Annotated in this window: 50 protein-coding genes and 2 pseudogenes (1 of these 52 only partly in view); 15 read left to right on the plus strand and 37 right to left on the minus strand. The window is 71.7% G+C overall.

The window, feature by feature from the left end:
• Window positions 1–109 precede the first annotated feature (109 nt).
• Window positions 110–991: pseudogene (locus AB0Q99_RS29290) on the plus strand (SpoIIE family protein phosphatase); the annotation flags it as partial.
• 319 nt (window positions 992–1310) lie between these two features.
• Here AB0Q99_RS29290 and AB0Q99_RS29295 read toward each other — a convergent pair.
• The 5 genes from AB0Q99_RS29295 to AB0Q99_RS29315 form a co-directional block, all read right to left on the minus strand.
• Window positions 1311–2234, minus strand: a complete 924-nt coding sequence (locus tag AB0Q99_RS29295) for a carbohydrate ABC transporter permease (RefSeq protein WP_363576585.1) — start codon at window positions 2232–2234, stop codon at window positions 1311–1313.
• Window positions 2231–3544, minus strand: a complete 1314-nt coding sequence (locus AB0Q99_RS29300) for a sugar ABC transporter permease (protein ID WP_363576586.1) — start codon at window positions 3542–3544, stop codon at window positions 2231–2233. The genes AB0Q99_RS29295 and AB0Q99_RS29300 overlap by 4 nt, the downstream gene beginning before the upstream one ends.
• A 6-nt stretch (window positions 3545–3550) precedes the next feature.
• A complete protein-coding gene (locus AB0Q99_RS29305; RefSeq protein WP_363576587.1) occupies window positions 3551–4879 on the minus strand; it encodes an extracellular solute-binding protein in 1329 nt (442 codons plus the stop codon).
• Between the two features lie 59 nt (window positions 4880–4938).
• Entirely contained in the window at window positions 4939–6654 is a 1716-nt protein-coding gene (locus AB0Q99_RS29310) for an alpha-amylase family glycosyl hydrolase (RefSeq protein WP_363576588.1), read from the minus strand.
• A 227-nt stretch (window positions 6655–6881) separates the two neighbouring features.
• The gene (locus AB0Q99_RS29315; protein ID WP_363576589.1) at window positions 6882–8186 is read right to left on the minus strand and encodes an ABC transporter substrate-binding protein; all 1305 of its coding nucleotides are present in this window, start codon (window positions 8184–8186) and stop codon (window positions 6882–6884) included.
• 144 nt (window positions 8187–8330) lie between these two features.
• Here AB0Q99_RS29315 and AB0Q99_RS29320 point away from each other — a divergent pair, with 144 nt between their 5' ends.
• From AB0Q99_RS29320 to AB0Q99_RS29330, 3 genes are read left to right on the plus strand one after another with little or no spacing between them, the layout of a single operon-like run.
• Window positions 8331–8834 (plus strand): PadR family transcriptional regulator, encoded by a 504-nt coding sequence (locus tag AB0Q99_RS29320; RefSeq protein WP_363576590.1) that lies wholly within the window; start codon window positions 8331–8333, stop codon window positions 8832–8834.
• Window positions 8835–8878: 44 nt separating this feature from the next.
• Window positions 8879–9622, plus strand: coding sequence for an ABC transporter ATP-binding protein (locus AB0Q99_RS29325; protein ID WP_363576641.1), 744 nt, complete (start codon window positions 8879–8881; stop codon window positions 9620–9622).
• A gap of 4 nt (window positions 9623–9626) precedes the next feature.
• Window positions 9627–11993, plus strand: a complete 2367-nt coding sequence (locus tag AB0Q99_RS29330; protein ID WP_363576591.1) for an FtsX-like permease family protein — start codon at window positions 9627–9629, stop codon at window positions 11991–11993.
• Between the two features lie 36 nt (window positions 11994–12029).
• Here AB0Q99_RS29330 and AB0Q99_RS29335 read toward each other — a convergent pair whose 3' ends face one another.
• A complete protein-coding gene (locus tag AB0Q99_RS29335; RefSeq protein WP_363576592.1) occupies window positions 12030–12623 on the minus strand; it encodes a TetR/AcrR family transcriptional regulator in 594 nt (197 codons plus the stop codon).
• Window positions 12624–12789: 166 nt separating this feature from the next.
• Between AB0Q99_RS29335 and AB0Q99_RS29340 the strand changes: the two genes are divergently transcribed.
• Window positions 12790–13737, plus strand: coding sequence for a chlorophyllase (locus AB0Q99_RS29340; RefSeq protein ID WP_363576593.1), 948 nt, complete (start codon window positions 12790–12792; stop codon window positions 13735–13737).
• A 142-nt stretch (window positions 13738–13879) separates the two neighbouring features.
• Here AB0Q99_RS29340 and AB0Q99_RS29345 read toward each other — a convergent pair.
• The 4 genes and pseudogenes from AB0Q99_RS29345 to AB0Q99_RS29360 form a co-directional block, all read right to left on the minus strand.
• Window positions 13880–13987, minus strand: a pseudogene (locus tag AB0Q99_RS29345) (family 1 glycosylhydrolase); the annotation flags it as partial.
• A 64-nt stretch (window positions 13988–14051) separates the two neighbouring features.
• Window positions 14052–15026 (minus strand): DJ-1/PfpI family protein, encoded by a 975-nt coding sequence (locus tag AB0Q99_RS29350; RefSeq protein ID WP_363576594.1) that lies wholly within the window; start codon window positions 15024–15026, stop codon window positions 14052–14054.
• Complete coding sequence (locus AB0Q99_RS29355; protein WP_363576595.1) at window positions 15023–15607, minus strand: isochorismatase family protein; 585 nt, start codon at window positions 15605–15607, stop codon at window positions 15023–15025. Before AB0Q99_RS29355 ends, AB0Q99_RS29350 begins: the two co-directional genes overlap by 4 nt.
• Before the next feature lie 288 nt (window positions 15608–15895).
• A complete protein-coding gene (locus AB0Q99_RS29360; protein ID WP_363576596.1) occupies window positions 15896–16069 on the minus strand; it encodes a hypothetical protein in 174 nt (57 codons plus the stop codon).
• A gap of 62 nt (window positions 16070–16131) precedes the next feature.
• On the opposite strand from AB0Q99_RS29360, the gene AB0Q99_RS29365 reads away from it, so the two are divergent.
• Window positions 16132–18258, plus strand: a complete 2127-nt coding sequence (locus AB0Q99_RS29365; RefSeq protein WP_363576597.1) for a SpoIIE family protein phosphatase — start codon at window positions 16132–16134, stop codon at window positions 18256–18258.
• 88 nt (window positions 18259–18346) lie between these two features.
• Here the strand turns inward: AB0Q99_RS29365 and AB0Q99_RS29370 are convergent, their stop codons facing one another.
• Complete coding sequence (locus AB0Q99_RS29370; protein ID WP_363576598.1) at window positions 18347–18937, minus strand: DinB family protein; 591 nt, start codon at window positions 18935–18937, stop codon at window positions 18347–18349.
• A gap of 306 nt (window positions 18938–19243) precedes the next feature.
• On the opposite strand from AB0Q99_RS29370, the gene AB0Q99_RS29375 reads away from it, so the two are divergent.
• Window positions 19244–19825, plus strand: coding sequence for a DinB family protein (locus AB0Q99_RS29375; RefSeq protein WP_363576599.1), 582 nt, complete (start codon window positions 19244–19246; stop codon window positions 19823–19825).
• A gap of 721 nt (window positions 19826–20546) precedes the next feature.
• On the opposite strand, the gene AB0Q99_RS29380 is transcribed toward AB0Q99_RS29375, so the two are convergent.
• Window positions 20547–21902: a GH1 family beta-glucosidase gene (locus tag AB0Q99_RS29380; protein ID WP_363576600.1), complete on the minus strand. Its 1356-nt coding sequence runs from the start codon at window positions 21900–21902 to the stop codon at window positions 20547–20549.
• A gap of 965 nt (window positions 21903–22867) precedes the next feature.
• Between AB0Q99_RS29380 and AB0Q99_RS29385 the strand changes: the two genes are divergently transcribed.
• Both AB0Q99_RS29385 and AB0Q99_RS29390 read left to right on the plus strand, forming a co-directional pair.
• Entirely contained in the window at window positions 22868–25702 is a 2835-nt protein-coding gene (locus tag AB0Q99_RS29385) for an NB-ARC domain-containing protein (RefSeq protein WP_363576601.1), read from the plus strand.
• A gap of 413 nt (window positions 25703–26115) precedes the next feature.
• Window positions 26116–26535 carry a hypothetical protein gene (locus AB0Q99_RS29390; protein ID WP_363576602.1) on the plus strand — a complete coding sequence of 140 codons (420 nt, stop codon included), beginning with the start codon at window positions 26116–26118 and terminating at the stop codon, window positions 26533–26535.
• On the opposite strand, the gene AB0Q99_RS29395 is transcribed toward AB0Q99_RS29390, so the two are convergent.
• From AB0Q99_RS29395 to AB0Q99_RS29515, 25 genes are all read right to left on the minus strand, one after another.
• Window positions 26495–26932: a hypothetical protein gene (locus tag AB0Q99_RS29395; RefSeq protein WP_363576603.1), complete on the minus strand. Its 438-nt coding sequence runs from the start codon at window positions 26930–26932 to the stop codon at window positions 26495–26497. The two genes, AB0Q99_RS29390 and AB0Q99_RS29395, sit on opposite strands and share 41 nt — an antisense overlap.
• 183 nt (window positions 26933–27115) lie before the next feature.
• Window positions 27116–27712 carry a hypothetical protein gene (locus tag AB0Q99_RS29400; RefSeq protein WP_363576604.1) on the minus strand — a complete coding sequence of 199 codons (597 nt, stop codon included), beginning with the start codon at window positions 27710–27712 and terminating at the stop codon, window positions 27116–27118.
• A 31-nt stretch (window positions 27713–27743) separates the two neighbouring features.
• Window positions 27744–28322, minus strand: coding sequence for a hypothetical protein (locus AB0Q99_RS29405; RefSeq protein WP_363576605.1), 579 nt, complete (start codon window positions 28320–28322; stop codon window positions 27744–27746).
• A gap of 66 nt (window positions 28323–28388) precedes the next feature.
• Entirely contained in the window at window positions 28389–29165 is a 777-nt protein-coding gene (locus AB0Q99_RS29410; RefSeq protein WP_363576606.1) for a nuclear transport factor 2 family protein, read from the minus strand.
• Window positions 29162–30616, minus strand: coding sequence for an ATP-binding protein (locus tag AB0Q99_RS29415; protein ID WP_363576607.1), 1455 nt, complete (start codon window positions 30614–30616; stop codon window positions 29162–29164). Before AB0Q99_RS29415 ends, AB0Q99_RS29410 begins: the two co-directional genes overlap by 4 nt.
• Window positions 30613–31770: a transposase gene (locus tag AB0Q99_RS29420; protein ID WP_363576608.1), complete on the minus strand. Its 1158-nt coding sequence runs from the start codon at window positions 31768–31770 to the stop codon at window positions 30613–30615. The genes AB0Q99_RS29415 and AB0Q99_RS29420 overlap by 4 nt, the downstream gene beginning before the upstream one ends.
• Before the next feature lie 325 nt (window positions 31771–32095).
• Complete coding sequence (locus AB0Q99_RS29425; RefSeq protein ID WP_363576609.1) at window positions 32096–33667, minus strand: Na+/H+ antiporter; 1572 nt, start codon at window positions 33665–33667, stop codon at window positions 32096–32098.
• Window positions 33660–35549: a 1,4-alpha-glucan branching protein GlgB gene (gene glgB, locus AB0Q99_RS29430; RefSeq protein ID WP_363576610.1), complete on the minus strand. Its 1890-nt coding sequence runs from the start codon at window positions 35547–35549 to the stop codon at window positions 33660–33662. Before glgB ends, AB0Q99_RS29425 begins: the two co-directional genes overlap by 8 nt.
• A complete protein-coding gene (locus AB0Q99_RS29435) occupies window positions 35546–37600 on the minus strand; it encodes an alpha-1,4-glucan--maltose-1-phosphate maltosyltransferase (RefSeq protein ID WP_363576611.1) in 2055 nt (684 codons plus the stop codon). The genes glgB and AB0Q99_RS29435 overlap by 4 nt, the downstream gene beginning before the upstream one ends.
• On the minus strand, window positions 37597–38784 hold the full coding sequence (glgA, locus tag AB0Q99_RS29440) for a glycogen synthase (RefSeq protein WP_363576642.1): 1188 nt from the start codon (window positions 38782–38784) through the stop codon (window positions 37597–37599). Before glgA ends, AB0Q99_RS29435 begins: the two co-directional genes overlap by 4 nt.
• A complete protein-coding gene (locus tag AB0Q99_RS29445) occupies window positions 38784–40136 on the minus strand; it encodes an NDP-sugar synthase (RefSeq protein WP_363576612.1) in 1353 nt (450 codons plus the stop codon). The genes glgA and AB0Q99_RS29445 overlap by 1 nt, the downstream gene beginning before the upstream one ends.
• 8 nt (window positions 40137–40144) lie before the next feature.
• Window positions 40145–40894 (minus strand): AAA family ATPase, encoded by a 750-nt coding sequence (locus tag AB0Q99_RS29450; RefSeq protein WP_363576613.1) that lies wholly within the window; start codon window positions 40892–40894, stop codon window positions 40145–40147.
• 48 nt (window positions 40895–40942) lie between these two features.
• Window positions 40943–42157 (minus strand): PP2C family protein-serine/threonine phosphatase, encoded by a 1215-nt coding sequence (locus AB0Q99_RS29455; protein ID WP_363576614.1) that lies wholly within the window; start codon window positions 42155–42157, stop codon window positions 40943–40945.
• Between the two features lie 7 nt (window positions 42158–42164).
• On the minus strand, window positions 42165–42581 hold the full coding sequence (locus AB0Q99_RS29460; protein WP_363576615.1) for an ATP-binding protein: 417 nt from the start codon (window positions 42579–42581) through the stop codon (window positions 42165–42167).
• A gap of 20 nt (window positions 42582–42601) precedes the next feature.
• Window positions 42602–42913 (minus strand): STAS domain-containing protein, encoded by a 312-nt coding sequence (locus AB0Q99_RS29465; protein ID WP_363576616.1) that lies wholly within the window; start codon window positions 42911–42913, stop codon window positions 42602–42604.
• 61 nt (window positions 42914–42974) lie between these two features.
• Window positions 42975–45041 (minus strand): glycogen debranching protein GlgX, encoded by a 2067-nt coding sequence (gene glgX / locus AB0Q99_RS29470; RefSeq protein WP_363576617.1) that lies wholly within the window; start codon window positions 45039–45041, stop codon window positions 42975–42977.
• On the minus strand, window positions 45038–45379 hold the full coding sequence (locus tag AB0Q99_RS29475; protein ID WP_363576618.1) for an STAS domain-containing protein: 342 nt from the start codon (window positions 45377–45379) through the stop codon (window positions 45038–45040). Before AB0Q99_RS29475 ends, glgX begins: the two co-directional genes overlap by 4 nt.
• The gene (locus AB0Q99_RS29480; RefSeq protein ID WP_363576619.1) at window positions 45376–47205 is read right to left on the minus strand and encodes an AGE family epimerase/isomerase; all 1830 of its coding nucleotides are present in this window, start codon (window positions 47203–47205) and stop codon (window positions 45376–45378) included. The genes AB0Q99_RS29475 and AB0Q99_RS29480 overlap by 4 nt, the downstream gene beginning before the upstream one ends.
• Window positions 47198–47635, minus strand: coding sequence for a VOC family protein (locus AB0Q99_RS29485; RefSeq protein WP_363576620.1), 438 nt, complete (start codon window positions 47633–47635; stop codon window positions 47198–47200). Before AB0Q99_RS29485 ends, AB0Q99_RS29480 begins: the two co-directional genes overlap by 8 nt.
• A complete protein-coding gene (locus AB0Q99_RS29490) occupies window positions 47635–48228 on the minus strand; it encodes a DJ-1/PfpI family protein (protein ID WP_363576621.1) in 594 nt (197 codons plus the stop codon). Before AB0Q99_RS29490 ends, AB0Q99_RS29485 begins: the two co-directional genes overlap by 1 nt.
• Window positions 48221–49771, minus strand: coding sequence for a GMC family oxidoreductase N-terminal domain-containing protein (locus tag AB0Q99_RS29495; RefSeq protein WP_363576622.1), 1551 nt, complete (start codon window positions 49769–49771; stop codon window positions 48221–48223). The genes AB0Q99_RS29490 and AB0Q99_RS29495 overlap by 8 nt, the downstream gene beginning before the upstream one ends.
• Window positions 49771–50157 carry a nuclear transport factor 2 family protein gene (locus tag AB0Q99_RS29500; protein WP_363576623.1) on the minus strand — a complete coding sequence of 129 codons (387 nt, stop codon included), beginning with the start codon at window positions 50155–50157 and terminating at the stop codon, window positions 49771–49773. The genes AB0Q99_RS29495 and AB0Q99_RS29500 overlap by 1 nt, the downstream gene beginning before the upstream one ends.
• A gap of 14 nt (window positions 50158–50171) precedes the next feature.
• Window positions 50172–50627, minus strand: a complete 456-nt coding sequence (locus AB0Q99_RS29505; RefSeq protein WP_363576624.1) for a nuclear transport factor 2 family protein — start codon at window positions 50625–50627, stop codon at window positions 50172–50174.
• 23 nt (window positions 50628–50650) lie between these two features.
• Window positions 50651–52276, minus strand: coding sequence for a thiamine pyrophosphate-binding protein (locus tag AB0Q99_RS29510; protein WP_363576625.1), 1626 nt, complete (start codon window positions 52274–52276; stop codon window positions 50651–50653).
• A gap of 36 nt (window positions 52277–52312) precedes the next feature.
• Window positions 52313–53137 carry a type 1 glutamine amidotransferase domain-containing protein gene (locus AB0Q99_RS29515; protein WP_363576626.1) on the minus strand — a complete coding sequence of 275 codons (825 nt, stop codon included), beginning with the start codon at window positions 53135–53137 and terminating at the stop codon, window positions 52313–52315.
• A gap of 235 nt (window positions 53138–53372) precedes the next feature.
• Here AB0Q99_RS29515 and AB0Q99_RS29520 point away from each other — a divergent pair, with 235 nt between their 5' ends.
• The 6 genes in view from AB0Q99_RS29520 to AB0Q99_RS29545 are tightly spaced (at most 29 nt apart) and all read left to right on the plus strand, a layout consistent with a single transcriptional unit that may run on beyond the window.
• Entirely contained in the window at window positions 53373–54413 is a 1041-nt protein-coding gene (locus tag AB0Q99_RS29520) for an ankyrin repeat domain-containing protein (RefSeq protein ID WP_363576627.1), read from the plus strand.
• A 10-nt stretch (window positions 54414–54423) separates the two neighbouring features.
• Window positions 54424–54732, plus strand: a complete 309-nt coding sequence (locus AB0Q99_RS29525) for a muconolactone Delta-isomerase family protein (RefSeq protein WP_363576628.1) — start codon at window positions 54424–54426, stop codon at window positions 54730–54732.
• A 29-nt stretch (window positions 54733–54761) separates the two neighbouring features.
• Complete coding sequence (locus AB0Q99_RS29530; protein WP_363576629.1) at window positions 54762–55451, plus strand: EthD family reductase; 690 nt, start codon at window positions 54762–54764, stop codon at window positions 55449–55451.
• Entirely contained in the window at window positions 55448–55906 is a 459-nt protein-coding gene (locus AB0Q99_RS29535) for a nuclear transport factor 2 family protein (protein WP_363576630.1), read from the plus strand. Before AB0Q99_RS29530 ends, AB0Q99_RS29535 begins: the two co-directional genes overlap by 4 nt.
• A complete protein-coding gene (locus tag AB0Q99_RS29540) occupies window positions 55903–56322 on the plus strand; it encodes a nuclear transport factor 2 family protein (RefSeq protein ID WP_363576631.1) in 420 nt (139 codons plus the stop codon). Before AB0Q99_RS29535 ends, AB0Q99_RS29540 begins: the two co-directional genes overlap by 4 nt.
• Window positions 56319–56508: the start of an alpha/beta hydrolase gene (locus AB0Q99_RS29545; RefSeq protein WP_363576632.1), read on the plus strand. Its footprint extends 707 nt past the window's final position; 190 of the gene's 897 nt are visible here — the first part of the coding sequence; its start codon is at window positions 56319–56321; its stop codon lies beyond the right edge, outside the window. The genes AB0Q99_RS29540 and AB0Q99_RS29545 overlap by 4 nt, the downstream gene beginning before the upstream one ends.

The raw sequence follows: 56508 nt of genomic DNA on the forward strand, positions 1-56508 counted from the left end.
GGCGCGGCGGCCCTGGTGGTCCTCGGCCAGGTGCTGCAACTGCCGTTCGGCGCCGGGGTGCGCCGATACCGGTATCGGCCCCGGCGAAGACCCCGGGGAAGCCGTGGGAGCCTGGGCCTACCTGCCGCTCATCGCCTCCAACCGCCCCGTCGGCGCCTGCCTCCTCGGATTCGACGACGTCCACCACCTCACCACCAAGGACCGCGGCATCCTCACCGCGCTCAGCGGTCTGATCGCCCAGGCACTGGAGCGCGCCCGTCTCTACGACGCGAAGAACGCCCTCGCCCACGGCCTGCAGACCACTCTCCTGCCGCACCGCCTGCCCGTCCTGCCGGGCATCCGCACGGCCGGCCGGTACCTGCCCGGCACCAGCGGGATGGACATCGGCGGCGACTGGTACGACGTGATCCCCACCGGGGACGGCGTGGCCCTGGTCGTCGGCGACGTCGAGGGCCACAACATCGCGGCAGCCGGCACCATGGGCCAACTGCGCAGCGCCGTCCGCGCCTTCGCCACGGCCGGCCACTCCGCCGAGGCCGTCCTGACCGGCACGAACCGGCTGCTGGCCGACCTCGACCCCGGACTGCTCGCCAGCTGCTGCTACATCCGCGTCGAACCGGGCAGCGACCGCGCCTACGCCGTCCGGGCCGGGCACTGCCCGCCGCTGCTGCGCCGCCCCGACGGCAGCACCGAGGTCCTGGAAGTGGCCGGCGGCCCGCTCCTCGGCGTCGTCGCCACCAGCAGCTATCCCGAGACCCGGCTGGACCTTCCCCCGGGATCGATCCTCGCCCTCTACACCGACGGCCTCGTCGAGGAGCGCGGCCGCGACATCGATCTGGGCATCGACGAACTCCGCGCCGCCCTGGCCCACGCCCGCGCCACAGACCTCGACGAACTCGCCGACCAACTCCTGCGCAAGGCCCGCCACTCCCCCCACCGCTCCGACGACATCGCCCTCCTCCTCACCGGCTACCACCCCACCCAGGCCTGACCCCCGGCCGCCCGGCACTGCTTCTGCCAAGAGTCCGGGCGGAAGCCGAATCCTTCTTCCTCGCCGGTGGCTCTTGTGGGCGAACGGCGGTGAGGGCGTGTCGGAGGAGGTGGCGGTGGCCGCCGCCGTCCGCGCTCCGCACGTTCCGCGCCGCTGTCCCGCTATCGATCGAACACCGAGAGGCCTCTCATGATCCTTCCCTCCCCCTCCTCTGCGTCCCGCGGGGTGCCGCTGGTGCACGGCGCGTGGCACACCGGTCGCGCGTGGGACGGCGTCGCGGCCGGGCTGCGGGCGCGTGGTGTCGCCGCCCCCGCCGGTGTCACTTCACGGATCCGGCCATCGCGCCCTGGATGAAGAACCGCTGGAAGCAGAGGAACACCACCACCGGGACCAGCAGGGACAGGAACGCGCCGGGGGCGAGGATGTCCATGTTGCTGCCGAACTGCCGCATCTGGGACTGCAGGTAGACCGTCAGCGGCTGCGAGTCGTTGCCGGCGAAGATCAGTGCGACCAGCATGTCGTTCCAGACCCAGAGGAACTGGAAGATGCACAGCGAGGCGACGGCCGGCGCGGCGAGCGGCAGGGCGAGGGTGCGGAAGATCCGCCATTCCCCGCAGCCGTCCATCCGCGCCGCCTCCAGGAGTTCGGCGGGGATCTCCAGGAAGTGGTTGCGCATCAGGAACACGGCGAACGGGAGCCCGTAGCCGACGTGGAACAGCACGACGCCGGGGATGGTGCCGAACAGCCCGACGGCGCCCTCCAGTTTGGCGACCGGGATGAGCCCGACCTGGACCGGGACGACCAGCAGCCCGACCACGCCGAGGAAGACGGCGTCCCGGCCGGGGAAGCGCATCCAGGCGAAGGCGTAGCCGGCGCCCGCGGCGAGAGCGACGGTCAGCAGGGTCGCCGGGACGCTGATGAGCACGGTGTTCCACAACGCCTTGGGGACGTCGCCGCCGCCGAGCAGCGCGGTGTAGTTCCGCAGGGTGAGCTGGGCGGGCTCGGTCAGTGCCGTCCACCAGCCTCCGGTGGCGGCGACCTGTTTCGGGCGCAGCGAGGAGACCAGCAGGCCGACGGTGGGCACCAGCCAGGCGACGGCGGCCACGGTCAGCACGGCCTGGACGAGGCCGCTGCGGGTAAGGGCGGCGAGCCGGGTCGTCAGCGGCAGGGCGGGCCGGCCGGCCGGCGCCGGTGCGGGCCCGGTGGTGGTGGCGGCGGACGGGGCCGCCTGGGTGGTGGTCATGCGCGGCTCCCTCGGAAGCGTCGGACGTTGAGGAGCATCACCGGCACGACCAGGAGCAGCAGCAGGACGCTGAGGGCGCTGCCGAGGCCCTGGTCGTTGCCGCCGCCGAAGGAGACCAGGTAGAGCCGGAGCGCGAGCACGCTCGCGTCCTGCTGCACCGGTCCGGGCGCGATGATGTACACCAGGTCGAAGATCTTCATCACGTTGATGACCATGGTGATGAACACGACGCCGAGGACCGGGGCGAGTTGGGGCACGGTGATGCGGCGGAAGATCTGCCATTCGCCGGCGCCGTCGATCCTGGCCGCCTCGATGGTCTCGCGGGGCAGGTTGGCGAGGCCGCCGGCGATGATGACCATGGCGAAGCCGGCCCAGATCCAGATGTAGGCGCCGATGATGGCCGGGGTGATGAACGCCGGGCCGAGCCAGTCGACGCCGCGGTAGGGGGCGGCGAAGTTCGCGGCCGGCATCACCACCGAGGTGCTGGCGGACGGGGCCGCGCCGAACCGGAAGGTGCCGTCGGCGGCGGTGGTGGTGGTGTCGACCGTCCGTCCGCCGTCCCGGAGTTGGACGGTGACGCCGGGCAGGCCCTTCTTCCCGGCGTCCAGTCGGCCTGCCTGGCCGCCGCCGCCCGGGACGAAGTCCAGGAACACCGTGCCGCTGACCCCGTCGCCGCCGGCCGGTTCCTGGGCCGTGCGGGCGGTGGCCGGGAGCGAGCCGGGCTGCACGCCGACCAGCGGCAGCAGCACGACGCGCGTGCCGGCGGGCGCCGTGACGTCGCCGCCCCGGGTCTGGTCGAGGCCGCCGCCGGGGCGCGGGTGGGCGCCCGGGTAGGTCGGCCGGTCGTCGAAGGTGTCGTGGACGGCGACCGCGGCGGCGTTGAGCACGCCGCGCTGCGGGTCCGCGTCGTACACCGTGCGGAAGATGATCCCGGCGGCGAGGAAGGAGATCGCCATCGGCATGAAGACGAGCAGCTTGAACGCGGTGGCCCAGCGGATCTTCTCGGTGAGCACCGCGAACACCAGGCCGACGGCGGTCACCAGGGCCGGGGCGACGGCGACCCAGATCGCGTTGTTGCGCACGGCGGTGAGGGTGGCGTGGTCGGTGAAGGCGGTGCCGTAGTTGTCGAGTCCGACGAAGCGGTGGCCGGAGGCGTCGAAGAGGCTCCGGGCCACCGAGTAGCCGATGGGGTAGACGACGAGGGCGCCGAGCAGCAGCAGGGCGGGCAGGACGAACAGCAGGGCGAGGCCCCGGTGGCGCCGGAGGGCGCCACCGGATGCCCGGCCCCTGCGAGGTGAGCGCAGAGACATGGTGGATCAGCCCTTGTAGGCCTTGGCGGCGTCGGCTTCGAGCCTGGCCGCGGCGCCCTGGACGTCGGAGGGGTCGGCGAGGAAGTCCTGGAGGTCCTTCCACTCGCCCTGGCCCGCGGTGCCGCCGAACGCGGCGGGGGCCTGGTCCGACATGTCGAAGCGGAAGGCGTCCCCGGCGTCGATCACCGACTTGGCGAACTGCCGGGTGGTGTCGTCGGGGTAGACCGAGGGGTCGACGGCCTTGTTGGGCGAGATGAAGCCGCCGGCCTTGGCCCAGACGGTCGCCGCCTCGGGGCCGGCCAGGAACTCGACGAACTTCTGTGCGGCCTCGGGGTGCTTGGCGCCCTTGAGGACGACCGCCGCGTCGCCCGCGCCCATCACCGGGGCCTTGCCGCCGTCCACGGCGGGGAACGGGAACACCTTGGCGTCGGTGCCGACCTGCTTCTTCAGCTCGGAGGCGATGACACCGCCGACGAAGTCGCCCTCGTGGGTCATGGCGGCCTTGGGCTGTGCGCCGAAGACCTGCTGGACGGAGGTCGGGAAGTCGGTCTGCAGGGCGCCCTGCCCGCCGCCGGCGACGAGCTGCTTGTCGCCGAAGACCTTGCCGAGGGTGGTCAGGGCCTTGAGGACGGACGGGTCGGTCCACGGGATCTCGTGCCGGGTGAGCTTGTCGTAGAGTTCCGGTCCGGCCTGGGAGAGGTAGACGTTCTCGAACCAGTCGGTGAGGGGCCAGCCGGCCTGGCCGCCGACCGAGAAGGCCGGGGTCCCGGAGTCGGAGAGCGTCCGGCCGACCTTCAGCAGGTCGTCGAAGGTGGCCGGGGGCTGGACGCCGGCGTTCTGGAAGGCGGCGGGGCTGTACCAGACGGTCGACTTGTCGGCGGCCTTGAAGTAGAGGCCGTACTGGGTGCCGTCGACGGTGCCGAGGCCGGACCAGATGCCGGCGTAGTTCTTCTTCGCGGCATCGGTGACGGCGGGCGCCAGCGGCGCCAGCCAGCCCTTCGCGGCGAACTGCTTGATCACGCCGGGCTGGGCGACCATGACCACGTCCATCGGGTCGCCGCCCTCGATCTTGCTGCCGACCACGGTGGAGAGGTTGTCACCGGTGGAGGTGTAGCTGACGGTGGCACCGGTCTTCGCGGTGAAGGCGTCCAGCACCTTCTTGAAGTTCTCCTGCTCGGTGCCGCTCCACACGGCGGCGACGGTCAGGGTCTGTCCCTTGAGTTCCTGGGTGGCGGAGTCGGCGGCGGTGCCGCCTCCCCCGCTGCCGCAGGCGGTCGCGGTGGCGGCCAGCACGACGGAGGCGGCCAGGGTGGGGAGAGCGCTACGGAGTCTCATCGTCGAGTCTTCTTCCGTGAGGCGGGTGGGGGTTTCGGGCTTCGGGAGGTGATGGGTGGTCAGAGACCGCTGACAGCACCGGGGTTGATCCACCAGGCGGCGGTGCCGGGCGGCAGCAGGCCGTCCTCGCACGGACCGCTGGCCAGCAGGGGCGGACCGGCGACCGGGGCCGGCGCGGGGGTGTCACCGAAGTTGACGGCGCACACCAGGCCCTCGCCGCGGACGAAGGCGAGGACCCCGGGCGGGGTCTCCAGCCAGCGCAGCGTGCCCTCGCCGAGCTGCGGCAGTTCACGGCGTAGCTGGAGGGCGGTGCGGTACAGGTGGAACACGGATCCGGCGTCGGCCCGCTGCCGCTCGGCCGTGTGGGCGGCGAACGCGGCCGGCTGCGGCAGCCACGGCGCGGCCGGGCTGTCCGGCGGGCTGAAGCCGAACGGGGCCTCGGCGCCCGACCAGGGCAGCGGTATCCGGCAGCCGTCGCGGATCCCGGTGCGGCTGCCGGTGCGGTGGAAGATCGGGTCGGTGATCGACTCGTCCGGCAGGTCGAGGACTTCGGGCAGTCCGAACTCCTCGCCCTGGTAGAGGTAGGCGGCTCCGGGCAGGGCCAGCATCAGCAGGGCGGCGGCCTTGGCCCGGGCGGGGCCGGAAGCGGGGTCCTCCCCCGCGAACCGGCTCACCGTGCGGACCTGGTCGTGGTTGTTGAGCACCCAGGTGACCGTCGAGCCGGTGGCGGTGATGTCCCGCACGGCGTCGTCGATGACCCGGTGGAAGTGCGCGAGGTCCCACGGCGCGTGCAGCAGGTGGAAGAAGAAGGCCTGGTGCAGTTCGTCGGGCCGCACGTACAGCGCCTGTTCGGCCGGCGTGGGCACGGACGCCTCGCCGACCAGCAGCCGCTGCCGGCCGTCGCGGACGGTGTACTCCTCGCAGATCGCGCGCCACCGGCGCCAGACCTCGTGCACCTCCGGCTGGTTCCAGGCCAGCGGGTTCACCGAGTCGCGGGTGCGCTCGTCCACGTCCGGGTCGGGCGAGTCCGGCAGCTCGGGGTGCTTGTACAGCCCGGCCGCCACGTCGATCCGGAAGCCGTCGACGCCGCGGTCGAGCCAGAACCGCAGCACCTCCTCGAAGTGGGCGGCGACGTCGGGGTTGCGCCAGTTGAAGTCGGGCTGCTCCGGGGTGAACAGGTGGAGGTACCACTGGCCGGCCCGGCCGTCGGCCTCGGTGGCCCTGGTCCATGCCGGGCCGCCGAACATGGCCCGCCAGTTGTTGGGTGGCAGCTCCCCGGCCTCGCCGCGCCCGTCGGCGAAGTGGAACCGCGCCCGCTCGGGGCTGCCGGGGCCGTTGGCCAGCGCCTTCTGGAACCACGGGTGCTCACGTGAGCAGTGGTTGGGGACGACGTCCAGGACCAGCTTGAGGCCGAGCAGTCGGCAGTCGGTCACCAATCGGTCGAACTCGGCGAGGTCTCCGTAGACCGGGTCGACGGCGCAGTGGTCGGCGATGTCGTAGCCGTGGTCGTACTGGGGTGAGACGTAGAACGGGTTGAGCCAGACGCCGTCGGCGCCCAGCTGCCGCACGTGGTGCAGCTGTTCCCGGACGCCGGCGAGGTCGCCGACGCCGTCGCCGTCGGTGTCGCGGAAGCTGCGCACGTAGATCTGGTAGATCACGGCGTCGCGCCACCAGGCAGGGGCGGCCGGGGTGGTGGGGGCGGTGGTGGTGGGGGCGTGCGGGCGAGCGCGCGGCAGGGTGACCGCGTCGCCGCCGGGGAGGGTGGGGTTGGGCATCTCGCTACTCCAACGGTTATGCATTCGCGTTAGGTATAGCAGGCAGATGCGGGTGCTGTTAAGCCCTTGTGTAGTGGGGTTTCCCAGGAGTTACGAGCCGGGATGCCCGGTCAGGGATAGATACGCGTTAGGTACTCGCGGGTAGCGGCCTCGCGGGTAGCCTTCTCGCGGGCACAGGCCTCGCGAGGCCGGGGCCGAACGCCCAGGCCGTCGTCGGCGTCGGCGACTCAGCCGACGATGGCGCGCAGGTCCGCGGCCAGCCGGGGCAGCGCCGCCCCGGCGGTCCGGCGGCCCGACACGACCTCGAACGCCGTCTCGCTGAACGCGAGGCTCAGCTGCTGGTACTGCGGCACGCCGGGGCGCGCCCCGGCCGCCAGGATCGCCGTGCGCAGCACGGGCAGGTACGGGAACCGGGCCGTCAGGTCCGGATCCGCGTAGAGGTCGGCCCGGACCGGCGGCAGCCCGCCCTCGGTCAGCACGCGGTACTGCGCCGGGCGGCTCGTCAGATAGCCGATCAGCGCCCGGGCGGTGCGCCGGCGCCGGGAGAACCGGCTGACCGCCAGGCCCGAGCCGCCCAGCACACCGCTGCCGGGCCCGTTCGGGCCGGGCAGCGGCACCACGCCGAACCGCCCCTCCACGGGGGACCCTGCGGCGCCGACCGCGTGGTAGACGTACGGCCAGTTCCGCAGGAAGAGCAGGCCGCCCCGGCCGAAGGCCGCGCGGGACTCCTCCTCCTGGTAGCCGAGCACCTCGGGCGGGATCCAGCCGTCGCGCACGCCCCCGGCCAGGAACTCCAGTCCGGCCCGGGCCTGCGGGCTGTCGACGACCACGGTTCCGTCGCCGGCCAGCAGGTCCCCGCCGGCCGAGCGGATGGCCTCCAGCGCGTTGACGGCGAGTCCCTCGTAAGGGCTCAGCTGGCCCGCGTACCCGGACAGCCCGTGCGCGGGGGCCAGCGTCCGTGCCTGCCGGACCAGTTCGGCCCAGGTGGTGGGCGGCTGCTCACCGGCGGCGGCCAGCACGTCGCTGCGGTAGTACAGCAGGGCGGCGTTGGCGACGAACGGCACCGCGTACAGCCGCCCGTCGTAGCGTCCGGTCCGCACGACCGGGGGCAGGAAGCCGTCCAGGGCGAAGTCCGACTCGTCCAGCGGCACGGTCCAGCGCTTGGCCGCGAACTCGGCCGTCCACACCACGTCGAGGTTGAGCACGTCGAAGCGGCTTCCGCCGGCCGACAGCTCGCCGGCGAGCTGGGCGTGCACCTCGTCCGCCGCCTCGGGCAGCTCGACCAGCTCGGCGGGCTGGTCCGGGTGCTCGGCGTTCCAGTCGGCCAGCAGCCCGCGCAGGTAGCGGGTGGTGTCCCGGCCGGTGGCCAGCGTGACCGGTCCGACGCCGTCCGGGTCGCCCGCCGGCGCGTCGCCGGCCAGGCCGTACCACGCCGAGGCACCCCCGGCCGCGAGCGCCGCCGCCCCTCCCACCAGCGCGCGCACCACACGCCGACGGCCCGCGTCGGGCCCGGTGGGCGGCCGGTCGTCCATGGAGCTCCTTCGGTCCGCCGGCACGGGTGGGCACCGACGCACGTCCCTTTATACGGCCTCCCTGCTGGTGGGGGCCGGTCTGCCCGTACTGTGTGACCGAGGTGTGACCAGCGAACAGGGACGAGAAGGAAGAGGTGACGCCCGGTGCGCCATCAGCTGCTGGCGCTGCTGGCCCGGCAGCCCGCCTACGGGTACGAGCTCAAGCAGGGGCTTGAGCAGACCTTCGGCGCGGCGTACCCTCAGCCGAACATCGGCCAGATCTACGTGACCCTGAGCCGACTGGAGAAGTCCGGACTGATCCGCGGCACCGAGGTGGCGCAGGAAGGCAGGCCGGACAAGAAGGTCTACGAGATCACGGAGAAGGGCACCGAGGAACTCTCCGGCTGGTTCGGGGCGCCCACCGAGGGCCCCCGGGTCAGGGACGAGTTCTTCATGAAGCTGATCCTGGCCGAAGGCACCGACCTCACCGACCGGCTGACGCTGATCAACAACCAGCGCCGGCACTGCATCAACACGATGCGCGGACTCAACAAGCTGGCCGCCACCGAGCGCGGCAACCCGACCTCGCTGCTGTTGATCGAGGGCGCGGTCCTGCACCTGCAGGCCGACCTCGACTGGCTGGAGCGTTGCCAGGAGGAGCTCACGTGACCGGCCCGGAGCCGACCCCGTCGCCGATACCGTCGATACCGCCGATGCCGCCGTTGCTGACGGCCGACTCCGTGGTGCGCTCGCACCTGAGCGGCTCGACCCTGATCCCGGCGGTCCGCGGCATCAGCCTGCGGATCGACCGGGCCGAGTTCGTCGCCGTCACCGGCCCCTCGGGCGCCGGCAAGTCCACCCTGCTGCACCTCCTCGCCGGCCTGCTGCGGCCCGACGAGGGCGAGCTGTGGCTCGACGGCCGCCGGGTGGACCGCCTGCGGGAGTCCGCCTGGGCCCGCCTGCGCCGTCGGCACTACGGCATCGTCTTCCAGAGCGGCAACCTGCTCCCCGACTTCTCCGTCGCCGACAACATCGAACTGACCGCGGTGCTCGCGGGCATGTCCGGCCGCACCGCCCGCGAACGCCGCCAGGAACTCCTCGACGACCTCGGCCTCGCCCACAAGGCCACCGCCGGGCCCGGCGAGCTCTCCGGCGGTGAGCGCCAGCGCGTCGCCCTGGCCCGCGCGCTGGTCAACCGGCCGCAACTGCTCCTCGCCGACGAGCCCACCGGCAACCTCGACAGCCGCAGCACCCGGGACGTCCTCGCCCTGCTCAGCCGCTACCACGAACAGGGCACCACCATCGTGCTGGTCACCCACGACGCCAGGGCGGCGAGCACCGCCGACCGCGTCGTCAGCCTCTTCGACGGCCGGATCGCCGACGACGCCCGGGTGGAGGAGCCCCCGGCCGGGCGGCGCGCCGTCGGGGTCGGCGACATCATCGATTTCGGCGGGTGAGCCGGTGCCCGCCGTCCTCCGCTGGATCCGTGCCGACCTGCGCTCGCACCGCCTCCACGCCCTGCTGATCGTCCTCGCCACCGGCGGCACCGCCGCCGCCCTCCTGCTCGCCGGCACGCTGCTCGGCGCCGCCGCCGACCCGTGGCAGCGACAGTTCCGTGCCGCCGGATCGCCCGACGTCCGGATCGACCTGCGCCCGTCCGCGACCGCCCGGGGCAGCGCCGACGAACCCTCGGCCGCCGTGCTCGCCGGCGAACCCGGCGTGCTCGCCGTCTCACCGCCCCAGCACACCGCCGAGACCACCCTGGTCGGCCGACGCGCCGACGGCGCCACCACCGCGGGCCCGCCCGGCCGCACCACGCTCGTCCTGCGCGGCGACACCCCGGGCGCGGCCCGGCCGCTGCTGCGCTCCGGCACCTGGCTCGATCCGGACGACGTCCACGGCATCGTGCTGGAACGGTCCGCGGCCGACGCCGCCTGGGCGCACCCCGGGGACCACCTGACCGTCCTCGACGCCCACGGCGGCCCCGTCGACCTCCGGGTCCTCGGCATCGCGGACAGCCCCGACCAGCTGCCCAGCCAGGCCGCCGGCTACGACCTCGGCTGGGCCCCGCCCGCCACCCTCGACCTCGTCCAGCCGGACCGGGCGACCCAAGGGCTCACCCTCGGCCTGCGGCTGGCCCACCCCTCCGACGCCGGGTACACGGCCCAGCGGGTGGTCAGCGTCCTCGGCGCCGAGCGGGTCTCCCGGATCTCCACCTGGCTGGACGCACGGGCCGCACGGCAGCAGGACGACCGGCTGGCCGGCCTGCTACTGGGCCTCAGCGGACTCGCCGCCCTGCTCGCCGCCGCCCTCGCGGTGGCCGGCGCGGCCGGCGGGCGGATCCGGGCCCGGACCGGCGACATCGCCCTGCTCAAGGCGCTCGGCTTCACCGCCGGCCAGGTCGCCTGGATGTTCATCGCCGAACAGCTCCTGCTGGCCGGCACCGGAGTGCTGCTCGGCGCCGGCGGGGCCGCGATCGCCGTCCACACCGTGCCCGCCCTCGGCGGCGGAACCGACGCGCTCCACGGGCTCGTCCCCGGCGGCACGGCGACCACCGCGGCCGTGGTCGCCGTCGCGCTCCTCGCCGTCGGGGCCGCCGCCACACTGCCCGCCCTGCGGGCCGCCCGGGTCGCCCCCGTGCCCCCGACCGACGGCACCCGGCCACCCGTCATGACGGCCCGGCCGGTCCGGCTCGGCCCACTGCGCCGGCTGCCGCCGGCCCTCGTGTTCGGGCTCGGCAGCGTCCTGCGCCGGCGCTCGGACCTGGTCGGCAGCGCCCTGCGGCTGGCCGTCCCGGTCGTCGCCGCCACCCTGGCCCTGAGCACCTGGACGACCCTCGACGCCGTCACCCGGCCCGACGGCGGCGCCACCGTCCCGTCCGTCACCGCCCGCCGCACCACCCCCGATCGGACGCCCGGCGACGGGCAGCTCGCCGGCGCCCTGGCCGCCGACCCCGCCGTGCGGGGCGTCTACCCCGGCACCGAGATGCAGGCCCTCGCACCCGGCCAGTCCGCGACGCTCACCCTCCGCGCCGTCGGCACCACCGACGCCCCGTACCCGTACACCGTCGTCGAGGGCCGGGCGATCCGCGCCACCGACGAGGCCGTCGCCGGACAGGGCGCCCTCGACCTGCTCGGCGCCCGGGTCGGCCAGTGGGTGCGGCTCACCACCGGGAGCACCCCGCGCATCCTGCACATCGTCGGACGCGATCTCGAACCGGAACACGGCGGCCGCGTCCTGTCCACCGGCTTCGACACCCTCGACCGGCCCGGCGACCCCACCCACCCCGACTTCTGGCAGCTGACGCTGCGCCCCGGCCAGGACCCGGCCGCCGTCCAACGCGACCTCCCCGCCCGGGCCGGCCTCGCCGGCCAGACCGAGATCCGCCTCCCCACCGGCCCGGTCACCCGGCCCGGCGCCCTGCGGGCCAGCGTGGTCGGCCTCCTGCTCCTGCTCGCCCTCATCGGCCTGGTCGACCTGCTCACCACGGCCACCGCCGGCTTCCACGAACGCCGCCGGGACCTCGGCCTGCTCCGGGCGATCGGCCTCACCCCGGGCCAGTCCGCCGTCGTGCTCGCCGTCCGCGGGACAGCCATCGCCCTCGTCACCGTCGCCGTCGGCGCGGCCGTCGCCATCCCGCTCGTCCGCCGGCTCATCGACCGCCAGGGCGAGCTGAGCGGCATCGGCGCGGGCATCGCCCGCGCCCCCTCCGCCTGGACCGTCCTCACCATGGCCGCCCTCTGCGCCACGGCCGCCGCCGCCCTCTGCGCCCTCCCGGTGTTGCGCGTCCCCCCGCCCACCCGCCCCCCGGACGCCGCCGACCGGTAGAGCGGCACCCGTCGCGGCCCCGCCCGAGTCGCCCGGTCACTCCGACGGGGGGCGCCGCAGTCCGCACAGGAGCAATTCGATCAGGCGCCGGGGATCGTACTGCGGGTCTGCGCCTCCGATGCACAGGTTGCCGATGCCGCGCATCAGTTCGTAGGGCTGGATGCCCGCCCTGATCTCATCGGCCTCGACCGCGGCATCGAGCAGCCGCGCGCAGACCGGCAGCAGACGGTCGAGGAAGTAGCCGTGCAGCGCCGCGAAGCCGCTGCTGTCCGACTGCATCGCGTCGGCCAGTCCGTGCTTGGTGACCAGGAAGTCGACGAAGAGGTCGATCCACTGGCACAGTGCGGTGAACGGTGAGTCGGCGCCGGCCAGCAGCTCCGGCCCCGCCTCCGCGCACTCCTCGATCTGGTGGCGGTAGACGGCCGTGACGAGATCGGCCCGGGTCGGGAAGTGCCGGTAGATCGTTCCCGTCCCCACACCCGCCTTGGCCGCGATCCGGCGGATCGGCGCATCGACGCCGGAGGCCACGAACACCTCGGCGGCGGCCGCGAGCAGCGCCTGCTGATTGCGCAGCGCATCGGCCCGCTTGCTCCGGACCGACGCCCTCCCCGTGGGGCTCTCACTGGACACGACTCTCCCTCCGACACCCGTTGACAAAACGGAACGATGTTCCGGATAGTAAGCGGGACAGCGTTCCGCTTCAGGTTAGCCGAAGCGGGGCGTAGCTGCCCCTTGCCCGCCGCCACCCGCCCGGGGTCGGCCGCGGCACCCACCGCAGTAAGGAGAACCGCTCATCATGAGCACATCCGCCCTCACCGCACCTGTCCCCGTCCTGTCCTACAGCCCGGTGGTCCTGCCCGTGCCCGGACGTCCCGTGGACCTCCAGGTACGCGTCACCGCTCCCGCGTCCGGAACCGGCCTTCCCGTCATCCTGCTCTCCCACGGTCACGGCCCCTCGAACAACCTCTCCTCACTGAACGGCTACGCGCCGCTCGCCGACTCCTGGGCGGCACGGGGATTCGTCGTCCTCCAGCCCACCCACCTCACCTCCCGGACGCTGAGCCACCTGGTCGCCGACGCTCCCGGCGCACCGGCCTTCTGGCGCTCCCGCGCCGAGGACATGAGCCACATCCTCGACCGGCTCGACGTGATCGAGCGCACCGTGCCGCAGCTCGCGGGACGGATCGACCACACCAAGGTCGCCCTCGCCGGACACTCGCTCGGCGGCTTCACCGCCGCCCTCCTGTTGGGCGCCGGACTCGACGACCCCGACACCGGGAAGGTGGTGCACCTGGTCGAGCCGCGGATCAAGGCGGGCGTCCTGCTCGCCGCGCCCGGCAGGGGTGGCGACGTCCTCAACGGGCCCATGGCCGAGCAGTGGCCGATCATCGGAGCCGTCGACTTCTCCACCATGACCGCTCCCGCCCTGGTCGTCGCAGGCGACAAGGACGACTCCCGACACTTCACCGACATGGGTCCGGACTGGCACGCCGACCCCTACACCCTCGCCCCCGGCCCCAAGTCCCTGCTCACCCTGTTCGGAGCGGAACACGGACTCGGCGGGATCGCCGGATACGACGCCGCCGAAACCACCGACGAGAACCCCGAACGGGTCGCCGCCATCGGGCGACTCACCGCCGCCTACCTCCGCAGTCGGTTCCACCCCGGCGACACGGCCTGGCAGGCCGCATGCGACGCGCTGCGAACCGACCCCGCCCCGATCGGACGAGTCGAAGCCAAGTAGACCGCCCGGACACACGGCATCGGGGTCCCCCCGGGCGAGGACGACCCCGCACGGACGGCCCCCTGTCCAGGCCGATCACATACGGGCCTTTGCCCCTTCGTCGGACTCGACTATCAATCGCACCGGGAACGGTGAGTCGCGATCAGGTCGCGATCAGGTCGCGGTACCAGGCGCACGCGGCCCTCGGGGTGCGCTGTTGGGTCTCGAAGTCGACGTGGACGAGGCCGAAGCGCTGGTGGTAGCCCTCGGCCTGCCGAACAGGCCGTCATGGCGGCAAGACCTTGACCGAAAGTCATTGACTCTCATCAAGTCAACTATCCGACAGAGGAGTTGACGAGCTCTGCCCGCTCGTCCACGTCGCGGACGGATCCGGCGCGGACGGATCCGGCGCGGGCACGCAGGCGGCGGAGCATCCGGGCGTCCTGGAAACCGGCCGCGCGGGCGGCGGCCTCCGCGGTCGCGCCGTGCGCGATCAGGTGCTCGGCCCGCTCGACCCGCAGTTCCTGCTGGTAGCGCAGCGGGGTGAGTCCGGTGGCCTCGGTGAAGTGGCGGGTGAGGGTGCGCTCGCTGACGCCCGCCTCCCCCGCGAGGTCGGCCAGGCTGAGCCGGGTGGCGAAGCGGGCGTCGATCAGGTCCTGGACCCGGTGGACGGCGTCGACCAGGTGGGCGCGGTGCCGGAGCATCGCGCTGACCTGCCGCTCGTCGCCGTTGCGCCGGGCGTAGACGACCATCTCCCGGGCGATCCGGGCGGCCGCCGCCGGCCCGTGCCGGTTCGCGACCAGGTGCAGGGCCAGGTCGATGCCGCTCGCGATGCCGGCCGAGGTGACCACCCGGTCGTCCACCACGTACAGCACGTCGCGCACCACGACCGTCCTCGGGTAGCGGCGGGCCAGTTCGTCCTGGAGGTCGTGGTGCGTGGTGCAGCGGCGCCCGTCCAGCAGCCCGGCCCGGCCGAGCGCGTCCGCGCCCGCGCAGACGCTGGCGACCGTACCGCCGGCCGCGTGGTGGGCGGCCAGCCGCTCCAGCGTCGCCGGGGCGAGGTCCCCGTGTGACCGCAGCGTCGACGCCCGCCAACCGGGGACCACGAGCAGGTCGTCCGGCGTGAGCCGCGGCCACTCGGTGGAAGCCCGCAACGTGAGCCCCTGCGCGGTCGGCACGTCCTCCTGCTCGGCCACGTGGTCGACGGTGTAGTCGAGACCGTGGCCGGCCGCCGTCGAGAACACCTGGGCGGGCCCGGCCAGGTCCAGCAGGTGCACCTGCGGGACCAGCAGGAAGACGACGCGGGTCACGATCCGGTCAGCTCCTTCACGGTGGTGACGGTGGCGAAACGACCCGCCAGAGCGTACTCGGTGCGGGCGATGACCTCGTCCGTGGAGAGCGTGCGCGGGTCGGCGAGGATCTCGTCGAGGCTGCGCCCGGCGGGCGCGTCGCGGTGCTCGATCGGGTGGGTGGCGGTCGCGTCGACCACGAACGTGACGTCGTGGCCGAGGTCGGCCGCCACCCGGGTGGTGGTCTCGCAGCACTGCTCGGTGCGGATGCCGCTGACCACCAGTGCGCGGATCCCGCGCTGGGTGAGCAACTGCTGCAGGTTGGTGGTGGTGAACGCGTTGTGCGAGGTCTTGGTGACGACGGGCTCGCCCTCCACCGGCACCAGCCCGTCCATCAGGCGGACGTGGCCGAGGGCGGGGTCGAACACCGTCCCCGTGCCGGGCTCGGCGTGCAGGACCCAGACGACGAGGTCGCCCCGGGCCCGGGCGTGCTCGACGAGCCGGTTCACCTGCCCGACGATCCCGGGGTTGGAGACGGCCGCCCAGTTCTCGCGCTGCCGGAAGGATTCCTGGACGTCGATGACGAGGAGTGCGTTGGTCATGCCCCGATCCTCGCCGCTGCCGGGTGCCCGCGCGAAGGCCCCATCGGGCCCGGATGCGGAACGATCCGGTCAGCACGGGTCTCCTTGACCTCGCGGGCGTAGAAGGAGGTGTCGAGGTCCGCGCCCGTTGCGGCCCCCGGAGCCTGTCGGATCGGATGACGTCGGCCGCCGCGAAGATCACCCGCCCGGCGGTACCGCGCGCCGAGATCAGCGGCGCCCGCAGCGCGACGAGCAGCAACCCGAAGCCGAGCGTCATCACCACGCCGATGACCAGCGAGGTCCTCTCTGTCAGCAGGCGCAGCCGTCCGCGGCGCTCTGGACGGGCATCACGCCCGCGATGCCGGGCGTGGCCGCGACCTGCGCCGCGACATCCGCGGCCGAACCGGCGGGAGTGAGGATCTGCAGGGTGCCGGCCGCCTCCGGGAGACCGGACGACGCGCGGCCCCGCCCGGGCGAGGCCATGATGGGAGAGCCAGACCTCGTACGAGCCACCGACGAGAACAGAACCGAACCCAGGCTTTCCCATGACGGATCCAGGTGAGCGCGCGAATACGGAGTTGCCCGGCCCCGACGGCGTCGACCGGGCCGTGATGAACGCGCTGCTCACCGAGTCGCCGGTCGGGCTGTACATCGTCGACACCGACCTGCGGCTGATCCGGTTCAACACCGCCTCGGCGGGTGTGCGCGGGGTACGGGGCGAGGAGGTCATCGGCCGGCCACTGCACGAGTTGGCGCCGCTCCTGGTCAACGACGCGAACGAGCGAATTCTCCGGAAGGTCGCCGAAACCGGGGAACCGGTCATCGACCTGGTGCAGCGCGGCTCCCCGCCGTCCGATCCGGAGCGGGAGCACGTCTACTCCGTCTCCGCGCTGCAACTCGTGGGCAGCGACGACCAGCAGGTCATCGGCGTGGCCACGATCGTCATCGACGTCACCGAACGCTACCGGGCCCGGGACCGGCTGGAGCTGCTCGCCCGCTCCAGCGCTCTCATCGGCACGTCCCTGGACGTGACGCGGACGGCGGAGGAACTGACCGAGGTGGCGGTCCCGCAGCTGGCCGACGCGGTGGCGATCGACATCCTCGACCCGGTGTTCCAGGGCTATGCGCTCGCCCCCGGGCCGGTCGGCGACGACGCCACCCTGCGCCGCACCGCATTCCGTTCGGAGCCCGAAGGCCGTCTGCAGCCGGCCTTCCCGGTCGGGACCGTCAACGTGATCTCACCGCCCACTCCCTTCAGCCAGTGCCTGTCCGACCTGCGCCCCCGCCTCGTCCGGGACGTCGAGGCGGCCGAGGACTGGCTGATGCGCGAGCCGCTCAGGGCGGAGCGCATCCGGGCGGCCCACGTGGACTCCCTGGTGGTGGCGCCGCTGGCCGCCCGCGGGGTGATCCTCGGTGTGGCCTCGTTCTACCGCTGGCGCAGGCCCGAGTTCGACGAGGACGATGTGACCACCGCCGCGGAGCTCGCCGCCAGGACCGCCGTCTGTGTGGACAACGCCCGGCGGTACACCCGGGAGTCGCGGGCCGCACGGGCCCTCCAGCACAGTCTGCTTCCCACTCGGCTGCCCGACCAGAACGCCGTCGAGGTGTCCTACTGCCATGTGCCCGCAGCCGAGGCCGCCGGCTGGTACGACGTCATCCCGCTCCCGGGAGCGCGGGTGGCGCTGGTGGTGGGCACCGTCGGCAGGGACGGCCTCCGGGCGGCGGCCGCGGCCGGCCGGCTGCGGGCCGCCGTCCACACGCTCGCCGCGCTCGACCTGCCGCCCGACGAACTGCTCGCCCACCTGGACGACCTGATGGTCCGTCTCGGCGGGGCGCCGGAGGAGCTCTCCGACGAGGGCACGCCCGTGCGCGGGCCCTCCGGCGCCACCTGCGTCTACGCCGTCTACGACGCCACCAGCGGTGCGTGCGTCTTCGCCCGGGCGGCGCACCCGGCGCCGGAGATCGTCCATCCCGATGGCACCGTCGCGGCCTTCCGCGTCCCGGACGGGCCACGCCTGGGCCTCAACAGGGCGCCTTTCGAGAGCTGCCGCCTGCACCTCCCTGCCGGGAGCCTGCTGGCCTTCTACACGCCCGAGCTGCTGCGGTGCCTGCACGGCCGCCCCCGCCGCGGCCTCCAACGCCTTCGGCGTCAACTCGCCCACCCCGAGCGGTCCGTGCAGGACACGTGCGACGCGACCATCTACTCACTGGTCCAGGAGCGACCGCGCAAGGACGTCGTCCTGCTGACCGCACGAACCCGGCTCCTCAACGGCGACCGAATCGCGTCCTGGACCTTCCCCGACGATCCCGCCATGGTCGCCACCGCCCGCCGCCTGGCCTCCAGCCAACTGGTCACCTGGGGCCTGGAGGAACTCGACTCCACCACTCTGCTCCTGGTCAGCGAGCTGGTCACCAACGCGATCCGGTACGCCGGCGGGAAGGTCCAGCTGCGCCTGATCCACGACATGACGCTCACCTGTGAGGTCTCCGACAGCAGCAGCGCGGCACCGCACGTCCGACATCCCCGGGCGAGCGACGAGGGCGGGCGCGGTCTGCTCCTCGTCGCTCAGCTGGCCGATCGCTGGGGAACACGGCAGACGGCGGACGGCAAGATCATCTGGGCCGAACAGGCCCTTCCGGTGCCCGATGCGGCCCCACTCCCATCCCCCTGAGCTGCCGTCCGGTCGGCGGCGACACCTCGATGCCGACCGGACGGGTCGCGGCACCAGGCGTGCATGGTCAATCGATCGGCACTTGCTGTCAGCCGACGCTCGGGGACGCGGGTTCCCACGGCTGGACCCATGGGTCAGGCCACGCCTCGGCCGCGGCGAGCAGCGGGTCAAAGGTTGCACCGTCAATGCTCTCGCGGATGACGTCAGCGTGACCGCCGTGCCGTGCCGTCTCCTCGATCAAGTGCAGCAGGACCCAGCGGATCGACCATTCCTCGACCTCTGCGGGAACCCAGGGAGCCCCCTGAGGCACCGGAACAGCCTGCCCGAGGTCCGGAATACTGGTGATCACCGCATCGGTCCGCTCGGCCGCCTCTGCATACGCGGCCAGAACCCCGGCCAGTGTCTCGTCCGAGGCGAGCTTAAATTCGTCCACGTCCGACTCGTCCACCTCTGGCCGCGTCCCACGCTGCCGCTGAAGGATGAGGTCGGTCCAGAAGCCCTCGCACCGTGCGGCGTGCTTGATCAGCCCGCCGATGCTCAGCTCGCTGGCAGAGGCCGCCATACGGGCCTGCTCCTCGGTCAGACCGTGAGCGGTGACCCGCAGCGCGCGCCGCTGGTGGGCCAGGTAGGCGGTCAGCGCCGTGCGCTCATCGGCGACGGGCGGGACGACTCTCGGCATGGCTGGACCCTCTCGCGATGCAAACCCTTGCAGCAAGTTTCAGTCGGACTCTACTGCCACTTCCCAGCCGACGTACACCAGGCCGATCAACCTGACCCCAACCTCCAGCACCGGGCCTGCGGGCCACGGCGCCTGCGGGCGACGCGACCGAGCCGGAAGCCACCAACGACCACGCGCGTGACGCCGACATGGCGAGGCGGGACACGATGCGCACGGCCACAGCGCGTCCAAATCTTGCGCAAGGACCTGAAATTCTTTTCACCGGAGGGTTGACCAGCCCTTTCTCCAGGAGAGAGGGTCAGCCCCATGCCCGCACACGTACCGCCGATCGCCGACGAGCGCGAAGGCCTGCTCGCCTACCTCACCCAGCAGCGCCAGGCTCTGCGCGCCACCACCCATGGACTGACGGACGATCAGGCAAGGATGACGCCCACCGCCAGTGAACTGAGCATCGGCGGCCTCATCAAGCACGCCGCACGGTGCGAGGCCGGCTGGACCGACCTGATCCTCCAGCGGCAGCGCGGCCAACAGCGAACGGCCGACGATGGCGACTCCGCCGAATTCGTGCTCACCGTGGAGGAAACGCTCGCAGATGTGCTGGACCAGTACGAGGCCGCGGCCCGGGAGACGGACGCAGTGATCGCCGGAATCGCCGATCTCGGCCAGGCCGTGCCCGTCCCACAGGGACTGCCCTGGTTCCCCGCCGACGTGAAGAACTGGTCCGTCCGCTGGGTGCTGCTGCACCTCATCGAGGAGACCTCCCGACACGGCGGTCACGCCGACATCATCCGCGAAACCATCGACGGCGCCACGCTGTTCCCCCTGCTGGCCGCCGCCGAACAGTGGCCCGACCCGTGGTTCCAACCCTGGCAGGCCCCGACCGACTGAACAGCGGAAGGGCGACCCGGCCGGCCACCACAGCGCCGCGCAGTCGGACAGGCAGCGCTGGGGTGGCCCGGCACGACAGCCCACACTCCCCGCCGTCCCCCGCGCCCACCGCGGCACTCCGTCCCCGCCGACCACGTGCGGAGCCCGACCGGCCCCTCCCCCTGCAGGACGACACAAAACAGTTCCGCGAGGGGGTGTCCGGATCATGACGCGCAGGTCGCGCGGGATCTGAGGTCCGGCACCGCTTCCACCGGTCGGGCGGGACGGCGGCGGAGAGGAACAGGTGACCGGGAAGGGCCACGCCACGAGGCCGCTACCTCGAACGGCCTGGCTGGAACCCCGATCAGGGCACCCGTCTCAGCATCTCGGGCTGCCTGGGCAGCCACTCCAACAGGCTGTGGACGGTGCCCCGAATCCAAGCCCTTGCGGCCAGACGTTCCTACCGGCCTGCCCTTCGGTTCCTCCGCAGGGCAGGCCATCCGCTCTACTTGCCGGGCAGGCCGGAGGTCACGTTGCCAGTGGGCAGACCGGTGGCGGGCTGGTAGGAGAAGGAGTTGGTGGCCAGCCCCGCGCCACCGTTCCAGATCTCGAACCCTGTCTGCACGGAGCAGAGTTGACCGGTGGCGGGGACGTAGCCGCGGACCAAAGGCCTTGACCGTAAGTCACCAGATACCTCAAGTCGGCTACCTGGCAGCGGAGTCGCGAGACCCGATCGGCCCGCCTACCGCGCGAACCGCTCACGATGGGCGGCGATGAGGTCGCGGTACCAGGCATAGGAGGTCCTCGGGGTGCGCTTCTGGGTCTCGAAGTCGACGTGGACCAGGCCGAAGCGCTGGTGGTAGCCCTCCGCCCACTCGAAGTTGTCGATCAAGGACCAGGTGTAGTAGCCGCGGACGTCCACGCCCTGGGCGACCGCCTCGGCCAGGGCGTCGAGGTGGCTCGCCATGTAGTCGATCCGAAACCGGTCGTCGACGGTGCCATCGGGTGCGACCCGGTCCTCCACCGAGCAACCGTTCTCGGTGATGGTGATCGGCGGCAGTGCGTCGCCGTACCGCTCCCGCAGGCCGAGGAGTAGTTCGCGCAGGCTGTCCGGCACGACCGGCCAACCGAAGGCGGTTCGCGGCACATCCGCGATCTCGGCCTCGGCGAAAGGGAGTTCGGGGCCGGTGGGGGCGGCGATCCGGGTCGGGTTGTAGAAATTGAGGCCGAGCCCGTCCAGGCCCGGAGCGGAGATCAGCTTCAGGTCGCCCGGGCGAACGCTGCCGCCGAGGTCCTCGGGGACGCCGAAGGCGCTCAGGTCCGGGTAGCGGCCGAGCAGCAGCGGGTCGGTGAACAACCGGTTGTGCAGAGCGTCGTACGCGGCGGCGGCCGCCACATCTGCGGGGTCATCGCTGGCCGGCCAGACCGGGGTGAGGTTGTTGGCGATCAGCACCTGGTGGCCGCGCTCACGCAGCACGGCGGCCGCCAGGCCGTGGCCGAGGAGCTGGTGGTGCGCGACGGGCAGGGCGTCGAGCATCAGCGTGCGGCCGGGGGCGTGGGTGCCGAGCGCGTAGCCGAACACCATGTGGACGAAGGGCTCGTTGAGCGTGATCCAGGCGGGGACGCGGTCACCGAGCCGGTCCACGATGCGCTCGGTGTACTCGGCGAAGCGGTACGCGGTGTCCCGGGCCAGCCAGCCGCCGCCGTCCTCCAGGGCCTGCGGCAGGTCCCAGTGAAAGAGCGTGGGCAGCGGCGCGATGCCGGCCGCGAGCAGGGCGTCCACCAGCCGGTCGTAGAACGCGAGCCCGGCCGGGTTCGCCGGGCCGGCGCCGGTCGGCTGGATCCTGGGCCAGGCAATGGAGAACCGGTAGCCGTCCAGACCGAGTTCGCGCATCAGAGCGATGTCCTCGGTATAGCGGTGGTAGTGGTCGCACGCAGTGCGCCCGGTGTGGCCGTCACGGACGGCACCCGGACGGGCGGCGAACACGTCCCACACGGAGGGCCCCCGCCCGTCCTCGTCCACCGCGCCCTCGATCTGGTAGGCCGCGGTGGAAGCGCCCCAGCGGAAATCCGCAGGCAGGTCGAATCGAGTCGGCACCGTCAAGCCCTTCTCTTCTAATATGAGTCCAGCTCATGTTAGATACCCTGCCACTGAACTTCCAGAAGCAGAACGGTGGTTTCAGCTGTTGGTACGCCTGGATGCCGCGCCAGCATCGATGCACCACCACCTCGGAGATCACCGATAGGGCAGACCCTCGCGCTGCACCACGCATCGACGGAGGGCCACATGAAGCCCTCGGGGGCAAAAGTCTGCGCCCCGTCTGGCGCGGGCACCATGGTGTGACACTGCGTCACCGCATCGCCAATCCGAGCGCTGCGGTTCCGACACGGTCCCGTCTCTGCGACGATGCCTACGGTCGTCGGCTCGCTGCCGCACCCGTGCCGTCCCAGTTCCGCACCTCCACCATGCGGAGCTGGCTACCTGCAGGACGGCGTCGCCCAGCTGCTGCAGGAGCAGTCGACTACCGCTTGCAACCCTGGGACTGCGGGCGTGCCAGAGCTTTCGGCAGCGCCGTCGTTGCGCCGAGCACAGCAGCGGTGCCGTGCGGTAGCCCGAACGCCGGCGGACAACGACGCGGCGATCACCAACAGCGAGCCCGCGACGAAGCCACTGTTCCGGGTCAACGGCCGCGCCGAGAACTCCAACGGCGTTCCGCCTCCGGCCTTCGGGCACGGGCGGCCCCGCCCGTGCCCGAAGGCCGCGCCTCACGACCCCCACCACATGGACAGACCACGGCGGACGAGTTCGCGTACAAGGCCTGAGACCACCCACCCTCCTGCCGTCTTCAGCACCTCGTGCCGCCAAGCCCGGTCACGCCACTTCGCTGCGAATTCCTTCACCACGCACCTTCTCGGTAGGCCCGACCTCTCCGGCCGGTCGGTGGCCATTGAGCTGGATCCGTGCGTGGTTCAGCGGGTTGGTTTCTCGCTGAACAGCACGTCTTCGCAGGACAGGCCTGGTGAAATGGGTGTTCAACGAGAGTTCCGACTGAACGGGGATCGATGAACGACCAGTCCGCAGCCGAACGCCTCGCGGCGGAGCTGAGGCAGCTGCGAATGAACGCCGGAACCCCTACGTTCGCCCAGATCGCGATGTGGGGGTCCCAGCAACGTCCCCCGGTAACTCTCGGAAAAAGCAAGCTCAGCCTGTGGTTCAGCGGCAAGAGCGTGCCCGAGGACGGCCGTCCATTCGCCGTCCTCGTGGAACTGCTGGAAGCACGAGCGCAGCAGAGGTCCGGCACGTCCCGGCGAGGTCTGGCCGCATGGCAGGCGAAACGGAACGCGGCGGACCAGGGGCGCCGCCGTGAGGCCGTGGAAGGCCGGGCCCGTACCACCGGAGACGGCCCCGCCGCCCCCGGACCGAGGCCGGGCACCTACTCAGTACGCCCTCCGTACGGCGAGCTCCCCGCCCGTCTACACGGCCGGGACAGTCTGCTGGCCGATCTAGAACGAGCGCTGGCCGAGGGACACGAGCGGGTGCAGGTCCTGCACGGGCTCGGCGGAGGCGGAAAGACAACAGTGGCACTGAGGCTTGCCCGGCACGCTCGCGACCTCGGGCATCAGGTGTTCTGGGTCTCGGCGACTACACACGAACGGTTGCTGACGGGCATGTCTCAGGTCGCCCGTGAACTGGGTGTGGCCGACGACGATCTCGACCGCGCACGAACGGGGCAGTCGAGCGCGTTGGACCTCGTGTGGCGTTGCCTGGACCGTGCGAATGAGCGCTGGCTGCTCGTCGTTGACGCCGTGGACGACCTCTCGGTCGTCGCTTCGGAGCACGGCTCGTCGGGAGACGGTACAGGGTGGGTCCGGCCGAGTCGGTCCGGTCTCACGGTGGTGACGAGTCGAGTCGGCAACCCCCGCCTGTGGGGAACGGAAGCAGTGTGTCGAGCGGTGGACATGCTGTCCGCCGAAGACGGGGCAAAGGTCCTCGCTGACCTGGCGGGAAATGCCGGACCGGTCGAGGACGCCCGTGCGCTCGCCGCGAGGCTGGGCGGGCTGCCCCTTGCGCTGCACCTGGCAGGCGCGTATCTGGCAAAGGTACGAACGAGCCTGGGATCCGCACGCGGCACCATTGACGTCCGGCCCATTGGCGACTTCGCGGGGTACACGGCAGAACTCGACCGGCTGGGTGCCCCATTGCTCGACGCGGGCGAACCGTTCACGTTCGGCACGGACGACCAGCGGTTGCGCCGGCTGGTGAGCCATACCTGGGAGATCAGTCTCGACCTGCTCGCCCGACAAGGACTGCCGGAGGCTCGATTGCTCATGCGCGTCCTGTCGTGCTTCGACCCGAGCCCGTTCCCCGCCATCCTGCTCGCGTACGGTCTCGTCACCCCGGAGCGCGAGTTCCCGGATGGGTTCGAACACGGCGACGCAGCTGTCGACGCACTTGTCGACATGGGACTGTTGAACCTGGAGAACGTGGACATATCGATCGGCGGAAACGGCGCGGCGAACGCAGCCGATCTGTGTCTCACTGCCCACCCGTTGGTGCTGGACATCAACGCCGCACAGGTGCGTGACGGAGAGGGAACCGCTGAGATCTGGAGGGCTGCCGCCAACGTCACGCGATGGATGGGAGGGGGTGGGAGCACGCCTGACCGATGGAAAAGGTGGCAGGTTCTAGTCCCTCATGTACTGGCGACTCTGCGGTCCGCCCCCTCGGACGATGTGGAGTCGCTGGCCTGGTTCGTTGAATCCGGGTGGGCTGCATACGGCTACTGCCTAGCATCCAACCATCGGAACCAGGCTCGCGACCTAATCAGGTTGATGATGAAGCGTACTGCCTCCCTGCCTGACACCCTCCCTGTGGTCGGCGCAATTCGTAGCTATTACTACGAAGCCACAGGCGCCGTGGACGAATCCCGCCGACTCTTCGAGGAGTGTCGCGACGAGCGAGGACCACAGGACATGGAAACGCTGCAATTACAGTTCCGATGGGCGCGCGCTCTACTGTCAGATGACCAATTGTCCGCTGCCGAGAAGGAGCTCTGCGCAGTTCTGGACGGGCTGCGCTCCACCGGCGCTGCGAACAACAGGTTGCTGGTCCACGCAGTCCTGGTACAGGTGCTCTCGGAGCAGGGCGAGGAAGACAGGGCGGCCGCCGAAGCGCACGCCCTGCTGTCCGTCGTCGAGACGGACGTTGCCGATCTTGACATCACCGTGCTTCACCACGTGGGTCACGCACTCACGCAAGGGCGTCAATTGGAGCAAGCCGAGATCATGTACGGTGCGCTTCTAGCCCGACTCGACAAGACGAACGAACAGCACTCGCCCCTCTACCGTGACATTTCCCTGGAACTACTCGACCTCTTCCTCCGCGGGGGGCGTGAACGCGCAGCCATCGCGTTGATCAGCCGTCTTCTCGACCTATACATGCCCGCCGGGGACAGCCCCCTGGTAAGTCGCGCGAATCTCGCGGACCTCGTCCAGACCAGACTCAGCCTTCAACTGGAGCTGGCGGAAAGCAGCAGCTCCGAGGAGGAGTTGCAGGGATTGCTGCGCGATCAGCTGAGAGTGACCAGCGGCACCGACTTGCTGAACATCGAGTTGCGAATCGCGCTCGTCCGCGTATTCATCGCACACAGGAAATTTACACAGGCCCAGGAACAGCTGGAGCTGGCCGAGGAAGCCGCAGCCGAAAGCGGTACGGTGCCCCTGTGGACGGTATATCTGTGGAGCGCCCGGTGCCTGTGCGCGCAGGACCGCTGTACGGAGGCCCTTGACCGCTACCAGCAGGCAGCGGCGCTGCTCACCCATGACCCCGACGGCATGGCCTATGTCATGGAGGAGGCCGCCGGCTGCCTCGCCGCTGTCTCGGGTGGCGAAGCCTGACACGGGACAGCGAGAGTCTGGCGAGAGGCTGATTGATCGTCCGCATGAACGGGACAGGTGGGTCCTCTCCGAAGGCCTACAGAGTCCGTGTCGGCCCGCTCTTGGCATCGGAGGGCAGCCCAGCCTTCCGCGCCCGGCCGGCTTCCATTCCTGGACGTGGAACCGAGCAGCCCCTCTTCAAAGGAAGTCTACGAACGGCTCACCTCTACGGCCCCAGTGGGTCTCCGTCATGTCCCTTGAGGTGGTGTAATAATCGCACACCAACGGTCATGCGGCCGACGGAATTTTATCGTGGATGGGGTAAATCTGCTCCATGTTTCCCCCGGGCAGGTAGCGAAGCGGGAAGGCCGAATCCATTCGGTCGTGCCACTACCGACGCCGCCTCTCCCCAAGTGCCTTGGTCGGAACTTGTGTTGTCACCGGAAGGGGGGCTTGGCCGGGTCGGTGAGCAGGGTGTCTGCGACGGGTTCGACGCCGCCGCCGAGGAGATCCGGGTCACCCGCAAGACGCTGCTGGAGCTGCCCGATCCCCCACCGGCCGAGCCGCCGGCCGCGAAGCTGCCGAATCATCCTGCCTACCAGCAGATCATGGCGGTATTCGCGGCGGCCACCGCCCCGTTGCGGGCGCGGGCGGTGTGTGAGGCGATGGACGTGGAGATCGCGCCCAGCAACATCAACAACACCCGGCTGAAGCTCAAGCGGCTCGCCGAGCGGGGAATCCTGGCCGGGACCGAGCAAGGGCTGTTCACCCTCCGCGGCCATAACCACCAGCGAGCCGCCGGCGGCGAGAGCGCTATCCGAGCGCTCTCGCGAAATCGTTCGCGAGCTGCCTGATAAACACCTCGTGGTCGAGCCCCGGCGTGGGCGACACCGTGGGCGGAAGGACGCTCATGACGTCGAAATGCCCGACGCCCTCGTACGTCTGAACGCTGATCTCAGTGGGTGCGGCCCTGAGGATGTCCACCGTGAGCGGCGGCGTCACGACGTCGGCCGCTCCCGTCAGCACGACAACGGGCACGCGCAGCTCGTCGAGCGCGCCCGGCGCTCGGAACCAACCCAGTGTCGGGGCCAAGATCACCACCTTGGTCACCCGGGGCTCGGTCGGCACCGCGATCGGCCGCCGGCTCCGTCCCCACGGCTGCGCACCGGCCAGGCACAGCGCCGCCCAGCCTCCGGCGGAATGGCCCGCAGCAACCACCGGAAGGTCAGGTCTGTCAACGTCGTTGAGCATGGCCGCCAGTCCAACGGCTCGCTGGCACATCGCCGTGCGAACCGGTGGTTCGGAGCTCGCCCCCGAAGGGCGGCTCATCCGGGCGGTGTCGACCCGTCCCGGCGGCGGCCCCTCCCGGAGCAGGCTGCCGGTGCACCAAGGTGCAGTCCGCCGAGGCTTGCACGCCGCAGTAGCGGTCGGTGGTCAATCGGTCACCAGGTAGGCCACCAGAGAGGCCACCAGGCTGGTCAGACCGGAGACGACCGCCAGCGCGGCGAGGGCCTTGAACAAGCCGACGGCCACCCGCCACGACGCCCGCGGCAGGCGTCCCCCGCGCCAGCGCGCCGCCCGTCGCGGTGCGGCCAGCTCGACGGCCTGCGCGAGGCCGACGGGGCCGGCCACCACGGCGAACAGCCCGGCGGAGATGCCGAGCACCCGGAGGCCGGCGTGGGCGACGCCGACCCGGTAGGAGGTGTCCTCGGACTCGACGTACTGCACCGGCACCCGGGCGCCGACCCGCAGCTTGCCGTCGTACGGGACCGAGTGGACCACACCGGGGCCCGCGTCGGGGGTGAAGTCGCCGAAGCAGGTGGTGTGCTCCTGTTTGCCGCTGCCCTCGGTGAGGCAGCCGGTGACCGTCAACAGGCCAGGCTGCCCGGCGAGTCGGAGCGGATAGGCGATGGTGAACGCGCAGACGGCGGTCAGGGCCGCGCCGGCCAGCATCACGGCGAGCCCCGCCAGTGCCAGGACCGACGCGGCGCACCACCGCCCGGCCCTGGATTTCGGATCCCTCAGGTACACGACTCCCCCGTTCCCCAGCCGGCATGCTCCGTCACGTTCCCGGTCGGCACGCGTCAGCGGCCCGGCGCCGGCGGCTCGGCCGCCGAGCAGCGACCGCGCAGCCGAGCAGCACGACGGCTCCCAGGAATCCGGACAGCACCAGGCCCGTCGCTCCCGGCGTGCCGGACCACGCACACCTCACGGCATTGGTCGTCCAGGCCGCGATCACGCCGCACGCGAGCCAGAGCGCGCGGCGGCCGGTCCCCCGGTCCCCGAGAGGAACGCCGGGGAGCCGGTCGTCGGGCGGTGCGACCGGGCCCGTCCCGGCGGGCCAACCCGGCGGCGTCCACAGGGGCGGCGTCGGACCGTCCGTCCAGTCGACCGGGGCGGGGGCCTCCGGCCGCAGGTCGGGGTGGCGCATCCATGCGGCCCGGTGCCGGGCGGCCGGGTCCGGGTCCAGGACCAGCACGGTCCAGGACCCGGACCCGGCCACCACCCGGTGTTCCACCGGCCGGTATCCGTACAGGTACGCGACCCACAGCTCACGTCGGAGCCCGATGCCGGTGCTGGTCGTCGACACGACCACCCTCGGCCTGCCGTCGAGCCGGTCGGCCAACCAAGTGAAGTCCATGCCCACGATCGAACCAGCCCCGCACGGCCCGGAATGTTCCTTTGACGGTACTCTGATGGACTCGTCTCAGAGCGCGGTCGGCCGGCCGTCCGTCAACTGCCGGTGCAAGCCCCAGAGGTCGAGCTGCGCCCACTGCCCCGTGACCTTTCCGTCCCTGACGTGGACGATACGGATGGCGTCGAAGGAGACCCGCCGGCCGGTGGCGGGAACGCCCATGAACTCCCCGATGTGGGTGGCCTCGACGCGGAAGCGGATGGTCACGGCGTCCCGCCCCTCGACCACCTCCTCCTCGGACATCTCCAGGTCTTCCCACGGCTCGACCATGTTCCGCGCGTAGTGCGTGAGCGCGACCTGGAAGTCGGTGAGCCAACCGGTCAGGCCGAGGCACTTCTCGGTCCACCGGTCGGCGTCGATCAGACGGGTGGCCCCCGCGACGTCGCCCGCCAGCAGGCAGTCGTTCCAGGCCCGGTAGATCTCGAGCGGTGTCGCGTCGACCGTCGGCTCCGGACGGAACGAGGCCGTCTGCCGCCAGATCCCGCCGTCCTTCATGACCATGGTGCCGACCGTCTCCTTCCGTTCACCGGCGACCTCCATGACCGCCCGGTAGCAGATCGTGTCCCCGTGTTCGGCGTACTCCACCATTTCCACCAGCCTCGGCCGGAGGGCGAGGTACCCGGAGAACGCTTCGCGAATTCCGTCCGCGCCGACGAAACTCCGGTCGGCGCGGACGAGGACGGCGTCTGCCGTGTAATGCGTGACAATCGAGTCGAGATCGCCGGCGGTCACCGCCGCGAGCTGTTTCTCGAAAACCGCCCGCACGTCCGTTGCGGTGTTTTCCGTCATTCGAGGTCCTTTCGGGTCGGTGCGGGAATTCGCACGGTGAACCAGGTGTCGCCGGGTACCGAGCGGGCGGAGAGCGAGCCGCGGTGCCGCTGGGTGACGATGCGGTAGGAGAGGTGCAGGCCGAGGCCCGTGCCCTTGCCGACGTCCTTGGTGGTGTAGAAGGGTTCGAAGATCCTGGTGAGCGCGTCGGCGGGGATGCCGCAGCCGGTGTCCCCGATCTCGACGGTGAGGCAGGTGCCCTGGCGGCCGGTCCGTACGGTGAGCGTCCCGGCGCCGTCCATGGCGTCGACGGCGTTGTCGATCAGATTGGTCCACACCTGGTTGAGCTCGGTCGGATGCCCTGCTGCGTCCGGGAGGTCCGGCGCGTACTCGCGCACGATCCGAACCCCGGCGAGCTTCGGCCGCAGCATGGCCAGGGTTGCCTCGATGCCGTCGACCACGGAGAACCGCCCCTGCGGAGCCCGGCCGAGGTGCGCGTAGTCCCGGGCTGCGGCCACCAGCGCGGAGATGCGCGGGCCGGCCGTCCGCAGCTCCCCCGCGAGCGCCCGGACCTCCAGCAGGGCGGACAGGTACTCCAGCGCCACCGGAAGCACACCGGGGCACAACCCGCACAGCCGCCCGGACAACCAGCCCGTGCCGAGGCCTCGTTCGGCCATCGCGCAGGCGAGGCCCACCGGCTGTGCGGCGCCCCGCCGTTCGGCCCAGGCGAACACCTCGTCCTCCAGGTCCGCCGACGCCACGGGGTCGGTCTCGGCGGTGAGCGGCGTCCGCCCGATCTCCGCCGCGAGCCGGTCCAGGGCCTCGGCCTCCGGCGTGACGGCCGCGGCGCCCCAGCGCCGTGCCGCGCCGGCGAGCCGGTCGGTGGCCGGGCCGAGCTGCTGAGCGACGCGCGCCACGGCCGCGGCCGGGTTGTTCAGCTCGTGGGCCAGGCCGGCAGCGAGCGTGCCCATGGCCTCCACCGTGGTCCTGCCCCGGGCCTGGGCCTCCGAGGAGGCGATCCGCCAGGCCAGGACGGGCAGCAGCACCCGGGCGACGCCGGGGCAGCGCACCAGCATCTCCAGGAAGACGTGCTTGGGGTAGGCGGCGACGGTCGTGCGGCCCGCCGCGACGACGGTGGCCACGTACACGCCGTCGGTCAGCAGCGCGAGCTCCCCGGTGAACCGGTGGGCGGCCGGGGGCTTGGCGTCGTGCTCCCCGCCGGCGTCGGCACGGGCCCGGTGGCGGGTGAGCAGTTCCTCGCGACCGTCCACGCTCTTGGTGACCAGGAGTTCGCCGTCGAGCAGCACGTAGAAGTGGGTGGCCTCGTCCCCGTCGTGGAAGAGGGTGTCGCCGTCGGCGAGCACCCGCTCCTCGGTCACGGCGGTGAGCCAGTCCAGCTGGTCATCGGTCAGGTCGGCGAAGAGCTCGATCTCCCGCAGCCGCTCGCCACGGGCCGGGGCCGCCGCGGTCACCGCGATCCGATCAGCGGCAGCCGCCGCTGCGGCAGCAGCCGACCCGACTGCCTCGGCAGTCGGGCCAGGACGGAGATCGCGTGCGCGATCGAGACGAGCGTGGCGTGGTGGTGCCACCCCCGGAAGGAGCGCCCGGCGAAGTCGCGGATGCCCACCTCGCCGCAGACGTCCTTCAGGTCTCGGGAGACGCGCCGGGTCAACTTGGCGATCCGGAAGAGCGCCGACGAGGAGAGGTGACCGATGTTGGAGAGGAAGAGCTCGGTGGGCCGCGCCTGCTGCGGGTCGGTCCAGGCGCCGATGAGGAAGAGCGGCGGCATGCCCGTGGAACGGTCGAGGGCGGTCTGCAGCGCGACCCGCACACTGACCACCTTGGCCACTCTGCGCCGGGCGTACCAGCTGTCGCGCCACTCCACCGCCGCACCCAGCTCCCGTACGGACGCCACGAGTTGCTCCGCCGGCAGCTGCCGTCCGTCACCGACGGGCAGCCTCGGGTCGGCGGGGGCCACCCGCAGGCAGGCGTCGACGCCCAGGACGAACGGGATCCGGCGCGGCGCGAAGGCCCCGAGCACCTCGGCGAGGTCGCCGCCGGCGGCGGTCATCACCACCGGGCGCGGCGTCAGCCGCCAGTCCTCCGCCATGGAGACGACCGAACCGACGGCGCACTGCACCGGGGTCTGGGATCTCACGTGGTCGGGGACGGCGGCTCTTCTCCGCGCTTCGTCGCCGGAGACCCAGGACGCCGGCAGCGCGAGCTGCCAGTCCACCGGACAGCTGGCCTCCTCGGAGGCCAGCCAGACACCGGTGCTCTGCTGGCAGTTGGCCATCCGGCCGAGCCCGGGGACGAACTGGCGCGAGACGCCGACGGAGTGCCGGCCCGCCTTGGGCACGGCGAGCGGCTCGACGATCCAGGCGACCGGCTGCAGTTCCCGGTCGACGAGGCGGGCCAGTGACTGGCGTACGGGTTTCCACTCCCACGGGGAGGTGGTGATGAACTGCTGGAGGCTCTGCATCGCGCTGCTGTCGGCAGCCTCGGCGATGCCCTTCATGGTCTTGCGCCCCTTCGCGGACAGCAGCCCCCGGACGTACAGCTCGCCCCACCGCCGCTGGTCACTGCGCGGTACCGAGGCGAGCAACTGCCCGCACAGTCGGTCCACCCGATCCTGAGAAAGGTCCTGCGGATCGAATCCATCGAATCCGGCGTCCACACCCATCCCTCCTCGAAGCAATGCGCGAATACCACGACCCGGCGGAATTGTTCACCATTCCGGGCATGGCAGAGCTGGGAAAATCATCGGACCGGACTGATTTCCCGAAAGGCCATCTGCACTGCTGAGCTCGACCGCCCATTAGAGCAGAGAACCGACTCCGGCAGAACCGGACGGCAGCGGTTTAGCGAGTTCCATATGCAGCGCGATCGAGTGCACCCGGGAAGGCCGGCACTGCGGGAAATTGTTGGCACAGCATACGGACCTCTTCCCGTCAGGTGCGCGAGAGTGCCGCCTCCTCCAAGTCGAGCTCGTGCATCACCCGCCGCAGTACCTCGTCGTGGATCCGGCCCTCCCGGCAGAGCCGGACGAAGACGCCGCGCTCGGTGGCGAGCATCTCCCGCCGCAGCCGCCGGTACGCGGCGGTCGGCGGCTCGGCCCGCGCCCGGGCGCCGTCCGCCCGGATCCGCTCCCAGGCCGTGGAGCAGCGGTGCTCGGCCAGGTCCCGCAGGCGGTCGAGCACATGGCCGGGTACCTCCTCCTGGCCGTTGGCGACCCTCTCCTCCACCCGGGCCCAGGCCGCCCGGACCGCCACCTCCTGCGCCATCGCCTCGGCGAGGTCGTCCTCACGCGCCTGTCGCTCGTCGCTCAGGCGCAGTCGGCGTGCCACCGCGGGGAATCCGATGCCCTGGACCAGCAGGGTGCCGAGCACCGCCGAGAAGGCGAGGAAGAGCACCAGGTCCCGGTCCGGCATGTCGGGCGGTACGGCGAAGGCCGCGGCCAGCGAGACCACGCCGCGGGTGCCGGCCCAGCAGATCGCGGCGGGGTGCTGCCATGGGGGCGCCGGGTCGCGTCCGCGTAACCGGGCCGACAGCCGACGGGGCAGGTAGGTGGCCGGGAAGATCCAGACGGCCCTGGCCAGCACCATGGTGGCGAACACCACCACCGCGTCACGGCCCAGCGCCGCCGGGTCCGTGGTGCGCAGGGCTTGGTGCACCGGACGCAGTTGCAGGCCGATCAGTGCGAAGGACACCGCCTCCAGTACGCAGGTGGCCAGCCTCCAGGTGGCCTTCTCCTGCAACCTGGCCTCGTGCGAGGCCCCGGCGAAGTGGTGCCCGAGGTACAGCCCGGCGGCGAGCACGGCGAGCACTCCGGATGCGTGGCAGGACTCGGCGGCCGCGTAGGCTCCGAACGGGACCAGCAGCATCACGGCGTTCTCCGTGACGGCGTCGGCCAACCAGCCGCGCAGCCGGCGGACGGGCAGCGCCAGGGCCAGTCCGACCGCCACGCCCGTCAACGACGTGTAGGCGAACTCGGCCGCGCCGTCGAGGAAGGTGGTGGTGCCGCCCAGGGCGACCGCCAGGGCGAGCCGGAAGACGGTCATGCCGGTGGCGTCGTTGACGATGCTCTCGGCCACCAGGATGGTGACGATGCGGCGCGGCAGCCCGAGCCGCCGACCGATCGAGACCGCGGCGACGGCGTCGGTGGGGGCGAGGATCGCGCCCAGGACGAAGGCCTGCGCCCACGGCATCCCTGGGACGACCGCGTGCGCCGCGAGCCCGACGACCGCGGTGGTGAAAAGGACGAGCCCGACGGAGAGCAGGCCGATCGGGCGGGCGTTGGCCCGCAGGTTCAGGTAGGAGCTCTCCACCGCGTCGGAGTACACGAGCGGGGGGACGAAGACGATCAGTACGAGGTCCGGGTCCAGGTGGTAGTCGGGGACGCCGGGCACGAAGGAGACCAGCAGTCCGGCGACGACCGCCGCGATCGGCGGGGAGACGCCCGTACGGTGGGCGGCGGCGGAGACCAGGGTCGCGCCGACGACCAGGAGCAGGATCTCAGCCACGCCCGGCCCCGCCGTCCTGCGGACGAAGCCAGAGCGCGCCGAGCGGCGGCAGCACGAGGTCGGCGCCGGCCGACAGGCCCTGCCGGTGCCGTGCCTCGGCCGTGACGGCGCCGAGGTTGCCGACGCCACTGCCGCCGTAGCAGCCGGCGTCGGTGTTGAGCACCTCGTTCCAGACTCCGGCCCGGGGGAAGGCCAGGCGGAACGAGCCGCGCACCTCCGGCGAGAAGTTGTACACGCAGACCAGGGGTTCCCCGGCGGCGTCGTAGCGGATGAAGGAGAGGACGTTCTCGTCCGCGTTGTCGGCGTCGATCCAGCGGAAGCCGCCGGGTTCACCGTCGCGCTGCCAGAGCGCGGGAACGGCGTGCTGCAGCCGGTTGAGGTCGCGGACCAGGTCGCGCACGCCCCGGTGCTCGGGGGTCTCCAGCAGCGGCCAGTCCAGCGAGCCGTCGTGCCACCACTCCGACGGCTGGGCGAACTCCTGTCCCATGAAGAGGAGCTGACTGCCCGGATGGGCCCACATGAAGGCCAGGTAGGCGCGCACGGAGGCGAGTTGCTGCCACCGGTCGCCCGGCGCCTTGCCGAGCAGTGAGCCCTTGCCGTGGACGACCTCGTCGTGGCTGATGGGCAGCAGGTAGTTCTCCGCGTGGGCGTACATCATCGGAAAGGTCATGCCGGTGTGGTGGTGGCGCCGGTGCACCGGGTCCTGGCGGAGGTAGGCGAGGGTGTCGTGCATCCAGCCCATGTTCCACTTCAGGTCGAAGCCGAGCCCGCCGGCCTCGACGGGCCGGGTGACGCCCTCCCAGGCGGTGGACTCCTCGGCGACGGTGAGCACGCCGGGGAAGCGGCGATGGAGGGTGGTGTTGAGCTCCCGGAGGAAGGCGACCGCCTCCGGGTTCTCGCGGCCGCCGTGGGCGTTGGGCGTCCACTGGCCGGGTCCGCGCGAGTAGTCGAGGTAGAGCATCGAGGCCACCGCGTCCACCCGCAGGCCGTCCACGTGGAACTCCTCGCACCAGTACAGCGCGTTGGCGATCAGGAAGTTGCGCACCTCGGGACGGCCGTAGTCGAAGATCAGGGTGCCCCAGTCGGGGTGTTCGCCCCGATGCGGGTCGGGGTGCTCGTAGAGGGGGGTGCCGTCGAACCGGGCCAGCGCCCAGCCGTCCCTGGGGAAGTGCGCGGGCACCCAGTCGACGATCACTCCGAGGCCGGCCCGGTGGAGGGCGTCGACCAGGTGCCGGAAGTCGTCCGGGGTGCCGAGCCGGGCGGTCGGGGCGAAGTAGGAGGTGACCTGGTACCCCCACGAGCCGCCGAAGGGGTGCTCGGCTACGGGCAGGAGCTCGACGTGGGTGAAGCCCAGGTCCTTGACGTATTCCGGCAGCTCGTCCGCGAGTCGGCGGTAGTTCAGGCCTGAGCGCCAGGAGCCGAGATGGACTTCGTAGACGCTCGTCCGAGCCGGTCGGTGTGTCGACCGGGCCGCCGTCCATGCGGCGTCGGTCCAGCGGTGCCAGGAGGTGTGGATCCTGGACGCCGTCCCCGGTGGGCACTCGGCGGCGAAGGCCAGCGGGTCCGCCTTCTGCCGCCAGGTGCCGTCCGTGCCCAGGACCTCGTACTTGTACAGGGCGCCTTCGCCCGCTCCGGGCACGGAGAGCTGCCAGATGCCGGAGGAGCCGAGCGGCTCCATCTCGTGCCCGGCGCCGTGCCAGCCGTTGAAGTCGCCGATCACCCGCACCGCGCGGGCCTTCGGGGCCCAGACCGCGAAGTCGGTGCCGCCGGCACGGGGGTGGGCTCCCAGTACCCGCCAGAGCCGCTCGTGGCGCCCCTCGCCGATCAGGTGGATGTCGAGCTCTCCGGGCGTCGGCGGAAGCGGATCGCGGAGCGGGGTCACCGTGCAGTCCTCGTCAGGGGCCGGATGGTGAGGACATGGGCGACCTGGCCGGCCAGCGGGTCGAGCCGGACGCCGTTCTCGGCGCACCACCGGTACTCGGCTCCGCCGAGCTCGTCGTGGACGTCGAAGGCCGCGCCCGGCTCCAGTCCGAGTTCGGCGAGGTCGAGGGTGACGGTGCCCTGCTGGGCGCGGTGCGGGTCGAGGTTGAGCACCACCAGGACGGCGTCCTCGGCGAGCCGCTTGGAGTAGGTGAGGATCTGCGGGTTGTCGCAGGAGTGGAAGCGCAGGTTACGCAGGTGGTGCAGGGCCGGGTGGTGTTCGCGGATCCGGTTGAGCGCCGTGATCAGCGGGGCGAGGGAGCGCTCTTCGGCGGCGGCCCAGTCACGCGGCCGGTACTGGTACTTCTCGGAGTCGGCGTACTCCTCGCCGCCGGGCGCCGCCGCGGCCGCCTCGCACAGCTCGTAGCCGGCGTAGACGCCCCAGGACGGTCCGGTGGTCGCGGCCAGCACCGCCCGCACCGCGAAGGCGGCGCGCCCGCCGTGCTGGAGATGGCGCGGAAGGATGTCGGGGGTGTTGACGAAGAGGTTGGGCCGTAGGTACGCCGCCGACTCCTCCCCGTCGAGCCCGGCCAGTTCGCCGAGGTAGGACTCGATCTCCTCGCGGGTGTTGCGCCAAGTGAAGTACGTGTAGGACTGGTGGAAGCCGATCCGGGCCAGGGCGTGCAGCATCGCCGGGCGGGTGAACGCCTCGGAGAGGAAGAGGACGTCCGGGTCGGTCGCGTGGACGTCGGCGAGCAGCCGCTCCCAGAAGCCGAGCGGTTTGGTGTGCGGGTTGTCGACCCGGAAGATCCGCACGCCCCGGTCCATCCAGTGGCGGAGCACCGTCAGGCAGGCGTCGTGGATGCCGTCCGGGTCGGCGTCGAAGTCGATCGGGTGGATGTCCTGGTACTGCTTGGGCGGGTTCTCGGCGTGGGCGATGCTGCCGTCGGCCCGGTGGCGGAACCACTCGGGGTGTTCGCGGAGCCAGGGGTGGTCGGGCGAGCACTGCAGGGCGAAGTCGAGCGCGACCTCCAGGCCGAGGCGGCGGGCGGTGCGCACGAAGTGCCGGAAGTCCCGGTCGGTGCCGAGGTCCGGGTGCAGGGCGTCGTGCCCGCCCGCGGGCGAGCCGATGGCCCAAGGCGATCCGGGGTCGTGCGGACCGGCGGTGAGGCTGTTGCCGGGGCCCTTGCGGTGGCTGGTGCCGATGGGGTGGATCGGCGGCAGGTAGACGACGTGGAAGCCCATCGCGGCGACGGCTGGCAGCCGGAGCGCCGCAGTGCGGAAGGTGCCGGAGCGGGGCGGCCGTACGCCAGCCGGGTCGAGGACGGCACCCTCCGAACGGGGGAAGAACTCGTACCAGGAGCCGTACAGCGCCCGCTCGCGCTCCACCCGCACCGGGAACTCGGGCCCGACGGTGAGGAGGTCGCGCAGCGGTCCGAATCCGGCCGCGGTGGTGGCCTCGGGTGTGAGGGCGGCGGCCAGCCGCTCCTCGGCCGGGCGGCCGGTGTCCCGTACGGAGGCCGCTGCCCAGGCGAGCACGGTCTGCGCGGCGGTTCCGACGGCGAGCGGTCCGAGGGCGGCGCGGGAGAGCAGTGCGGCCCCCTCCTCCAGGGTCAGCTCGACGTCCACGCCGGCCGGGACCTTGACCTCCGCCGCGTGCCGCCAGGTGGCCAGCGGGTCGCTCCAGACCTCCACGCGGAAGGTCCACTCCCCCACCGGGTCGAGGACGACCTCGGCGCTCCAGCGGTCGGTGCCGCGTACCTTCTCGGTCATCGGGACCCCGGGGCGCTCCAGCCCGTCCGGGCCGGTGAGCACCACCTGGGCGCCGATCTCCTCGTGACCCTCCCGGAAGACCGTGGCGGAGACCTCGAAGGGCTCGCCCGGCACCGCTCGTGCGGGCCGACGGCCCTGGTCGACCGAGGGCCGCACCTCCGTGATCGGGATCCGCCCGACGGGGGACGGGAGTTGGTGCGGGCGGAGCTCCTTCGCGGGCAGGATCGACTCGACGGTCATCGGGTTTCGGACCTTCCTCTCACCGATCGGTAGACGTCATGGACCTGTCCGGCGGCCGCCGTCCAGGAGAAGTGCTCGGCCGCCCGGCGGCGCCCGGCCCGGCCCATCCGGCGGGCCCGGTCCGGCTCCGCGAGCAGCGCGTTGATCCGCAGCGCGAACTCCTCGGCGAAGAGCTCGGGTTCGGCGGGCTCGCCGTCACCGCCGAGCGGGACCAGCAGGCCGGTTTCCCCGTCGGTGACCACCTCCGGGATGCCGCCCACGGCGGTGGCGACCACCGGTGTCTCGCAGGCCATCGCCTCCAGGTTGACGATGCCCAGCGGCTCGTAGACCGACGGGCAGGCGAACACGTCCGCGAACGACAGCAGTTGGCGCGCCGCCGAGCGGGTGAGCGGCTCGTCGACGTGCACCACGTCGACGCCCAGCCCGCGCGCCTCGCGGACCGCGGCGGCGAACTCCTCGGCGATCCCGGGGGTGTCGGGGGCACCGGCACACAGGACCAGCTGGGTGCCGGGGGCCAGGTGCGGCGCGGCGCGCAGCAGGTGTGTCAGGCCCTTCTGCCGGGTGAGGCGGGCGACGCAGGCGACGGTGGGCCGGTCGGTTCGGACGCCCAGGCGGCGCAGTTCGGCGGTGCCGGGGTCGGGTGCGAACTCCTCGGTGTCGATGCCGTTGTGAACCACCACGACCCGGTCGGGGTCGAGTTCCGGGTAGCAGCGCAGGACGTCGTCGCGCATCGCGCCGGAGACGGCGATCACCCGGTCGGCGCCGAGGAGGGCGGTGCGCTCGCAGAACGAGGAGAGCGCGTAGCCGCCGCCGAGCTGCTCGGCCTTCCAGGGGCGCAGCGGTTCCAGGCTGTGGGCGGTGACCACGTGCGGGATGCCGTACAGCAGTCTGGCCAGGTGGCCGGCGAGGTTGGTGTACCAGGTGTGGCTGTGCACGACGTCGGCTCCGGCGGCGGCCGCGGCCATGGCGAGGTCGGTGCCGACGGCCTGGAGGGCACTGTCGGCTCCTGCCAGGTCGGCGGGCACCCGGTGGCCGGTGACGTGCGGCGCGGGGCGGGGCCCGTCGAAGCACTGGATCCGGAGGTCCACCAGCTGCCGCAGCTGCCGGGCGAGTTGCTGGACGTGGACGCCGGCGCCGCCGTAGACGTGCGGCGGGTACTCGCGGGTCAGCAGGTCGACGCGCATCATGCCGCCCTTCCGTTCAGGGGCGTCCCGCCCAGCCAGTGCAGCAGGTCCTTGAGTCCAGAGAGGCTGGCACCGGCGGGTATCCGCGCCCCGCTCCCGATGTCGAGCCGGGGGAACACGCTCACTCCGCGCAGATGGGTGCCCGCCCCGACCCTGACCTCGTCACCGAGCGCGCAGAACTCCTCTAGGACGACGGGGCGTTGGAGCGTCGAGCGGATGTCGACCATCGCGCCGAGGAAGGCATCGGAGATCCGGGCGCCGGGTCCGACGATGCTGTGGTCACCGCAGGCGACGCCGCGCAGCGAGCTGCCCTCCCCGAGGTCCACGCCGTCGCCGATGTCGGACTCGGCGAGGACGACGCCGGGCCCGATCTCCACGTCCCGGCCGATCCGGACGTTGGGGCCGATCCGAACGGTGCCGTCGGCGACCTTCTCCGCGAGGGTCCGGCCGGTGGTCTCGTCCTTGAGGTACAGGCTGCTCTCGTGGATCCGGGCGCCGGCCGGGGCACTGACCGGCGGGTCGATCCGGCCGCTGAGCATCGGGTACTCGTCGCGGAGGACCTCGCGCAGGGTGGTGAGGTAGTCGCGGGGGCTGCCGAGGTCCCCGAACTTGGCGATGGGGTGGGCGGCGATCCGGTGGCCGCGGGCCGCCAGGTACGGCAGCAGGTCACCGCCCCAGTCGAGGCTGCGGCGGGCGAGCGCGGCGAGGGCGGGCTCGCGGGCGATCACCCGTAGGCGGTCGCAGTCGACCAGGTACATCCCGGCATTGGTCTCGACCCGACCCGCGCCGTCGAGCGCGCCCGCCGCCCGCAGGGCGTCCAGGTCCGGCTTTTCCAGGAAGCCCTCCACCCCGCCGCCGGGACCGCGCAGCACCACGCCGTACTTGCCCGCCGCCTCTGCGGCCGGCCGGAGCACGGTGGCAAGGGTGACCACGGCGTCGTTCGCCCGGTGGGCGCCGGCCATGGCGGCGAGGTCGAAGTCGAAGACCGAGTCGGAAGGGAAGACCAGCGCGGGGCCGGAGAGGCCCCAGTACTCCAGGCAGCGCAGGGTGGCCTCACCGGAGCCGGTGTTGCAGCTGTCGAAGCGGGTCCTGGAGTAGCGGACGGACACGCCGTGCTGCTCCCCGTGCTCCAGGATGGCCTTGGTCTGGGCGCGGTTCTCCCCGCCGTTGGCGGCGACGTAGAAGCGGTCGACGCCCTGGGCCCGGAGGATGCCGACCGCCCACTCGATCAGGCTGCGGCCGGCCAGGCTCATGGCGGCCTTGCTGCGCAGGTAGTCCGAGGAGTTCAGGGTCAGCGGCCGGGCCCGCACTCCCCGGCCTCCGACCAGGGCGATCGCGGACAGGGTCTCCATCGTTGCCGTCACCTCCGGTGCACCAGGGAAGGGATGATCATGCGGAAACGTTTCACCAACGGGTGGTCGGGATGGGCGTCGACGAACAGTCGACTCCCGGCGACGACGGCCAGCTCCGGCGTGTACGGGAAGGCGGCCTCCACGGGCGATCCGTACGCCGCCTCGGCCCGCTGCTCGGCCAGCTCCCGCGGCACCCCCGGCGGCACCATGTTCACGAGCAGCACGCGCCGCGCGCAGCCGAGCTGGCCGGCGAACTCGATGGTCTCCCCGGCGCCGCCGAGATCCAGGAGGCAGGACCTGGTCACCACGGCCAGGGTGTCGGCGCTCGCCACGGCGGTGACCGTCTCGTTGTTGATGCCCGCGTGTGTGTCGAGCAGCAGGACGTCCAGGCGCAGCACGTCGATCAGCCGGTCGAAGCCCTCGCGCAGCAGGCCGACGTCGTACCCCTGCGCGATGATCTCGTGGATCCCGGAGGCCTCCGCCCGGGCGGGGACGAGGAAGAGCCCGGCGCCGCCGGGTGCACTGGGCAGTGCGAGGGCCGCGTCCTCGACCTCGCACCGGCCGACCAGGTAGTCGGCGAGGGTGCGGTCCGGCGCCTCGGTGCCGCCGAACAGCGCGTGCGCGGCGGGTGACTGGATGTCGGTGTCCACCAGGGCCACCCGGTGGCCGCCGTCGGCCAACAGCCGGGCCAGGTTGGCCGCGAGGGTGGATCTTCCCGTCCCTCCTCGGTGGGAGTGCATCGCGATGATCTGTGCCATCTCTCCTGTCCGATCGTCCGGGGATCCCGTGGTGGTGTCCGCGCCGGGTCAACCCGGTCCGGCGGTCCGGTGGACGGCCATCATGGTGATGTCGTCGTGCTGCTCGGCAGCGCCGGAGTGTTCCCGCAGTGCCGCCTCCATCCGCTCCAGCAGCGCCCGTCCGGACGGCGTCGGCTCGCGCAGCAGGTCGAGCACGCGCTCGTCGCCGAAGAACGCGCCGTGCTCGTCGCGGGCCTCGGGGACGCCGTCGGTGTAGACGAACAGCGTTTCGCCCGGCCGGAGTTGCGCGTACCCGAGGGAGAACACGCAGTCCGGGATCACGCCGACGGCGGGACCGGTGGGCTCCAGCGGGGTCGGCTCGCCCCCCTCCCTGGGAACGACCATGGGCGGGTTGTGGCCGCCGTTGATGTAGACCAGGCTGCCGGTGGCCGGGTCGAGGACGGCGAAGAACATCGTCGCGAAGTAGCCCTGGCCGCTGTGATTGCGGGTGAGGTAGCCGTTGGTGCCGACCACGGCGTTCATCAGCGGGGTGGCCCCGACCACGGGGATCACGTGCGCGGGGTCGGCGGCCTGGTGGGTCGTCATCGGGCTCTGCAGGCCGCTGTGCTCGGCCGTGTGCCGCAGCAGACTGCGGATCAGCGCCATGAACAGCGCCGCGCCCACCCCCTTGTCGCACACGTCGGCCACCACCAGGGCCAGCCGGCGCCGGTTGACGAGCTCGAAGACGTCGTAGAAGTCGCCCGCGACCTTGCGGGCCGGCCGGAAGCGGACGTCCAGGTCCCAGCCGTCGGGGCCCGGCAGCTCCTCCGGCAGGAAGCCCTCCTGGATCTGCCGGCCGATCTTCAGCTCCCTTTCGTAGCTGAGGAGTTCGGCCTGCGCCTCGACCTCCTCCATCGCCCGGCCGAGCTTGGCCCGCTCGTAGCAGCTGCGCAGCCGGGCCCGCACCATCGGTGGGAGGAACGGCGGGACGATGTAGTCGTGGCCCAGCCTGATGTGCTGCTCGATGTCGTCGAAGCCGTCCTCCGCGTACACCACCGTGATCGGGGTGGTCCCGCTCTCGGCGAGGCGCCGACCGATCTCCCGCACGGCCCGCGGCGTCATCGCCGCGGGGGTCAGCAGGACTTCCGCCCAGGTCGGCTCGCCCTCCAGGGCTTCCTGGGGGGTGCGCACCTCGACGGCGACGTCCTCGTGGGCGAGGGCGGCCAGCAGCTCGGGCGGCGGGTTCCGCTCCTGGTCGACCAGGAGCGCGGTCACGTCGGGCATGGATTCCTCATTCGGTTCGGTGCCGCCGCATCACGAGGGTGCTGCGGTTGTGGCCGTCGGCGTAGCGGTGACTGAAGTCGTCCAGGGCAGTGAGGGCGAGGTGGATCCCCAGTCCGCCGATCGTCCGCTGCGACAGCGGGACATCGGGCGTCGGGGGCTTGCACCCGGCGGCAGGATCGAAGGGCGGGGCGTCGTCCTCCAGACGGATCCAGACGGTGTCCTCGTCCATCCCGCCCGCGAGCCGCAACTCCCCCTCGCTGCCGCGATAGCCGTGCATCACCACATTGGTCGCGAGCTCGTCGGTGGCGAGCCGGAGCCGGTAGGCCGCCTCGGGGGCGAGCCCCGCCCGCTCGGCGAGCTCGTGGCAGAAGCGTGCGACCTCCTCCAGGGAGGTCAGCGTCGCGACGATGCGCAGGGCGTCCATCTGCGGGAGTCTCTCCGGTCTCACTCGTCGACGAGCGTGACGCTGCGGTCGAAGCCGGCCTGCCGGATGGTCCGGGCCACCGGTGCGCTGGCGCCGGACACGATGATGCTGACGTCGTCGCCCATCTTCTGGCGGGCGAAGACCAGGGAGCGCAGGCCGGCGCTGGCCATGTAGGTCAAGCGGTTCGCCTCGATGAGGACATGGGTGACCCCGGCGGCCGCGGCCTGCTCGATGGTGTCGTGGAAGGCGGGCGCGCTTGCCGCGTCCAACTCGCCGACGAGGCTGATGGTGGCGGTGTCGGTGGACGTGGTGACCGAGACGGTGAGGGCCATGGGGGGTATCTCCGGTTCTTTCGGTTGCCGGCGCCTCTTGGGTGGCGTCGGCGTTCGGGCGTCAGCGGGCGAGCAGGATCGCCGTGGAGCGCGGGGCGATCCGGTAGCGGCCCGGGTCCTCCAACGGCGGTTCCGTACCCGGCAGGTGGAGGTCGTGCGGGCTGTCGGCGGCGGTGTCGGCCACCAGGTGCCAGGCCGTGCCGGGGCGCGGCTGCGGGAGTTCGAGGTCGTGCGGTTCCCAGTGGGCGTTCATGACGACGTAGATCTGCTCGTCGCCGCCGCGGAGCACCGCCAGCAGTCGGCTTTCCGGGGACCAGTCGGGCTCCCCGGCGCGGACGCCGTGCCAGCTGACCTCGCTGCCCGGATGGTCGGCGCCGCGCAGCAGCGGGTGGGCGTGCCGGAATGCGATCAGGCCACGGACGAAGCGGTGCAGCTCGGCGTTGGCCTCCAGCAATCCCCAGTCCAACCAGGACAGTTCGTTGTCCTGGCAGTAGGTGTTGTTGTTACCGGACTGCGTTCGGGCCAGTTCGTCGCCGGCGAGCAGCATCGGCACGCCCTGGCTGGTGAGCAGGATCGCCAGGGCGTTCTTCATCTGCCGCCCGCGCAGCCGGAGGATCACCGGGTCGCCGGTCGGGCCCTCGGTGCCGCAGTTCCAGCTGTGGTTGTCGTTCGCGCCGTCCGCGTTGCCCTCGCCGTTGGCCTCGTTGTGCTTGGTGTCGTACGCGACCAGGTCGTGCAGGGTGAAGCCGTCATGGGCGGTGACGAAGTTGACCGAGGCGGCGGTGCCGCGGCCGCTGTAGAGGTCGGGCGAGCCGACCAGGCGGGTGGCCAGTTCGCCGACCGTGCCCTCGTCCCCCTTGAGGAACCGGCGCACGGTGTCGCGGTACTTCCCGTTCCACTCGGCCCAGCGCCCGTAGTCGGGGAAGCTGCCGACCTCGTACAGTCCCGCGGCGTCCCAAGCCTCGGCGATCAGCTTGCAGTGCCGCAGCACCGGGTCGTGGGCGAGCTGCTCCACCAATGGCGGGTTGGCCAGCGGGGTGCCGTCCGGCGCCCGGTCGAGGATGGCCGCGAGGTCGAAGCGAAAGCCGTCGACGTGGTACTCGGACACCCAGTGGCGCAGGCAGTCGAGGATGAAGTCGCGCACCACGGGGTGGTTGCAGTTGACGGTGTTCCCGGTGCCGCTGAAGTTGTAGTAGTGACCCTCCGGCGTCAGCATGTAGTAGGTCGCGTTGTCCAGGCCCCGGAAGGAGATCGTCGGGCCCTGTTCGTTGCCCTCGGCGGTGTGGTTGAAGACCACGTCGAGGATCACCTCGATGCCGGCCGCGTGCAGTCCCTTGACCAGCGTCTTGAACTCGTCGGCCTGCATGCCGAAGCGTCCGGTGGCCGCGTAGCCGGCCTTGGGCGCGAAGAAGCCGACGGTGTTGTAGCCCCAGTAGTCCGCCAGTGGGGCGCCGGTCGCCGGATCGCGGCGCGGATTGCCGTGTTCGTCGAACTCGAAGACCGGCATCAACTCGACGCAGTTGACGCCGAGTTCCCCCAGGTAGGGGATCTTCTCCCGCAGCCCGGCGAAGGTGCCGGGGGCAGAGACCCCGGAGGACGGGTGGCGGGTGAAGCCGCGTACGTGCAGCTCGTAGACGACCAGGTCCTCGGTGGGGATGCGCAGCGGCGCGTCGTCGCCCCAGTCGAAGTCGTCCCGCACCAGCCGGGGACGGTACGGGCAGGGGCGGTCCCGGTCCGGTGGGCTGCCCCAAACGTCCCGACCGGAGATCATCCGCGCGTACGGATCGGTGAGCACCCGGCTCGCGTCGAAGCGGTCGCCGTGCTCGGGGTCGAACGGGCCATCGGCGCGGAAGCCGTACTCCAGGTCCTCCTCGTCCAGGCCGAAGACGGTCATCGCGAAGACGCTGCCGGTGCGGAACTCGGCGGGGAACTCCAGCTCGGCCAGCGGCCGTGGGGCGCCCGCCTCGAACAGCACCAGCCACATCCGGGTGGCCCGGTCCGAGTAGACCGAGAAGTTGACGCCGCCCGGCACCGTCGTGGCTCCGAAGGGCAGCGGGCGGCCGGAGCGCACGCCGTAGCCGGCGATGGTCCGGGTCGGGTAGGCGTCGATGCGGTCGGCGGTGCTCATTCGCGGACCGGTCCGAGGACGGCCGACGCGTTCTCCCGGACGTCGAAGAAGTCGAGGAAGCCCGTGGAGGCCATCACGAACCGCACCTCCTCCGCGAGCCCGACCAGGACGGTGACGGTCTGCCGGCGCAGCGCCTGCCGGTGCACCAGCAGGAGGGTGCGCAGTCCCGCGCTGGAGATGTACGGCACCCCGCTGAGGTCGATGACGGTGGTCGTAGTACCGCCGATCAACGGCAGGATGTCGGCCTGGAGTTCGGCCGAGGTCACGCTGGTGATCTCCCCTTCGAGCTCGACGACGGTGACGCCGTCCTGCTCCCGGGAGCGGACCGAGACGGTCATGACGCCTTCCCCACCGGTTCGAGGCGGACCCGGACCTTCACCCGGCCCCGGCCGGACGGCAGACGAACGGTGAGCGCGTCGGCGTCGTGGTCCGGGTACGGCACGCCGTCGAGCTCCACCTCCGCGATCCGCACCGACCCGGCCGGCAGCAGGTCGGGCGAGACCCGCAGCAGGCCGTCCGGGAGGCCGGCCGGGTCGGGCTTGAACCAGAAGTCCATGCCCCGGCCGCCGATCAGCAGGTTGTTGTAGACCGCGGCGAGGTAGCACAGCTCGGCCGAGTGGTACATGCTCATCGAGTGGCTGCCCTTGAGCCGCTCGGTACCGAGCAGGTAGGGCGTGCCGGTGGCGAGCACGTTGAAGTAGACGGCGCCCTCGTCGTGGTCGAGGAAGTAGGCGTTGTAGAAGGCCTCGGCGTGGCGGGCGTCGCGCAGGAACCGCTGCCCGCCGGTGACGCCGTGGAGGATCAGGTAGGCGAGGATCGCCTGCTCCTGCTGCCACCAGGCCTTGCGGTCGTGCCAGGCGAAGCGGTGGTGTTCCTGCCCGTCGGCGAGGACGCGCTCGACCACGTCGTACCAGCCGCCGCGCTGGCGGTCGCTGCCGACGGCGGGCATCAGCTCGCCGATCTCGGTGGCCGTCGCCAGGTACTCCCGCTTGGGGCGCAGCGCGTGCATGCGCATCAGGTTCCAGGCGATCTTCAGGTTGTGGCCGACCACCGCGCGGTCCTGCTGCCAGCCGTGGGTGGTGTCGTGGGACCAGTCGCGGTGGAAGCGCTCCTGGACGAACGGGCTGTTCTTGCGGTCCGGGAAGCGGTCGACGATGGTGTCGAAGGTGTACTCGAGCATCCGGGCGTAGGACTCGTCGCCGGTGGCCAGGTAGAGGTTGATCAGGTACGCGGGGGCGTGGTCGCCGACGGAGTTCCAGTTCTTGCGCGCCTTGTTGGGCCCGAGCGATTCGTGGTCGGCGCGGAACAGGATCGGATCGATGTGCGAGTAGTAGCCGCCGTGCTCGCGGTCGAGGAAGAACTTCTCGAACAGCCGCAGGGTGGCGTCGGCGTCGCTCCTGATCCGCGGGTCTCCAGTGACCCGGTAGGTCTGGACCGGTCCGGCCAGCGCGTAGATCTGCTCGTACATCGGGATGGCGTCGTAGTCGTCGGAGAACTCCGAGGTGAAGAGCTTCTTCTCGGTGTCCCCGTCCACGCTGAGCCCGTGGTACCAGTAGACGACGTCCTCCTCCGGGTCCACCACGCGCATGTGCTCGCGCAGGTACTCGGTGCCGCGTTCGGCGACCTCCAGGTACTCGTCGTCGCCGGTGAGCATGAAGGCGGAGGCCATGCCGTACACCAGGCGGGAGATGGTGTCGGTCTCCTGGACGTGGCTGGCGGTCTTGTCGCCGCCCAGGCGCAGCTGGGTGCGGTAGCCGGTGAAGTCGATCGGACCGTCGCCGAACTGGGCGCGGCGGTAGAAGCCGGCGATGGACTCCAGCTGGCGGATCCACCAGTCGGTCTCCTCGAAGCGGTACGCCCCGGGGCGGCGGCCGGGGAACAGCAGGCGCTTGGCCTCGATCCGCGTCGTGCCGCCTTCCGGGTAGAAGACCACGTGGGCGTGGAGGTAGCGCCCGGGCTCCAGCATCGCGTCGAGGTGGCCGACGGCGTCGGCGTACGGCTCGTCCAGGTTGCGCAGCAGCTCCGCGGAGACCTCACCGACGGTGGAGATCTCGAACTCCCGGCCGTCAGTGGTGCGGAGGGTGAAGCGCCTGGCGTCGCGGTCGTGGGCGGTGACGTAGCCCGCGATGGTGTCGGAGAACGTGAAGTTCACCGTGTCAGACATGGATCTCCCTTTCGGTGGTCTCGATGACGTCCTGGTCGCGGTAGCCCTGGCTGACCTCGACGACCACGCCGTCCGGGTCCCGCAGCCACACCGTCCGCCAGCCGTTCAGGACCTCGTCGAAGTCCAGCGGGCCGAGGGTGACTTCGGCGGCGTCGCCCATCGCGGCGAGCAGGGCGTCGACACTCTCGGCCCGGAAGGCGATGTGGCGCACCGCACCCGGCTGTGCCGGGCCGTCGGCCGTGGCGCTCGGGGCGGCCGGCCCGTCCGGGGCCGGGAAGAGTTCGAGGTGGGCCTCGCCGTTGCGCAGGAAGAGGATCTCGCCGCCGCGGACCGGCACGGTCCGAGCCCGGTGGAAGCCGAACCAGCGGGTGTAGAACTCCTCGGTCACGCGCTGGTCGCGGCAGTTGAGGCCGACGTGGGCCCAGCGCATCACCGGCTCCTCCGGTCGACGAGCAGGTCGATGACGGTCCTGGCGAGGAGGTGGTGGTGCTCCCCGGTGCGCGCGGTGACCAGGTCGCCGTCGATCACGACGTCCTGGTCCACGTACTCGGCGCCCATGTTCCGGACGTCGCCGATCAGGTTGTTGTGGCAGACGACCTTGCGGCCCCTGACGGTCTGCGGGATGGCGGAGGCCAGCCACATGCCGTGGCAGATGATGCCCTTGACCACCCCCGGTTCGGAGAGCGCCCAGCGCAGCAGACGGGTGGCCGGAGCCAGCCGGTTGACGTCCTCGCTGTAGCGCAGCCGGTCGGCCACCATGCCGGAGGGCACGATGATCGCACCGTACCGGCGCGGGTCGGCGTCTTCGAGCCCGCGGGTGACGGTGAGCGGTGCGCGGAACTCGTGCCCGGTGAAGGTGAGTTCGCTCTTGCCCCAGAGGCGGCTGAGGAGGTCGACCTCGGCCCCCTCCTCGGCGAAGCGGTGCCGGTAGTAGGTGATCTCGGGCTCGTAGTAGTCGCTCTCCACCAGCACCGCGATGCGGGTGCCGGTCAGCGGTCCTTCCCGGACGGCGACGTCAGCCATGGGTCCCTTCCCTGATCAGGTCGGCCGCCCGTTCGGCGATCATCACGACGGCGGCATGGGGGTTCGCGGAGGGCACGGAGGGCATCACGGCGGCGTCCGCAACGCACAGCCCGCTCACCCCGTGAACGCGCAGACGCGGGTCCACCACCGACAGGTCGTCGGTGCCCATCCGGCAGGAACCGGCCTGGTGGTGGTAGCTGTCGGCGGTGCGTCGGACGAAGGCGCGCAGCTGCTCGTCGCCGCGGACGGCGGGCCCGGGCCACAGTTCCTGCTTGTGCCAGGGCGAGAAGGCGGAGGTGCCGATGATCTCCCTGGCAAGCTTGACGCCCTGGACGAGCCGCTCCAGGTCGGAGCGGTCGCCGAGGTAGTTCGGGTTGACCAGCGGCCGGGCGAGCGCGTCGGCCCTGGCCAGCCTGACCCAGCCGCGGGAGGCGGGCCGCACGACGCCGGGCAGGACGCTCACCGTGTCCGGGTGTTCACGACTCACGGCCGGATCGAACGGAGCGTGCACGAAGGCGAATTGGAGGTCGGGCGCGACAAGTCCCGGTTCGGAGACGAGGAACAGAGCCGCCTCCGACAGGTTCTGCCCGGCGGGCGGAACGGGGGTGCGCGACTCGGACATCACCGCGGTCAGCACGTGGTTGTGGAAGTTCTCCCCGACCCCGGGCAGCGCGGTGCGGACGGTGATGTCGAGGTTCCGCAGGTGGTCGGGGTTCCCGATGCCGGAGAGCAGCAGCAGTTTCGGAGACTCGATCGCACCGGCGGCGAGGATCACCTCGGCGGCGGCGAACGCCTGGTGGATGCCGACGCGGGGCTCCTCGCCGTGCACGTCGCGCACCGCGCGCCCGTCGAGGACGGCCGGCTCCGGGCGCTGGAGGTACTCGACGCCGACGCAGCGGCCTCCGGTCAGCACCAGCCGCAGCGCCTGGGCGCTGGTGCGCAGCGTCAGGTTGGGCCGACCGAGAGCGGGTTCGAGGTAGCCGGCGAGCGCACCGCGGCGCCGGCCGCCGGCAATGTCCAGGCGGTGCCAGGCGACGCCGTGCCTCGGTCCGTCGGCGAAGTCCGCGAGCCTCGGGTGGCCGAGCTCGACACAGGCGTCGACGAAGGCCCGGGAGGCCGGGTTGGCCGCGTCGAGGCCGGCGTGGGCGAGCGGCCGGTCGGCTTCCGTCCGGTCGAAGTAGGGCCGGACGTCGCGGTACGACCAGCCCGCCGCACCCTGGTGGGCCCAGTGGTCGAAGTCCGCCGGGTGGCCGCGGACGTGCATCATCAGATTGAGGTTGCTGCTGCCGCCGGGGGCCCGGCCTCGCGGTTCGCGGGTGACCCGGCCGTCCAGACCCGGCTGCGGGATGCTCCGGTAGCCCCAGTCGATGCGGCTGCCGAGCAGCCGCATCCAGGCGGTGGGGTCGTCCACCTCGGCCGGGACGCGGGCGGCCCCGGCTTCGAGGACCAGCACCCGCACGTTCGGGTCCTCGGTGAGGCGGTGGGCCAGGACGCTGCCGGCCGTGCCTGCGCCGACGACGACGTAGTCGAACTCCTCCCTCATCACAGCCCCGAGCTCCGGGACAGCACCTGGAACGGCAGGGTGTCGTGGAAGTTGGACATGTAGGTGATCCGGCCGGCGCGGATGCGGAAGTAGTTCATGACGTCCGCCTCGATCGGCCTGCCGGAGGAGCTGCGGGCCGAGATGTGGGACACCACGGCCGCCTCCTCGCCGTCGACGTCGACCAGGAAGTAGCGGGGGACGTTCTCGAACGAGGCGTACATCGCCCCCATGCCCCGCATCATCGCGCGGAGTCTGTCGCGTCCCTCGATCCGGCCGGCGAGTTGTTCGTCCATCACCATGTCCTCGGCGAAGAGGTCGCACCAGCTGTCCCAGTCGCCGTCGTTGGCGTGGACGTAGTAGTCGGCAAGCACCTCTCGGGCGTTCATCGTCCCCCTCCCGGTCACAGGGCGGCGGAGCCGGGCATGGGCTCCAGCGCGTTACAGGTGTAGGTCTTGATCAGCGGCGTGCGGCCGTCCTCGCCGGCCACCACGGTCCAGGTCTGGTCGGCGTCGAAGCCCAGCCACTGGCTGTCGGCGGCCGGGGCCCGCCACGCCCTGGCCTGCCAGTTGACGCTGACGCGGACCTCGGCCTCGGCGCCGTCGATGGCGGCGCGGACCCGGAGCACGGTGTGCTCCTCGTCGAAGAACCGGTGGACGGCGGCCTCGTACCAGTCGGCGAAACCCGCATGACCGCGGAAGACGCCCTCGGGAAAGCGCAGTTCGAGGCCGTCATCGACCAGGAACCGCTTCACCTCGTCCGGGTCGCCGTGCCGGTCCAGGGCGGCGTACCACTGCTCGACGAGGGTGCGGACGGCCCGCTCGGTGAGGAGGGGCGCTGCGGAACCGGGCTCCGGCATCGCGAAGACTCCTTGGGGTGTCGTCAGACCTGGAGGTCGACCAGGAAGGGCCCGGTGGCGGCGAGCATCCGCTCGACGGCGGCCGCGGCCTCCTCGGGCTTCTCCACGCGGATGCCGTCGGCGCCCAGGGCGCGGGCCAGCTCGGCGAATCGGATGTCCGGACGGGAGAGGTCGAAGGAGGAGGGGAACTCGTGCGCGGGGATCCGCCGCTCCTTCCAGTACTGGGCGATGTTGTCGTCCAGCAGCCGGTACTTGCGGTTGTTGCAGACCACGAACTTGGCTGCGATGCCGTACCGGGCCGCGGTCCACAGCGCCTGGTAGGTGTACATCGCGCCGCCGTCGCCGGTGAAGCCGACCACCGTGCGGTCGGGGTGGGCCAGCTTGGCGCCGATCGCCCCGGGGATGCCGACGCCGAGCGAGCCGCCCCGGGTGAGGAAGTAGTCCCCGGGCCGGTCCGGCGGCAGGTGCCTGACCACGGCCGGGGAGGAGGTGAGCGCCTCGTCGAAGACGATCAGGTCACCGCCGGTCTGCCGGGCGAGCTCCTGGACGAACCGCTCCAGCATCGTGTCCCCGGCTTCGGCAGGCCGCTGCTCGGCCCTGCGGGCGGCCGACCGCGCAGCGGCCGCGCGCTTCCGGCGCAGCGTCATGCGTGCCGACAACTCGGCAGCGAGGGCGGCCAGGCTCGGCTTCGGATCGGCTACCAGTCCCAGGTCCACGGGGTGGTTCTTGGCGATCTCGTTCGCGTCGAGGTCAATGTGCACGATCCGCGCGTCCGCCCGGAACGGGTTGGTGAGCACCGGGAAGACCTCGGGGAAGACGTACGTGCCGACGATCAGCACGGCGTCAGCCTCCGCGACCACGGCCGCGCTGCGCTCGCCGAACATGTGGCCGGTCTGGCCGCGTGAAAGGGGGTGCGAGGCCGGCATGTTGACCTCGGAGGAGTCGACGGACCAGACGTCCGCACCGAGGGTCTCGGCGACCCTCACCAGCTCCGGCTGCGCCCCGGCGACCGCCACGCCGTCGCCGACCAGGATCAGCGGCCGTTCGGCGCCCGCGAGCAGCTCGGAGGCGCGGGCCACCGCCTCCGCCGGTGGGGCGGAGGCGGTGACCGGCAGCGTCGTGGGCAGGACGGGCTCGTCGTTGAGCTCGTCGAGGACGTCCATCGGCACAGCCACGAACACCGGGCCGCGCGGCTCGGTCATCGCGATCTTCACCGCACGGCGGACCACCCGCAGCAGCGATCGGGGATCGGTCACCCGGGTCGCGTACTTCGTCACCGGCCGCGCCATGGCGACCAGGTCGGCCGCCATCTGCGCGTCCATGGCGTCGTAGCGCACCCCGGCGTCGCCGGCGATGACGACCAGCGGGGTGTGCCCGCGCAGCGACTGGTAGAGCATGCCGATCCCGTTGCCGAGGCCGACGCCCGAGTGCAGCTGCAACAGCGCCGGCCCGCCGGTCGCCCGGGCGTAGCCGTCGGCGATGCCCGCCGCCACGGTCTCCTGCAGCGCCAGCACGTACCGGAACCCCTCGGCGTGGTCCGCCGCGTCCAGGAATCCCTGCTCGACCGTTCCGGGGTTCCCGAACATCAGGTGGATGTCGGCCGCCTGGAACTGCTCGATGAGTTTGACGTTTCCTGTCTTTCCCGTCACCGAATCACTCCTGTCCTTTCTCGGCGATCGGATTCCCTACCAGCCGAACCGGGTGAGTCCGTTCTCCAGCATTTCGACCATCTTCCGGCCGGTGAGGAAGGAGTCCGGGGTCGAGCGGCCGGTGACGAACGGGTAGTCGACGATGACCGACAGCGGCTTTCCGAAATTCCCGTGGTAGGCGCCGTCGGGCCCGGTGGCGTCGCGCAGGATGTACTCCAGCGGGTACGGCGGCGGGCCCATCACGAAGTCGGTGCCGAGGAAGCCGGTGCCGTCCTTGTAGTCGTACTCCTTGCAGTGGCCGGTCACGTGCTTGCCCCGGATGATGCTCTTCCGGTCGTCCCAGTCACGGGCGAAGGCGAGGCAGGCGACGCCGTAGCACTCGGCGCCGACCGGCTTGCCGGCCCGCAGGAAGGCCAGGATCAGGTCGTGCACCCGCTCGTTGTTCGCCAGGTCGACGATCGGGCCGCTGCCGCCGACGATCAGCAGGGCGTCGTAGGTCCGCAGGTCGGCATCGATCCGCTCCAGCGCGTGGTGGTACTCCTCCAGCTTGCGCAGGTGGTCCGGCGAACTGGTGTAGGGACGTTCGGGGAGCCAGGCGCTGAGGTCGAGCGGGTCGTCGAGCCGGTTGCCGCTGTCCACGGCGCGGCCCAGCGCGGCCACCTCGGCGGTGGTCACCGAACGGCCGAGCGGCGGGTCGACGTACTCCTCGTCGAGGCTCGGCGGCAGTGCGCGGGCCCTCTTGCCGTTGGGGGTCGCGAACGTGACGCGGTAGCCGCGCTGGTCGAACTCGCTGAGCGGGCCGACCAATTCCTCGGCCCAGTAACCGTATTCCGAGAGAACCATCAGAATGTGCTTGGGCATTTCCCCGTCCTCCTTCACCGGTGGTTGTCCGCCATTGAGCCTGAAGGTGGGGGGGATGCCTGTCAAAGGGCTCGGATCCAGTTTGTGAGGTTGCCGCGACTTGGTGAGGTCGCGTTCGGGGAGCGTCAAGAAGCGACCCCCGGGAACAGAGTTTGTCAGGTCGCCGCATGGACCCGCCCCACCCTGGATAATCTCCCGGTCGACTCATTGGAGAAGAAGGCAGGCGAATTCGAGAATGACGAGAAATCCGTCCGAGGAATTCCTCACGGCCGTGCACCGGGGCGACACCGACGGCGTGCGCCGGTCGCTGGCCGCCGGCGCCGACCCGGGCACCCGCGACACCCGGAGCGGACTGACCGCTCTGATGATCGCCGCGGGCCGTGGGAACGCCGCGCTGGTCCGGCAGCTGCTGGAGGCCGGAGCCGACCTCTACACCGCGGACTCGCGCGGCGGCGGCACCGCGCTGCACAAGGCCGTCCAGGGCGGCGACCCGGAGACGGTCCGCGCGCTACTGGACGCGGGCGCGTTCGTCGACGCCGTCGCGGCCACCACCGGGCACACCCCGCTGATGGACGCGCTCTGGTACAAGTGGCCCGCCGTGGCCGCCGTCCTGCTGGAGCACCGGGCGGGGCTCAACCTGTCGACGCACTACGGCTTCTCGATGCGCGAGCACTTCGAGTACGAGCTCAACGTCAACATCCGCGGCAAGGACGGGCTACTGGCGGCCGAGCGCCTGCTGACCGCCCGCACGCACGCGGACCAGGAGGCGGCCGAGGAGCAGAAACTCATGGCCGCCGTCGTCGGCGGCGATCTCGGCGCGGTCCGCCGGCTACTCGCCGAGGGCGCCGAGGTGGACACCCGCTTCCCGGTCGTCAACGGCTTCAACGACGCGCACACCCCGCTGCTGGTGGCCTGCCGCGACGGCCACCAGGAGATCGCCCGCGAGCTGCTCGCCGCCGGAGCCGACGTGAACGTCACCGAGCCCACCTTCGGCGCCGTCCCCCTGCACAAGGCGGTCTACAACGGCCATGCCGGGATCACCGCGCTGCTGGCGGCCGCACCCGGCGTCGACCTGGACTTCCAGGGCATCACCAACGGCTACACGCCGCTGCACGACGCGCTCTGGCACGGCTACGAGGACTGCGCCCGGATCCTGATCGACGCCGGCGCACGGCTCGACCTGGTCGGCCACGACGGCAAGCTCCCGGCCGACATCGCCCGCGAGGGCCTCGGCGTCGAGCACCCCCTGACCCGCGTCCTGACCGAACACCGCTGAGGAGCGCACCATGCTGTTCTACGTCCAGATGAAGTGGAAGCACGAGGGCCGGATCTCGCTCGACGAACTGTGGGAGGTCGAGCAGGAGGAGGCCGAGCACGCCGTCGACACCATCGACTCCGGCTTCTGCGTCGGCATCTGGAAGGTCGCGGCGCAGAAGCGGGTGATCGCGATCATCGACTCCCCCGACGCCGAGGAGCTCGACCGCACCGCGCTGGGCCGGCTGCCGATGCGCGAGTACCTGGAGTTCGAGGAGGTCTGGCCGCTGCGCGACTACCTCGGCTTCGCGGAGGACGTCACAAAGCGCTACCGGGTCTGACGGCCCGACACCTGTCCGAAGGAGGAGACGTGATCCATCAGATCATCCTGGCCCACCCGAAGCCCGGGATGTCCGAGCGGGAGTTCCAGCGCTACTGGGTCGAGGAGCACGCGGTCCGGTACGCCGCGAAGATCCCGCAGATCAAGCGGTACTGCGTCGACACCCGCCTCCCCAGGCCCGGCGACGAGGAGGCCCCGCTGTGGAGCGGCGTCGCCGAGATCTGGCTGGAGAACGAGGAGGAGCAGCTCGCCTCGTTGCAGAGCCCGGAGTTCCTGGAGGGTGCCCGTCTCGACGAGCCCCGCTGGGCGGCTTTCTGGCGCACGGTCGTCCTGGACACCGACGCGCACGTGGTCGTGCCCGGCGGCGGCGAGGCGCCGGCGGTCAAGGTGATGATCCTGGTCAAGCGCCGCGAGGGACTGCCGCTCGCCGACTTCCGGACCGACAGCCTCACCCGGCACGCTCCGCTCGCCGAGAAGGTCCCGGGCCTGCGCCGGTACATCCAGAACCACACCCGCGACACCTTCTACGGGGTGGGCGAGGCGGTCCTGGACGCCGCGTACCAGCTCTGGTTCGACGACGTGCGGGCGTACGAGACCGCCCGCAGCACCCCCGAGTACCGGACACTGCTCGCCGACCTCGCCCGCATCGCCGAGCCCCGGTACGTCCACACCCTCCTGGTGGAGGAGCACTGGGTCCTGGGCCGCGAGGCCGGCGCATGACCGGCTCCGAACTCCGCGACCGCCTCGACGTCGTCGACACGTGCACCCGGATGTGCTGGCACACCGACAAGCGCGAGTGGGACCGGCTGCGGACGGACGTCTTCGCGGACGAGGTCCTGGTCGACTACAGCAGCCTCGACGGCGGCGAGCCGACCGAGCTGGCGGCGCAGGACCTGATCGCCGCCTGGCGCGACCTGCTCTCCGGCCTGACCGCCACGCAGCACCTGCTGACCAACCACCTGGTGCGGACCGAGGGCGACACCGCCCTCGCCACGGCCGACTTCCAGGCCACGCACCTACTCCCCAACGCTCTCGGCGACCCGCTGTGGACGCTGGGCGGGCACTACCGGTTCACGCTCCGCCGCACGGCGGCGGGGTGGCGGATCGACGGGTTGACGATGACCGCCGTGTGGGCCGAGGGCAACCGGCAGATCCTGGAGAGGACGAAGCGATGAGTACGACACGGGAGATCGCCACCGGCTGGTTCGACGCGCTCACCAGCGGCGACTTCGCGCGGGCGCTGGACCACCTGGCGGACGACGTCGAGTGGATCAACTACACGCCGGTGCCCGGCTGGAACGACGCGATGCCGTGGATCGGCACCCTGCGCGGCAAAGCCGCCGTCAAGGACAGCCTCGGCGTCTTCGCCGGCGTGGTCGAGCTCGGGAAGGAGGAGCTGGTCGAGCTGGTCGTCGACGGCGAGCAGGCGATGGGCGTGCTCCAGGAGCGGTCCACCGTCAGGAAGACCGGGATGGCGTTCGAGATCGAGTTCGTCCAGTGGCTCACCGTCCGGGACGGGAAGATCGTGCGCTGGAAGTCCTTCACCGACCCGTCGCAGATCCTGCGCGCCATCAAGGGGGCCGCGGTATGACCGATGTCGTCCACACCGAGCACGTCGCCTTCGACAGCGACGACGTCCAACTCGTCGGCACCCTGTACCGCTCCGCCAACCGGGGCCGGGGCCCGGCGGTCGTGGTCCTCGGCTCCTGGACGACCGTCAAGGAGCAGATGGCCGCCGCGTACGCCCGGCGGATGGCCGAGGCCGGCTTCCACGCGC

Source organism: Kitasatospora sp. NPDC086791 (assembly GCF_040685975.1).
In the GTDB taxonomy this organism is placed as follows: Bacteria; Actinomycetota; Actinomycetes; order Streptomycetales; family Streptomycetaceae; genus Kitasatospora.

Bases quoted from the DNA above. Each gene is read 5' to 3' on its own strand.
- AB0Q99_RS29295 (WP_363576585.1), bottom strand. From the start codon at position 2,234: ATGACCACCACCCAGGCGGCCCCGTCCGCCGCCACCACCACCGGGCCC.
- AB0Q99_RS29300 (WP_363576586.1), bottom strand. From the start codon at position 3,544: ATGTCTCTGCGCTCACCTCGCAGGGGCCGGGCATCCGGTGGCGCCCTC.
- AB0Q99_RS29305 (WP_363576587.1), bottom strand. From the start codon at position 4,879: ATGAGACTCCGTAGCGCTCTCCCCACCCTGGCCGCCTCCGTCGTGCTG.
- AB0Q99_RS29310 (WP_363576588.1), bottom strand. From the start codon at position 6,654: ATGCCCAACCCCACCCTCCCCGGCGGCGACGCGGTCACCCTGCCGCGC.
- AB0Q99_RS29315 (WP_363576589.1), bottom strand. From the start codon at position 8,186: ATGGACGACCGGCCGCCCACCGGGCCCGACGCGGGCCGTCGGCGTGTG.
- AB0Q99_RS29325 (WP_363576641.1), top strand. From the start codon at position 8,879: ATGCCGCCGTTGCTGACGGCCGACTCCGTGGTGCGCTCGCACCTGAGC.
- AB0Q99_RS29340 (WP_363576593.1), top strand. From the start codon at position 12,790: ATGAGCACATCCGCCCTCACCGCACCTGTCCCCGTCCTGTCCTACAGC.
- AB0Q99_RS29355 (WP_363576595.1), bottom strand. From the start codon at position 15,607: ATGACCAACGCACTCCTCGTCATCGACGTCCAGGAATCCTTCCGGCAG.
- AB0Q99_RS29360 (WP_363576596.1), bottom strand. From the start codon at position 16,069: ATGGCCTCGCCCGGGCGGGGCCGCGCGTCGTCCGGTCTCCCGGAGGCG.
- AB0Q99_RS29365 (WP_363576597.1), top strand. From the start codon at position 16,132: ATGACGGATCCAGGTGAGCGCGCGAATACGGAGTTGCCCGGCCCCGAC.
- AB0Q99_RS29370 (WP_363576598.1), bottom strand. From the start codon at position 18,937: ATGCCGAGAGTCGTCCCGCCCGTCGCCGATGAGCGCACGGCGCTGACC.
- AB0Q99_RS29375 (WP_363576599.1), top strand. From the start codon at position 19,244: ATGCCCGCACACGTACCGCCGATCGCCGACGAGCGCGAAGGCCTGCTC.
- AB0Q99_RS29385 (WP_363576601.1), top strand. From the start codon at position 22,868: ATGAACGACCAGTCCGCAGCCGAACGCCTCGCGGCGGAGCTGAGGCAG.
- AB0Q99_RS29395 (WP_363576603.1), bottom strand. From the start codon at position 26,932: ATGCTCAACGACGTTGACAGACCTGACCTTCCGGTGGTTGCTGCGGGC.
- AB0Q99_RS29405 (WP_363576605.1), bottom strand. From the start codon at position 28,322: ATGGACTTCACTTGGTTGGCCGACCGGCTCGACGGCAGGCCGAGGGTG.
- AB0Q99_RS29410 (WP_363576606.1), bottom strand. From the start codon at position 29,165: ATGACGGAAAACACCGCAACGGACGTGCGGGCGGTTTTCGAGAAACAG.
- AB0Q99_RS29435 (WP_363576611.1), bottom strand. From the start codon at position 37,600: ATGACCGTCGAGTCGATCCTGCCCGCGAAGGAGCTCCGCCCGCACCAA.
- glgA (WP_363576642.1), bottom strand. From the start codon at position 38,784: ATGCGCGTCGACCTGCTGACCCGCGAGTACCCGCCGCACGTCTACGGC.
- AB0Q99_RS29445 (WP_363576612.1), bottom strand. From the start codon at position 40,136: ATGGAGACCCTGTCCGCGATCGCCCTGGTCGGAGGCCGGGGAGTGCGG.
- AB0Q99_RS29450 (WP_363576613.1), bottom strand. From the start codon at position 40,894: ATGGCACAGATCATCGCGATGCACTCCCACCGAGGAGGGACGGGAAGA.
- AB0Q99_RS29455 (WP_363576614.1), bottom strand. From the start codon at position 42,157: ATGCCCGACGTGACCGCGCTCCTGGTCGACCAGGAGCGGAACCCGCCG.
- AB0Q99_RS29460 (WP_363576615.1), bottom strand. From the start codon at position 42,581: ATGGACGCCCTGCGCATCGTCGCGACGCTGACCTCCCTGGAGGAGGTC.
- AB0Q99_RS29465 (WP_363576616.1), bottom strand. From the start codon at position 42,913: ATGGCCCTCACCGTCTCGGTCACCACGTCCACCGACACCGCCACCATC.
- glgX (WP_363576617.1), bottom strand. From the start codon at position 45,041: ATGAGCACCGCCGACCGCATCGACGCCTACCCGACCCGGACCATCGCC.
- AB0Q99_RS29475 (WP_363576618.1), bottom strand. From the start codon at position 45,379: ATGACCGTCTCGGTCCGCTCCCGGGAGCAGGACGGCGTCACCGTCGTC.
- AB0Q99_RS29480 (WP_363576619.1), bottom strand. From the start codon at position 47,205: ATGTCTGACACGGTGAACTTCACGTTCTCCGACACCATCGCGGGCTAC.
- AB0Q99_RS29485 (WP_363576620.1), bottom strand. From the start codon at position 47,635: ATGCGCTGGGCCCACGTCGGCCTCAACTGCCGCGACCAGCGCGTGACC.
- AB0Q99_RS29490 (WP_363576621.1), bottom strand. From the start codon at position 48,228: ATGGCTGACGTCGCCGTCCGGGAAGGACCGCTGACCGGCACCCGCATC.
- AB0Q99_RS29495 (WP_363576622.1), bottom strand. From the start codon at position 49,771: ATGAGGGAGGAGTTCGACTACGTCGTCGTCGGCGCAGGCACGGCCGGC.
- AB0Q99_RS29500 (WP_363576623.1), bottom strand. From the start codon at position 50,157: ATGAACGCCCGAGAGGTGCTTGCCGACTACTACGTCCACGCCAACGAC.
- AB0Q99_RS29505 (WP_363576624.1), bottom strand. From the start codon at position 50,627: ATGCCGGAGCCCGGTTCCGCAGCGCCCCTCCTCACCGAGCGGGCCGTC.
- AB0Q99_RS29515 (WP_363576626.1), bottom strand. From the start codon at position 53,137: ATGCCCAAGCACATTCTGATGGTTCTCTCGGAATACGGTTACTGGGCC.
- AB0Q99_RS29520 (WP_363576627.1), top strand. From the start codon at position 53,373: ATGACGAGAAATCCGTCCGAGGAATTCCTCACGGCCGTGCACCGGGGC.
- AB0Q99_RS29525 (WP_363576628.1), top strand. From the start codon at position 54,424: ATGCTGTTCTACGTCCAGATGAAGTGGAAGCACGAGGGCCGGATCTCG.
- AB0Q99_RS29535 (WP_363576630.1), top strand. From the start codon at position 55,448: ATGACCGGCTCCGAACTCCGCGACCGCCTCGACGTCGTCGACACGTGC.
- AB0Q99_RS29540 (WP_363576631.1), top strand. From the start codon at position 55,903: ATGAGTACGACACGGGAGATCGCCACCGGCTGGTTCGACGCGCTCACC.